This window comes from Myxococcus sp. AB025B (genome assembly GCF_006518215.1).
In the GTDB taxonomy this organism is placed as follows: domain Bacteria; phylum Myxococcota; class Myxococcia; order Myxococcales; family Myxococcaceae; genus Myxococcus; species Myxococcus fulvus.
Genome location: NZ_SRLW01000018.1, coordinates 1 through 55,865, shown reverse-complemented (window position 1 = coordinate 55,865; position 55,865 = coordinate 1). Strand labels below are relative to the sequence as shown.

51 protein-coding genes (1 of these 51 running past the window's edge) are annotated in these 55,865 nt (G+C 70.9%); 32 read left to right on the top strand and 19 right to left on the bottom strand.

The window, feature by feature from the left end:
- Positions 1–1,015: the 5' portion of an acyltransferase gene (locus FL311_RS05085; protein WP_368668542.1), read on the bottom strand. It extends 89 nt beyond the left edge of the window; 1,015 of the gene's 1,104 nt are visible here — the first part of the coding sequence; the start codon lies at positions 1,013–1,015; the stop codon falls past the left edge of the window.
- Between the two features lie 119 nt (positions 1,016–1,134).
- On the opposite strand from FL311_RS05085, the gene FL311_RS05080 reads away from it, so the two are divergent.
- From FL311_RS05080 to FL311_RS05025, 12 genes are all read left to right on the top strand, one after another.
- Positions 1,135–1,965, top strand: a complete 831-nt coding sequence (locus tag FL311_RS05080; RefSeq protein ID WP_228556676.1) for a YfiM family protein — start codon at positions 1,135–1,137, stop codon at positions 1,963–1,965.
- A gap of 225 nt (positions 1,966–2,190) precedes the next feature.
- Entirely contained in the window at positions 2,191–3,291 is a 1,101-nt protein-coding gene (locus FL311_RS05075; RefSeq protein WP_141323813.1) for a cytochrome-c peroxidase, read from the top strand.
- A 19-nt stretch (positions 3,292–3,310) separates the two neighbouring features.
- Positions 3,311–3,709: a hypothetical protein gene (locus tag FL311_RS05070; protein ID WP_046715465.1), complete on the top strand. Its 399-nt coding sequence runs from the start codon at positions 3,311–3,313 to the stop codon at positions 3,707–3,709.
- Between the two features lie 403 nt (positions 3,710–4,112).
- Positions 4,113–4,958 (top strand): cytochrome c, encoded by an 846-nt coding sequence (locus tag FL311_RS05065; RefSeq protein WP_141323812.1) that lies wholly within the window; start codon positions 4,113–4,115, stop codon positions 4,956–4,958.
- Complete coding sequence (locus tag FL311_RS05060; RefSeq protein WP_141323811.1) at positions 4,955–5,587, top strand: respiratory nitrate reductase subunit gamma; 633 nt, start codon at positions 4,955–4,957, stop codon at positions 5,585–5,587. The genes FL311_RS05065 and FL311_RS05060 overlap by 4 nt, the downstream gene beginning before the upstream one ends.
- Positions 5,584–6,207 carry a cytochrome c3 family protein gene (locus FL311_RS05055; RefSeq protein ID WP_141323810.1) on the top strand — a complete coding sequence of 208 codons (624 nt, stop codon included), beginning with the start codon at positions 5,584–5,586 and terminating at the stop codon, positions 6,205–6,207. The genes FL311_RS05060 and FL311_RS05055 overlap by 4 nt, the downstream gene beginning before the upstream one ends.
- A 13-nt stretch (positions 6,208–6,220) precedes the next feature.
- On the top strand, positions 6,221–9,205 hold the full coding sequence (locus FL311_RS05050; protein WP_141323809.1) for a TAT-variant-translocated molybdopterin oxidoreductase: 2,985 nt from the start codon (positions 6,221–6,223) through the stop codon (positions 9,203–9,205).
- Positions 9,202–10,686: an NrfD/PsrC family molybdoenzyme membrane anchor subunit gene (gene nrfD, locus FL311_RS05045; protein WP_141323808.1), complete on the top strand. Its 1,485-nt coding sequence runs from the start codon at positions 9,202–9,204 to the stop codon at positions 10,684–10,686. The genes FL311_RS05050 and nrfD overlap by 4 nt, the downstream gene beginning before the upstream one ends.
- Positions 10,683–11,204: a DUF3341 domain-containing protein gene (locus tag FL311_RS05040; protein WP_141323807.1), complete on the top strand. Its 522-nt coding sequence runs from the start codon at positions 10,683–10,685 to the stop codon at positions 11,202–11,204. The genes nrfD and FL311_RS05040 overlap by 4 nt, the downstream gene beginning before the upstream one ends.
- Positions 11,201–11,773: a cytochrome c gene (locus FL311_RS05035; protein ID WP_228556675.1), complete on the top strand. Its 573-nt coding sequence runs from the start codon at positions 11,201–11,203 to the stop codon at positions 11,771–11,773. The genes FL311_RS05040 and FL311_RS05035 overlap by 4 nt, the downstream gene beginning before the upstream one ends.
- Positions 11,770–12,966: a hypothetical protein gene (locus tag FL311_RS05030; protein ID WP_141323806.1), complete on the top strand. Its 1,197-nt coding sequence runs from the start codon at positions 11,770–11,772 to the stop codon at positions 12,964–12,966. Before FL311_RS05035 ends, FL311_RS05030 begins: the two co-directional genes overlap by 4 nt.
- A 186-nt stretch (positions 12,967–13,152) precedes the next feature.
- Complete coding sequence (locus FL311_RS05025) at positions 13,153–14,256, top strand: oxidoreductase (protein ID WP_141323805.1); 1,104 nt, start codon at positions 13,153–13,155, stop codon at positions 14,254–14,256.
- A 242-nt stretch (positions 14,257–14,498) separates the two neighbouring features.
- Here the strand turns inward: FL311_RS05025 and FL311_RS05020 are convergent, their stop codons facing one another.
- Positions 14,499–15,272, bottom strand: coding sequence for a hypothetical protein (locus FL311_RS05020; protein ID WP_141323804.1), 774 nt, complete (start codon positions 15,270–15,272; stop codon positions 14,499–14,501).
- Positions 15,273–15,445: 173 nt separating this feature from the next.
- On the opposite strand from FL311_RS05020, the gene FL311_RS05015 reads away from it, so the two are divergent.
- Positions 15,446–16,732 carry an SEC-C metal-binding domain-containing protein gene (locus FL311_RS05015; RefSeq protein ID WP_141323803.1) on the top strand — a complete coding sequence of 429 codons (1,287 nt, stop codon included), beginning with the start codon at positions 15,446–15,448 and terminating at the stop codon, positions 16,730–16,732.
- Positions 16,733–17,021: 289 nt separating this feature from the next.
- Here FL311_RS05015 and FL311_RS05010 read toward each other — a convergent pair whose 3' ends face one another.
- A complete protein-coding gene (locus tag FL311_RS05010) occupies positions 17,022–17,636 on the bottom strand; it encodes a TetR/AcrR family transcriptional regulator (RefSeq protein WP_141323802.1) in 615 nt (204 codons plus the stop codon).
- A 165-nt stretch (positions 17,637–17,801) separates the two neighbouring features.
- Here FL311_RS05010 and FL311_RS05005 point away from each other — a divergent pair, with 165 nt between their 5' ends.
- Complete coding sequence (locus FL311_RS05005) at positions 17,802–19,034, top strand: acetyl-CoA C-acyltransferase (protein WP_141323801.1); 1,233 nt, start codon at positions 17,802–17,804, stop codon at positions 19,032–19,034.
- Positions 19,035–19,120: 86 nt separating this feature from the next.
- Here the strand turns inward: FL311_RS05005 and FL311_RS05000 are convergent, their stop codons facing one another.
- The gene (locus FL311_RS05000) at positions 19,121–19,705 is read right to left on the bottom strand and encodes an SRPBCC family protein (protein ID WP_141323800.1); all 585 of its coding nucleotides are present in this window, start codon (positions 19,703–19,705) and stop codon (positions 19,121–19,123) included.
- A 329-nt stretch (positions 19,706–20,034) separates the two neighbouring features.
- Between FL311_RS05000 and FL311_RS04995 the strand changes: the two genes are divergently transcribed.
- The 3 genes from FL311_RS04995 (at position 20,035) to FL311_RS04985 (ending at position 22,675) form a co-directional block, all read left to right on the top strand.
- A complete protein-coding gene (locus FL311_RS04995; protein ID WP_194869058.1) occupies positions 20,035–20,391 on the top strand; it encodes a YciI family protein in 357 nt (118 codons plus the stop codon).
- 208 nt (positions 20,392–20,599) lie between these two features.
- Entirely contained in the window at positions 20,600–21,415 is an 816-nt protein-coding gene (locus FL311_RS04990; protein ID WP_141323798.1) for a hypothetical protein, read from the top strand.
- A 291-nt stretch (positions 21,416–21,706) separates the two neighbouring features.
- A complete protein-coding gene (locus FL311_RS04985; RefSeq protein WP_141323797.1) occupies positions 21,707–22,675 on the top strand; it encodes a hypothetical protein in 969 nt (322 codons plus the stop codon).
- A gap of 79 nt (positions 22,676–22,754) precedes the next feature.
- Here FL311_RS04985 and FL311_RS04980 read toward each other — a convergent pair whose 3' ends face one another.
- Both FL311_RS04980 and FL311_RS04975 read right to left on the bottom strand, forming a co-directional pair.
- The gene (locus FL311_RS04980; protein WP_141323796.1) at positions 22,755–24,518 is read right to left on the bottom strand and encodes a DUF885 domain-containing protein; all 1,764 of its coding nucleotides are present in this window, start codon (positions 24,516–24,518) and stop codon (positions 22,755–22,757) included.
- 74 nt (positions 24,519–24,592) lie between these two features.
- Positions 24,593–25,294 (bottom strand): sulfite exporter TauE/SafE family protein, encoded by a 702-nt coding sequence (locus tag FL311_RS04975; protein ID WP_141323795.1) that lies wholly within the window; start codon positions 25,292–25,294, stop codon positions 24,593–24,595.
- 48 nt (positions 25,295–25,342) lie between these two features.
- Here FL311_RS04975 and FL311_RS04970 point away from each other — a divergent pair, with 48 nt between their 5' ends.
- The 8 genes from FL311_RS04970 (at position 25,343) to FL311_RS04935 (ending at position 34,713) form a co-directional block, all read left to right on the top strand.
- Positions 25,343–27,850, top strand: a complete 2,508-nt coding sequence (locus FL311_RS04970) for a heavy metal translocating P-type ATPase metal-binding domain-containing protein (protein ID WP_141323794.1) — start codon at positions 25,343–25,345, stop codon at positions 27,848–27,850.
- Positions 27,847–28,041 carry a hypothetical protein gene (locus FL311_RS04965; protein WP_046715444.1) on the top strand — a complete coding sequence of 65 codons (195 nt, stop codon included), beginning with the start codon at positions 27,847–27,849 and terminating at the stop codon, positions 28,039–28,041. The genes FL311_RS04970 and FL311_RS04965 overlap by 4 nt, the downstream gene beginning before the upstream one ends.
- 4 nt (positions 28,042–28,045) lie before the next feature.
- Complete coding sequence (gene ccoN, locus FL311_RS04960) at positions 28,046–30,412, top strand: cytochrome-c oxidase, cbb3-type subunit I (protein ID WP_141323793.1); 2,367 nt, start codon at positions 28,046–28,048, stop codon at positions 30,410–30,412.
- A complete protein-coding gene (locus FL311_RS04955; RefSeq protein WP_074950417.1) occupies positions 30,412–30,591 on the top strand; it encodes a cbb3-type cytochrome c oxidase subunit 3 in 180 nt (59 codons plus the stop codon). The genes ccoN and FL311_RS04955 overlap by 1 nt, the downstream gene beginning before the upstream one ends.
- Complete coding sequence (locus FL311_RS04950; RefSeq protein ID WP_141323792.1) at positions 30,584–31,135, top strand: cbb3-type cytochrome c oxidase N-terminal domain-containing protein; 552 nt, start codon at positions 30,584–30,586, stop codon at positions 31,133–31,135. The genes FL311_RS04955 and FL311_RS04950 overlap by 8 nt, the downstream gene beginning before the upstream one ends.
- 28 nt (positions 31,136–31,163) lie before the next feature.
- On the top strand, positions 31,164–32,585 hold the full coding sequence (ccoG, locus tag FL311_RS04945) for a cytochrome c oxidase accessory protein CcoG (RefSeq protein WP_141323791.1): 1,422 nt from the start codon (positions 31,164–31,166) through the stop codon (positions 32,583–32,585).
- Between the two features lie 118 nt (positions 32,586–32,703).
- Positions 32,704–34,068: an oxygen-independent coproporphyrinogen III oxidase gene (gene hemN, locus FL311_RS04940; protein ID WP_228556674.1), complete on the top strand. Its 1,365-nt coding sequence runs from the start codon at positions 32,704–32,706 to the stop codon at positions 34,066–34,068.
- Between the two features lie 102 nt (positions 34,069–34,170).
- The gene (locus FL311_RS04935; RefSeq protein ID WP_141323789.1) at positions 34,171–34,713 is read left to right on the top strand and encodes a peroxiredoxin; all 543 of its coding nucleotides are present in this window, start codon (positions 34,171–34,173) and stop codon (positions 34,711–34,713) included.
- 63 nt (positions 34,714–34,776) lie between these two features.
- Here FL311_RS04935 and FL311_RS04930 read toward each other — a convergent pair whose 3' ends face one another.
- The 3 genes from FL311_RS04930 to FL311_RS04920 form a co-directional block, all read right to left on the bottom strand.
- Complete coding sequence (locus tag FL311_RS04930; RefSeq protein ID WP_141323788.1) at positions 34,777–35,460, bottom strand: DUF4476 domain-containing protein; 684 nt, start codon at positions 35,458–35,460, stop codon at positions 34,777–34,779.
- An 86-nt stretch (positions 35,461–35,546) separates the two neighbouring features.
- Positions 35,547–36,155 (bottom strand): 2,3-diphosphoglycerate-dependent phosphoglycerate mutase, encoded by a 609-nt coding sequence (locus tag FL311_RS04925; protein ID WP_141323787.1) that lies wholly within the window; start codon positions 36,153–36,155, stop codon positions 35,547–35,549.
- A 26-nt stretch (positions 36,156–36,181) separates the two neighbouring features.
- A complete protein-coding gene (locus FL311_RS04920; protein ID WP_228556673.1) occupies positions 36,182–36,955 on the bottom strand; it encodes a helix-turn-helix domain-containing protein in 774 nt (257 codons plus the stop codon).
- 134 nt (positions 36,956–37,089) lie between these two features.
- Between FL311_RS04920 and FL311_RS04915 the strand changes: the two genes are divergently transcribed.
- On the top strand, positions 37,090–37,947 hold the full coding sequence (locus tag FL311_RS04915; protein ID WP_141323786.1) for an MBL fold metallo-hydrolase: 858 nt from the start codon (positions 37,090–37,092) through the stop codon (positions 37,945–37,947).
- A gap of 10 nt (positions 37,948–37,957) precedes the next feature.
- Here the strand turns inward: FL311_RS04915 and FL311_RS04910 are convergent, their stop codons facing one another.
- From FL311_RS04910 to FL311_RS04900, 3 genes are read right to left on the bottom strand one after another with little or no spacing between them, the layout of a single operon-like run.
- Positions 37,958–38,668 carry an iron-containing redox enzyme family protein gene (locus FL311_RS04910; RefSeq protein ID WP_141323785.1) on the bottom strand — a complete coding sequence of 237 codons (711 nt, stop codon included), beginning with the start codon at positions 38,666–38,668 and terminating at the stop codon, positions 37,958–37,960.
- Entirely contained in the window at positions 38,638–39,558 is a 921-nt protein-coding gene (locus FL311_RS04905; protein ID WP_141323784.1) for a GNAT family N-acetyltransferase, read from the bottom strand. The genes FL311_RS04910 and FL311_RS04905 overlap by 31 nt, the downstream gene beginning before the upstream one ends.
- Positions 39,555–40,529: a DUF3419 family protein gene (locus FL311_RS04900; protein WP_141323783.1), complete on the bottom strand. Its 975-nt coding sequence runs from the start codon at positions 40,527–40,529 to the stop codon at positions 39,555–39,557. Before FL311_RS04900 ends, FL311_RS04905 begins: the two co-directional genes overlap by 4 nt.
- A 63-nt stretch (positions 40,530–40,592) precedes the next feature.
- Here FL311_RS04900 and FL311_RS04895 point away from each other — a divergent pair, with 63 nt between their 5' ends.
- The 3 genes from FL311_RS04895 to FL311_RS04885 all read left to right on the top strand — a co-directional run bounded on the left by FL311_RS04895 (position 40,593) and on the right by FL311_RS04885 (position 42,970).
- A complete protein-coding gene (locus FL311_RS04895) occupies positions 40,593–41,528 on the top strand; it encodes a fatty acid desaturase (protein WP_141323782.1) in 936 nt (311 codons plus the stop codon).
- Entirely contained in the window at positions 41,521–42,417 is an 897-nt protein-coding gene (locus FL311_RS04890; RefSeq protein ID WP_141323781.1) for a phosphatase PAP2 family protein, read from the top strand. The genes FL311_RS04895 and FL311_RS04890 overlap by 8 nt, the downstream gene beginning before the upstream one ends.
- Before the next feature lie 154 nt (positions 42,418–42,571).
- Positions 42,572–42,970 (top strand): hypothetical protein, encoded by a 399-nt coding sequence (locus FL311_RS04885; protein WP_223781881.1) that lies wholly within the window; start codon positions 42,572–42,574, stop codon positions 42,968–42,970.
- Between the two features lie 41 nt (positions 42,971–43,011).
- Here FL311_RS04885 and FL311_RS04880 read toward each other — a convergent pair whose 3' ends face one another.
- Positions 43,012–43,173, bottom strand: a complete 162-nt coding sequence (locus tag FL311_RS04880; RefSeq protein ID WP_153882666.1) for a hypothetical protein — start codon at positions 43,171–43,173, stop codon at positions 43,012–43,014.
- A 189-nt stretch (positions 43,174–43,362) separates the two neighbouring features.
- Here FL311_RS04880 and FL311_RS04875 point away from each other — a divergent pair, with 189 nt between their 5' ends.
- Positions 43,363–44,976, top strand: coding sequence for an FAD-dependent oxidoreductase (locus tag FL311_RS04875; RefSeq protein ID WP_194869057.1), 1,614 nt, complete (start codon positions 43,363–43,365; stop codon positions 44,974–44,976).
- A gap of 253 nt (positions 44,977–45,229) precedes the next feature.
- On the opposite strand, the gene FL311_RS04870 is transcribed toward FL311_RS04875, so the two are convergent.
- Positions 45,230–47,044 (bottom strand): Hint domain-containing protein, encoded by a 1,815-nt coding sequence (locus FL311_RS04870; protein ID WP_141323780.1) that lies wholly within the window; start codon positions 47,042–47,044, stop codon positions 45,230–45,232.
- Positions 47,045–47,341: 297 nt separating this feature from the next.
- Here FL311_RS04870 and FL311_RS04865 point away from each other — a divergent pair, with 297 nt between their 5' ends.
- Positions 47,342–48,259 carry an RluA family pseudouridine synthase gene (locus tag FL311_RS04865; protein WP_141323779.1) on the top strand — a complete coding sequence of 306 codons (918 nt, stop codon included), beginning with the start codon at positions 47,342–47,344 and terminating at the stop codon, positions 48,257–48,259.
- 48 nt (positions 48,260–48,307) lie between these two features.
- On the opposite strand, the gene FL311_RS04860 is transcribed toward FL311_RS04865, so the two are convergent.
- Positions 48,308–48,796 (bottom strand): hypothetical protein, encoded by a 489-nt coding sequence (locus FL311_RS04860; protein ID WP_141323778.1) that lies wholly within the window; start codon positions 48,794–48,796, stop codon positions 48,308–48,310.
- A gap of 230 nt (positions 48,797–49,026) precedes the next feature.
- Here FL311_RS04860 and FL311_RS04855 point away from each other — a divergent pair, with 230 nt between their 5' ends.
- On the top strand, positions 49,027–49,692 hold the full coding sequence (locus FL311_RS04855) for a cyclase family protein (protein WP_141323777.1): 666 nt from the start codon (positions 49,027–49,029) through the stop codon (positions 49,690–49,692).
- A 10-nt stretch (positions 49,693–49,702) separates the two neighbouring features.
- On the opposite strand, the gene FL311_RS04850 is transcribed toward FL311_RS04855, so the two are convergent.
- The 4 genes from FL311_RS04850 to FL311_RS04835 form a co-directional block, all read right to left on the bottom strand.
- A complete protein-coding gene (locus FL311_RS04850; RefSeq protein ID WP_141323776.1) occupies positions 49,703–51,757 on the bottom strand; it encodes a hypothetical protein in 2,055 nt (684 codons plus the stop codon).
- The gene (locus FL311_RS04845) at positions 51,744–52,865 is read right to left on the bottom strand and encodes a DUF3142 domain-containing protein (RefSeq protein WP_141323775.1); all 1,122 of its coding nucleotides are present in this window, start codon (positions 52,863–52,865) and stop codon (positions 51,744–51,746) included. Before FL311_RS04845 ends, FL311_RS04850 begins: the two co-directional genes overlap by 14 nt.
- A gap of 175 nt (positions 52,866–53,040) precedes the next feature.
- Entirely contained in the window at positions 53,041–53,676 is a 636-nt protein-coding gene (locus tag FL311_RS04840) for a hypothetical protein (protein WP_141323774.1), read from the bottom strand.
- Between the two features lie 63 nt (positions 53,677–53,739).
- Positions 53,740–55,755: a YgiQ family radical SAM protein gene (locus FL311_RS04835; protein ID WP_141323773.1), complete on the bottom strand. Its 2,016-nt coding sequence runs from the start codon at positions 55,753–55,755 to the stop codon at positions 53,740–53,742.
- Between the last annotated feature and the right edge of the window lie 110 nt (positions 55,756–55,865).

The following is a 55,865-nucleotide window of genomic DNA, read 5'->3' as shown; positions in this document are numbered from 1 at the left end:
AGCGGCCCAGCCACGCCACCACCGCGCACGTCACGAGCAGCGCCACGCCGATGCCCACCGCGGCGGGGACTCCGAGCCGGGGGCCGATGCGGCCCGCGAGGCCCGCGATGTCCGCCCAGCCGTACACCACCGGCAGGTGCAGCACGTAGATCCACAAGGACAGCCGCCCGAACGGCGCCAGCAGCTTGCTCAACCGGACGGGCGCGAGGTTGACGGCGCCCAGCACCAGGAGCCCCTGACCCACGCGGTACGCCACCAGCCACGCGCTCGCGGGCGTCCAGTCCGCGGTCGTCATCCGCGTCAGCCCGAGCATCCCCGCGCCGAGCGCCAGCAGCGCCAGGCCCTGCGGCCAGCCCGGACGCAGCAGGTGCAGCGCGTACGCCGCGAACGCACCCGCGAAGAAGTAGCCCGCCCACGGGAAGAAGGGGAAGCGGCTGCCCGCGGCGCTGCCCAGGAATTGCTGCACCGCGCCCGGCAGACCCACGCCCAGCTTCCACGTGGTGGCGCTCACCAGCGGGATGCCCACCGCGAGCACGAGCAGGACCAACGGCCGGCCGCCCTGCGCGGGCACGAGCGCGAGCAGCACCGAGCCCACCAGCAACGCGAAGCCGATGCACTGGAGCGCGTCGAAGGTGAGGACGTGCGACACCATCGCGTCCGTCCAGCCCAGGTCCCGCACGGCGTGCCACCCGGGCCAGTGCAGGAAGTACCCCAGGAACAGCAGCAACAGCGAGCGGCGCACCCGACGCCCGAGCGTGTCTCGCGCGGCGTTGGGCCGGGTGCCCAGCGCGGCCACCACCGCCCAGCCGCTCACCAGCAGGAACAGGGGCGCGGTGACGCCGCGGAAGGCCCAGTAGTGCTGCACCCACGGCAGCAGGCGCGCCTCGGCCGAGAGCAGCGCGTCCAGCGTGTGTCCCAGCACCATCGCGAGGACCGCCAGACCGCGCGCCCCGTCGAGCCCGGGGTGCCGGTTCGATTGCTGCTGGAAGGTGAACGAGGGGCCGAGTCGGTTCACGCGACCCGGAGCATAGGACGATGTGCTGGACTCGTCTCGAAAACGCACCACCGGCGAGGTCATCCCCACACCCAGGGACAGGCCACCTGGACGGTCCGTGGGGTGCTACATCCCTGCTCATGAAGCTTTCCAACCGGAGCGGGTTCGCCCCCTGTCTCGTCGCGCTGCTGGCAAGCCCCGTCGCGAGCGCCGCGTCGGGGGATGACTGGCTGGGCCCGGACAAGCCCAAGCACTTCGCGGCCTGCTTCGTCCTCGCGGGCGTGGGCTATGGCGCGGGCGCGCTGCTCCTCGAGCCGCCCGAGGCGCGGCTCTGGACGGGCGCGGGGCTCGCGATGGGCGTGGGCGTGGGCAAGGAGCTGTACGACCTGGGGCGGGGCACCACCTTCTCGTTCAAGGACCTGGCCTGGGACGCCGCGGGGACGGCGACGGGCCTGGGCGTGTCGTGGCTGGTGGACCGGCTCCTCTTCGGCCCCACGCCCAGCCCCCAGGCGCGGGGCTCGCTACGGGCCGCTCCGCCCGTCGTGCTCCTCCTCGGGACGCGACGGGGACAAGAGGTCCTGGTCGGGACGCGCGCGGGCCTCGACGAGGCGCAGGAGGGGCTCTCGCTCCAGCAGCGGCTCCACCGTCATCAAGGCGCTGCCCTGCTCGGCGTGGCCTCCCGTGATGAGCACGGTGACCTTGCCGCGAGGACACTGGCGCAGACAGCCGGTGGGCATGACGCGGACTTCATCGGCGAGCCCCCGGTCGGCGAGCGAGCGCTGGAGCCAGCGCGGCAGCTCGACGCCGCCCCCGCTGCGCGCGCCGCGCATCAGGCACTTGCGGCAGATGAGGACATCGACGTCCCGGTTCGCGTCTCCACCGTCTTCATCCCGCATCCATCCTCCGAGTCGTCGAGCCGGGGCGCTCCGGGCTTGCCGCACCCGGTGGACGCCCCGCTGCGTGGGCGCTGAAGCGAAAGCGGCCCGTCAAAGCTGTCGCTCCCGGGAGGTAGCGGCCAGGGCGCGGCCTCGCACCCAGGGGCTCCTCGTCCGAGGAGCAGGGGAGCGGCGGAGCGCAGGCGTCTGACGGGCTGATGGACGCGGGAAGCGCGGGCGGGGTGCGTCACAAAGACGCGGGCCCCGGCCGGAGGCGGGGCTGATAGCGTGCCGGGCCGTCCACACCCCCTGGAGTGCGTCATGTCCCGAACCCGCTTCGTCACCCTGCTCACGCTGACCTCCCTGGGCGCGTTGTCGGGCTGTGAGCGCAAGCAGGAGCCCGTCGCGTCGCCCACGACGGCGAGCGCGCCGAAGCCGCCGGGCCCCAAGCCGATGACGCCCGAGCAGCTCTCGCACTTCTTCCGCCCGACGCCGCCGGCCAGGGACGCGAAGCCCGTGCCCCAGGACACCGAGGCCCAGGTGGCGCTGGGCCGCATGCTCTTCTTCGAGCCCCGGCTGTCGAAGAACCACGACGTCTCCTGCAACACCTGCCACGGCCTGGACACCTACGGCGTGGACAACAAGGCGCTGTCGGATGGGCACCGCGGGCAGAAGGGCTCGCGCAACTCGCCCACCGTCTACAACGCGGCGGGCCACATCGCGCAGTTCTGGGACGGGCGCGCGGACACGCTGGAGGCGCAGGCGTCCGGCCCCATCCTGAACCCGGTGGAGATGGCCATGCCGGACGAGCGCCGCGTGGTGGCCACGCTCTCCTCCATGCCGGAGTACGTGACGCGCTTCCGTGACGCGTTCCCTGGCGACAAGAAGCCCGTGTCGCTGGCGAACGCGGCGCGCGCCATCGCGGCCTTCGAGCGGGGGTTGACCACGCCGTCGCGCTTCGACCAGTACCTCGCCGGCCAGCACTCGGCGCTGAGCGAGGCGGAGCAGCGCGGCCTGCACCTCTTCGTGGTGACGGGCTGCACCACGTGCCACAACGGCCCGGCGGTGGGCGGCACGTCGTTCCAGAAGCTGGGGCTCATCGAGGACTACCCGGGCCTGAAGGACGCGGGGCGCTTCGACGCGACGAAGAACGAGGACGACCGGGGCAAGTTCCGCGTGCCCACGCTGCGCAACGTGGAGCGCACCGGTCCGTACCTGCACGACGGCAGCGTGGAGGAGCTGCCGACGATGGTGCGGCTGATGGCGAAGCACCAGCTGGCGCGGACGCTGACGGACGCGGAGGTGGATGACCTGGTGGCCTTCCTCAAGAGCCTCACCGGGGAGCTGCCGCCGCGCGAGCACATCGCCGCGCCGCCCCTGCCGCCCAGCACGAAGAAGACTCCCGAGCCGGACCCTTCCTGAGCTAAACCCCGAGAGACCCATGGACCGAATGTTCTTCTATGCCCACTCCGGGCTCCGCTATCTGGTGTTGCTCGCGGGCGTGCTGGCCATCGCCTACTTCGCCTTCGGGCTCGCCACGAAGCGCCCGTTCGACAAGGGAGGCCGCATCCTCGGCTCCTCCTTCGCGGGCCTGCTGCACCTCCAGGTGCTGCTCGGCATCCTCGTGCTGGTGACGCGCTTCTACTACCCGGCGCTCATCGGCCACATCGTGATGATGGTGCTCGCGGCCGGCTCCGCGCAGGCGCTGCTCTCGGTGAATCGCCGGCGTCCCCAGCCGGGCTACGCGCTGCCGCTGGCGGGCGTGGGGCTCGCGGTGCTCTTCATCATCGGTGGCATCATGGCCATCGGCCGCGGCGTGTTCACCACCACCGCGATGTGATGGGTCGCTCCAGGCGGGTGGAGCCTCGTGCTCCCCGCGTGGGCCCGGGCCTCGAGGCGTGTCTCGCCTCGGGGCCTTCGTGTTTCAGCAGGGCGGGGGCATGGACTCCATCTCGCGAGTGTCTCGCGGGGAGCCGAGCGCAAGGTTCGCCGCCGTGAGGCCCTCTTCGTCATGACGTGCGCCGCGCGCGTGCTGGCGCGGGCACCGCGAGCCCGCCCGGGATGCCTGCTGGCAAACAGTGCGTCAGCGTGTGTCATCGCGCGCAAATGCTGCGCACCGCTCGCTTGATTTCCGGAGCTTCGCGCCGCCGTGGGGCGTGGATCATCCTGGCCTTCGCGTTGCACTGACGTCCCCGCGTGCCGGGCAATGAGCCCGGCCTCCCCGCGAGGAGGGGCACGCAGCAATGCGGACACGTGAGCTGGGAGGACGGCCGCGTCAGGAGCGAACGCTCGTCCCCATCATTCCGCTCCTGGCCCTGTTGGCGGCGCCGGCCGCGCTGGCGCAGGGCGCCGCGCGCCAGGGCGCTCAGCTCTTCACCCAGCGGTGCGCCACGTGCCACTCGATGGGCGAGGGCGACCGGATTGGCCCCGACCTCCACGGCGTGCTGGAGCGCCGCGACGAGGCCTGGGTGACGCGCTTCATCAAGAGCCCCGGCGCGCTCATCGACTCGGGCGACCCGGTGGCCACCGAGCTGCTCGCGAAGTTCAACGGCGTGCGCATGCCGGACCAGGCGCTCTCCGACGCGGAGCGCGACAGCCTCTACGCCTTCATCCGCGACTGCACGCAGAAGGGGAAGGGCGGCTGCAAGCCCTCGCCCGCGGAGAAGATGGGCACGGACGCCACGCCGGAGGAGATTGCCCGGGGCCGCCGGCTCTTCGAGGGCGCGGAGTCGCTGAAGAACGGCGGCGCGGCCTGCATCGGCTGCCACGACGTGCGCGGGCTGGGCGTGGCGGGCGGCGGCACGCTGGGCCCCAACCTCACCTTCGCCTTCGCGCGGATGGGCGAGAAGGGCATGCGCCCGGCGCTGGCGAAGCTGGAGGGGCCGATGATGGGGCCGCTCTACGCGAAGGCGCCGCTCGACGAGGAGGAGCAGTACGCCCTCAAGGCATACCTCGCGGACGTGTCCCGCGATGGCAGCCGTCCCCGGGGGGACCGTGACTTCTTCTACCTGGGGCTCGTCGGCATGGCCGCGGTCCTGGGCTTCATCGGAGTGATGTTCTCGGCTCCGTCCACGCGAGGTCAGTCGTGAGCGACGCGTTCCTCTTCAACGCCCTGCCGTACGCGGCGGCCGGCGTGGCCCTCGCGGGCACCATCTGGAGGGTCACCGCGCGCGAGCCCGCGCCGCCCACCACGCCCTGGACGGCCGCGGGGCGCGCGGTGCTGGCGGGGGTCGCCATCGTCGCGTTCTTCCATCTCTTGGGGCTGGCCGCGCCTCGCGCGATGCAGGCCTTCAACGCCTCTCCCGCGCGCCTGTTCACGCTGGAGTCGCTGCAGCTCATCGGCGCGATGCTGCTGGCCTGGGGGCTCGCGTCGCTGGGGCTTCGCAAGGCGAAGGCGGGGCAGTGGACGCCCGCGCTCACGCTAGGCCTGCTCTTCGCGCACGTGCTCACCGCCGTGTACATCGCGGTGGCGCTGCGCTGGGGCACGGCCTGGTACCTGCACATCGGTGTGCCGTACGTGCGCTCGCTGATGACGTTCCAGCCGGACGCGACGCGGATGCTCACGGCGCCGACCGTCTACCAGGTGCACGTGCTCCTGGGCTTCGTGCTGCTGGCGCTGGCGCCCTTCATCCGGATGAACCGCGCGACGGTGCCCCAGCGCGCGGAGGAGTCGGTGGAGCCGGGCCTGCTCGGCACGCCTCGGGAGGAGACGCCATGAGCCGCGCATCCATCCGCGGGCTCGGCCAGGCCGGCGCGCTCCTCGCGCTGGGACTGGGCGGGTGCAGCGGGCCGGTGAACAACCAGCAGGGCCACATGCCGGCGCAGCCGGTGGCCTTCTCGCACGCGGTCCACGCGGGCCAGTACGAGCTGGACTGTCAGTACTGCCACGTGGGCGCCGAGCAGAGCCGTCACGCGGGCGTGCCGTCCGCCAGCGTCTGCATGAACTGCCACACACAGGTGAAGAAGGACTCGCCCGAAATCCAGAAGGTGGCCGCCGCGGTGGCGGCCAACGCGCCCATCCAGTGGGTGCGCGTGCACCGGCTGCCGGACCACGCCTTCTTCAACCACGCCAGCCACGTCACCGCGGGCCTGAAGTGCCAGACCTGCCACGGCGCGGTGGAGCAGATGGTGCGCGTGGAGCAGGTGGAGCCCATGACGATGGGCTGGTGCCTGGACTGTCACCGCAAGACGGGCGCGGAAGGATTGACGGCGCCCATCGCTTCCGCGCCGCGCAAGGGGGAGCTGTTGGCCCTCATGTCCGGTGAGCCGCTTCCCGAGCCCTCGAAGACCCCTCGCACCCTCCAGCCGCCCTCGGACTGCTCGAGCTGCCACCGCTGAGGACCCCCGCGCCATGTCCGACAAACTTCCCCAGTACTGGCAGAGCCTGGCCGAGCGCGCGACGGATGCCTCGTGGCTCGACACGCAGCGCAACGAGTTCGCCGAGGAGCTTCCGGTGGGCGTCGCCGCCGCGCCTCCGGATGCGAGCAGCCGTCGTGACTTCTTCAAGATGATGGGCCTGAGCGCCGCGGCGGCCATGGTGGCCTGCCAGCGCGCGCCGGTGCAGAAGCTCATCCCCTACGTGTCGCGGCCGGACGAGGTGACGCCGGGCACGGCGCTCTGGTACGCGTCCACGTGCGACGCGTGCCCCGCGCGCTGCGGCCTGTTGCTCAAGACGCGCGACGGTCGCCCCATCAAGGTCGAGGGCAACGACGAGCACCCCGTGTCCCGCGGCGGCGTGTGCGCCGTGGGCCAGGCCTCCGTGCTCTCGCTCTACGACGCGAGCCGCGCCCGCTTCCCCTCGCGCGCCAGCAGCCGGGTGTCGTGGACGGACCTGGACGCCGAGGTGAAGAAGGGCCTCGCCAAGGCGACCGAGGACGGCAAGGCCATCCGGCTGGTGCTGCCGTGGGTGATGGGGCCCACGGCGGAGGCCGCGGTGGCGCGCTTCCTCGCCGCGCACCCGACGGCGCGCACGGTGCGCTACGAGCCCCTGGGCGAGCTGTCGTCGCTGGGGGATGCGTACCGCGTCACGCACGGCGCCCGCGTGGTGCCGGACTACCGCTTCGACAAGGCGGAGGTCATCGCCAGCTTCGGCGCGGACTTCCTGGGCACCTGGGTGTCTCCGGTGGCCTTCACGCGGCAGTACGCGCAGGCGCGTGACGCGGCCGCGCGCAAGGCGATGGCGCGCCACTTCCAGGTGGAGCCGGTGATGACGCTCACCGGCGCGGCGGCGGACCGTCGCTTCGTGGTGGCGCCGTCCGACGTGACGCTGGCCCTGGGTGACGTGGTGCGCAGGCTCGCGGTGAAGGCGGGCCGCGAGGTGCCGGGGCTGAAGTCGCTGCCTGCCTCCAGGCTGGAGCCTGCCTCGCTGGATGAGCTGGCCGAGGCGCTGTGGGCCCACCGCACCGAGTCGCTGGTGGTGTGTGGTGGCGACGAGGTGGCGGGCCAGGTGCTGGCCGCGACGGCGAACGTGCTGCTCGGCAACGAGGGCACCACGGTGCTCCCCCGGGACGGCGTGGCGCTGGACGAGAAGGCGCTGTCGTACGGCGAGCTGCTCGCGGAGCTGGAGGCCGGGAGCGTGGGCGCGGTGGTCTTCCTCGGCGTCAACCCGGCGCACACCGACGCGCGCGGTGACTCGCTGGGGGCCCTGTTGAAGAACGTGCCCCTCACGGTGGCGCTGAATGACCGGCTGGACGAGACGGCGGTGCTGGCTCGGCTGCACGCTCCGGCCTCCACGGCGCTGGAGGCGTGGGGCGACGCGGAGCCTCGCCGGGGCGTGGTGTCGCTGCGGCAGCCCGCGGTGTCGCCGCTTCACGACACGCGCGACGCGGTGGAGTCCCTGCTGACGTGGGCCGGCGCGGCCCAGGCCCACCACGACTTCCTGCGCGCGCGCTGGGAGGTGGAGGTCTTCCCGAGGGCCGGTGCGACGGGGACGGACTTCGCCCACTTCTGGGATGACTCGGTCCGTCGGGGTGTCGTGACGCTGTCGTCAGTGCCCGCGGCGCCGCTGACCTTCCGTGAGGAGGGCGTGGCGAAGGTGCTCGCCGGCGTGGCGCGACCCTCGGTGGAGTGGGAGCTGGTGCTATTCCCTTCGGTGGGCCTGCGCGACGGCGCCATGGCGAACAACGCGTGGCTCCACGAGGTGCCAGACCCCATCACCAAGGCGACCTGGGGCAACCCCGCGCTCATCTCACCGGCGCGCGCCAAGGAGCTGGGCCTGTCTGACGGCGACGTGGTGAAGGTGAGCGTGGGCGGCAGGTCGGTCTCGCTGCCCGTGCTGATTCAAGCCGGCACGCACCCCAGCGCGCTGGGGCTCGCGGTGGGGTACGGCCGCACGCGGGCCGGGCGCATCGGCGATGGAGTGGGGGAGCGTGTCTACCCGCTGGCCGCGGTGGTGGACGGGCGCGTGCGCCGCTCGGTGCCGGGGGCGACGGTGGCGGCCACGGGGGAGCGGCAGAAGCTGGCGCTCACCCAGACGCACTCGAGCCTGGAGGGGCGGCCTCACGTGCGCGAGGCGGAGCTGGCCGCGTTCCTGGCCAACCCTCGCGCGGGCAACGAGGGGCACGGCGGTCACGGCGGTGGCAACGGCGGACACTCGCTCTCGATGTGGTCCGGCCACGAGTACAAGGGCCACCGCTGGGCGCTGGCGGTGGACCTGAGCGCGTGCACGGGGTGCTCGGCGTGCGTGGTGTCCTGCCAGGCGGAGAACAACATCCCCAGCGTGGGGCGCGACGAGGTGCTACGCCAGCGCGAGATGCACTGGATGCGCATCGACCGGTACTACCAGGGCGACGCGGCGAATCCGCGGGTCGTGCACCAGCCGATGATGTGCCAGCACTGCGAGAACGCGCCGTGCGAGACGGTGTGCCCGGTGCTCGCGACGGTGCACTCGTCGGAGGGGCTCAACCAGCAGGTCTACAACCGCTGCGTCGGCACCCGCTACTGCGCCAACAACTGCCCCACCAAGGTGCGGCGCTTCAACTGGTTCGACTACCCGCACGACGAGCCCCTGGAGCGCATGGTGCTCAACCCGGACGTGGTGGTGCGCAGCCGCGGCGTCATGGAGAAGTGCTCCTTGTGCGTGCAGCGCATCCAGGAGGGCAAGGCGACGGCGAACCGCGAGGGCCGGCCACTCCGGGACGGCGACATCCAGACGGCGTGTCAGCAGAGCTGCCCGGCGAAGGCCATCCACTTCGGGGACCTGAATGACCCGGAGAGCCGGGTGGCGAAGCTGGCGAAGGACGGGCGGGCGTTCCGGTTGCTGGAGGAGCTGAACATCGGGCCGTCCATCACCTACCTCACGAAGATCCGGAACACCGGGTCGGGAAGCGGAACATGAGCAACCAGCATCTGTCCCCGCTGCGCGTGCCGCTGGTCAGCGAGCCGCGCACCCTGGGTCAGCTCACCGAGGAGATCTGCGCGCCCATGGAGCGCGCGCCCACGTGGAAGTGGTGGGCGGCGTTCGCCATCGCGGTGTCCGTCCTGGGGACCGGCGCGGGAATCGTGGCGTACCAGGTGGGCACGGGCATCGGCGTGTGGGGCTTGAACAAGACCATCGGCTGGGCGTTCGACATCACCAACTTCGTCTTCTGGGTGGGCATCGGCCACGCCGGCACGCTCATCTCCGCCATCCTCTTCCTCTTCCGGCAGAAGTGGCGCACCAGCATCAACCGCGCGGCGGAGGCGATGACGTTGTTCGCCGTCATGTGCGCGGCGCTCTTCCCCGTCATCCACATGGGCCGCCCGTGGCTGGCCTTCTGGGTGCTGCCGTACCCGAACACGCGCGGCAGCCTGTGGGTGAACTTCCGCTCGCCGCTGCTGTGGGACGTGTTCGCCATCTCCACGTACTTCACGGTGTCGGCGGTGTTCTGGTACGTGGGCCTGATTCCGGACCTGGCCACGGTGCGCGACAGGCTGAAGGCGAGCGTGAAGAAGGCCGTGTTCAAGGTGCTGTCGCTGGGGTGGACGGGCTCGCACCGCACGTGGAGCCGCTACGAGACGGTGTACCTGCTGCTCGCGGGCCTGGCGACGCCGCTGGTGCTCAGCGTGCACACCATCGTGTCGATGGACTTCGCCACGTCGGTGATTCCCGGCTGGCACACCACCATCTTCCCGCCGTACTTCGTGGCGGGCGCGGTGTTCAGCGGCTTCGCGATGGTGCTGACGCTGATGATCATCACCCGGGTGGTGCTGGGCTACGAGCACCTGATTACGATTCGCCACCTGGAGAACATGACCAAGGTCATCATCGTCACCGGTGGCCTCGTCTCGCTGGCGTACGCGACGGAGTTCTTCATCGCCTGGTACTCGGGCAACCCGTACGAGCGCTTCGCCTTCATGAACCGCGCGTTCGGTCCCTACGCCTGGGCCTACTGGATCATGGTGACGTGCAACGTGGTGTCGCCGCACCTGTTCTGGTTCAAGAAGATCCGCACCTCGCCCGCGGCCATCTTCGCGCTGTCCCTGGTCATCAACGTGGGCATGTGGTTCGAGCGCTTCGTCATCATCGTCACCAGCCTGCACCGCGACTTCCTGCCGAGCAGTTGGTCCATGTACACGCCGACGATGGTGGAGGTGGGGACCTTCATCGGGACCTTCGGCCTCTTCTTCACGCTGTTCCTGCTCTTCGTGCGCGTGCTGCCCATCATCTCGATTGGCGAGGTGAAGAGCGTGCTCGGCTTCGCCAGGGGCGAGCCCGGACACGGGGAGGCCCACCCTCCGTCGCGTCCCGCCGCCGCGCACGAGGCGCCGACGACAGACACCTCGGGCTGGCACACGCCGCCGCTCGCCATCGCCACCCGGAAGGATGTCCCCGTATGAGTGCCCCGGTTCTCATCGGCTACTTCGAGAAGGAGGAGCAGGTCCTGGAGGCCACCCGCGCGGTGCGCGAGGCGGGCCATGACCTGCGGGACGTGTACACGCCGTACGCGGTGCACGGCCTGGATGACGCGATGGGGCTCAAGCCCAGTCGGCTCACGTGGGTGTGCTTCGGCGCGGGGCTGACGGGCGCCACGCTGGCGATGTCGCTCCAGCTCTACACCAGCGTGGTGAGCTGGCCGCTGAACGTGGGCGGCAAGCCCTTCAACTCGTTCCCCGCGTTCATCCCGGTGACGTTCGAGCTCACGGTGCTGTTCGCCGCGCTGACCACGGTGGCGGCGTTCCTGGTCCGCACGAAGCTGTTTCCGGGGAACAAGCGGCCGACGTTGCCTCGGGTGACGGATGACCGGTTCGCCATCGTCGTGGCGCCGCGTCAGACGCCGGAGTCGCTGGAGGCGGCGGAGGACTTGATGCGCCGCCACGGCGCGGTGGCCACGGATGTGAGGGAGGTGCCGTCGTGAAGCGGACCTGGGTGGGAGCGGCGACGCTGGGGCTGTTGTCCCTGGCGGGGTGCGAGCAGGACGAGACGCGCCCCAATTACGAGTACGCGCCGGACATGGTGTCCTCGGTGCCGTACGACAGCTTCGCGAGCAACCCGAACACGGCGGACGGCAAGACGCTGCTGACGCCGGCGAAGGGCACGGTGCCTCGCGGGCATGTGCCGCTGAAGCTGACGGCCGGGACGGAGGCGGCGGAGAAGGCGGGCCGCGAGCTGCGCAATCCGTATCCGGCGTCGCCGGAGGTGCTGGCACGAGGGCAGACCGCGTTCCAGCGCTATTGCACGCCGTGCCACGGCTCGGGGGGATTGGGGGATGGGCCGGTGACGGCGCGCTTCCCGGTGCCGCCGTCGTTGCTGGCGGAGCACGCGATGGCGCTGCCGGACGGTCGCATCTTCCACATCATCACGCATGGGCAGGGCTTGATGCCGGCCCATGGTTCCCAGGTGGCGCCGGAGGACCGGTGGAAGCTGGTCCACTACCTCCGCTCGCTGCAGAACCCCGCGCGCACCGCGCGCAAGGAGACGCCATGAGCGCCCCTGTTCAGGCCCACGGCCCCGAGTCGCAGGGTGGCTTCGCCGTCTCGCCCGTCTTCCACCGCGCCGCGCAGGTGGCGGCGGGGGTGGGGTTGGGGGTGTTGGTGCTCGGCCTGGTGCAGGCCCGGGAGCGGGCGCTGACGAGCCTGCTGACCAATGGGTTCTACTTTCTGTGCCTGGGGTTGGGCGGCGCGGTGTTCCTGGCGCTGATGTATGTGGCGAACGCGGGGTGGTTCACCGTGTTCAAGCGCATCCCCGAGGCGTTCGCGTCGTACGTGCCCTGGGGCGCGGCGACGATGCTGGCGCTGTTGCCCTTCGCGACGACGCTGTACCCGTGGGCGAAGCCGGGGGTGATGGAGACGGACCACCTGCTGCATCAGAAGGAGGCGTTCCTCAACGTCCCGTTCTTCGCGATTCGCATGGCGGTGATGCTGGCCTTGTGGGTGGCCTTCACGTGGATGTTGCGGCGCAACTCGCTGCGGCAGGACGCGCAGCCGGGCGAGGCGCTCACGCGGCGCAACGTGACGGTGTCCGCGGTGTTCCTGGTGTTGTTCTCGCTGACCTTCTGCCTGGCGGCGTTCGACTGGTTGATGAGCCTGGAGCCGCACTGGTTCAGCACCATCTACGCGCTCTACAACGTGGCGGGGCTCTTGAGCTCCAGCGTTTGCGCCATCACGGTGGTGGCGGTGTTGTTGAACAGGGCGGGGGCGCTGCCGCAGCTCAACGCGAGTCACCTGCATGACCTGGGAAAGCTGATGTTCGGCTTCGCCACGCTGTGGGCGTACCTGTGGTTCTCGCAGTTCCTGCTCATCTGGTACGCGAACATCCCCGAGGAGACGGTGTACTTCATCGCGCGGATGCACGGTGGGTGGGAGGTGCCGTTCTACGCGAACGTGGTGTTGAACTGGGCACTGCCGTTCGTGTTGCTCCTGCCGCGTCCGGCGAAGATGAACCCGTCGCACCTGCTGCGTGTCGCCGGGGTGTTGTTGGTGGGACGGTGGTTGGATTTGTACCTGATGGTGGCGCCGGCGCATCAGCCTCACGGGCCCGTGCTGGGCCTGTATGAGCTGGCGGGGCTGGTGGGCGTGGCGGCGCTGTTCACGCTGGCCGTCACGCGCGCGGTGCGCACGTCGCCGATGTTGCCGGTGGGAGACCCGTACCTGGTGGAGAGCCTGCATCACCACACTTGAGGGGCTGAGTGAATCAAGCCCGCGAACACGGCTCCTGGGGACTGGCCCCGCTCCTTCCGGAACCTTGGGGCCCGTGTGACCGCGGCGGCGATGCCATCCGCTTCCTCCTCAGGCGGATGGCCTCGTTTTTTGTGGGTGACCTCTGCCCTGATGAGGGGCACATGATGTGCTTCAATCCCGGTCGCCATGAGTGAGCCCGCGCGTTCCCAGCCTCCGCTCCGCGTCGCCCTGTTGGGTTACGGCTTCGCGGGCAAGTCCTTCCATGCGCCGCTGCTTCGCACGGTGGAGGGGCTCTCGCTGCACGTCATCGCGTCCAGCCGGCCGGAGGCCGTCCATGCGGACCTTCCGGGCGTGACGGTGCTCCCCTCGGCCATCGAGGCGGCCACGCATCCGGACGTGGACCTGGTCGTGGTGGCCACGCCGAACGAGCAACACGTCCCGCTCGCCCAGGCAGCCCTGCGCGCGGGCAAGCACGTGGTCGTCGACAAGCCGATGGCGGTGACACTGGAGGACACCCGCTCGCTCGCGGCGCTGGCGCATTCACGGGGGCGCCTGTTGTCCGCGTTCCACAACCGACGCTGGGACAGCGACTTCCTCGAACTGAGAGCGCTGCTCGCCGAAGGCACGCTGGGCCGGGTGACGCATGTCGAGTCCCGGTTCGATCGCTTCCGGCCCGAGGTGCGCCAGCGCTGGCGCGAGCAGCCCGTCCCCGGCGCGGGCATCTGGTTCGACCTGGGCCCGCACCTGGTGGACCAGGCGCTGCAACTGTTCGGACTGCCGGACACCGTGCACGCCCTGCTGGCCATCCACCGTGACGGCGCCACCGTGGATGACTGGTGTCAGGTGACGCTCCAGTACCCCCAGCGCCACGTCGTGCTCCAGGCGTCGATGCTCATCGCGGGCGGAATGCCTCGCTTCGCGGTGCACGGGACGAAGGGCTCCTGGCTCAAGCACGGCATGGACACCCAGGCCGACCGGCTCATCGCTGGCGAACTGCCGGGCGCGAAGGACTGGGGCGAGGATGTCTGGCCCGGGCGTCTCATCCTGGGGCCCACGGGCGCGTCACGAGGAACGACGGCTCCTCGGGGTGACTATCGCCAGTTCTACGCGGGCATTCGGGACGCCGTGCGTGGCACGGGCCTCAATCCGGTGACGCCCGCGCAGGTGGTGGCCGTGGCGGCCGTACTGGAGGCGGGCGTCCTCTCCGCGCGGGACGGATGCGGGCAACGACTGTCTCTAACCGAGGCCGAGCGCTCCAACTTCAAGGCTGACCGCCCGGTGGGGTTCTGACTGCGGACGTCTATCCGTACTCGCTCGAAGGTAGGGGCGGTCCTCCCGGCCGACGGCGGGGCTCCGCGGGGTGCGCTCTCAGGACGAGCGCGCAGCGCTGCTGCCTGCACTCACTGGCACGGGGTTCCGTTGCACGTCACTCCGAGCCCGACCCCACCAACATCATGGGGTCGGTTGATGCCTGGACTCACGGCAAGGTTCACCAGCCTCGACTGAGCTGTGGATGTCGTCCCCGCGTGAGTTCATCGCCGCATATCACTCGGCGCAGATCGCTCCTTCACGGAGGCGCGCAGGTCCGCGATGAGGGCAGGGGCCTCCACGCGCCGCGCCGGAGCGAGCGTGCCGGAGGGCGCGTCTTGCTGACCCGGGAGTGAGCGGGGCGCGCCCCAGGTCCTGCCTCCGTCGCGCGTGGCATAGCTGAACCACAGCGTGCGTGGCGGCTCCTCCTGTCGCTCCAGCAACGCCGTGCCGATGAGCACGCCCCGTCCGCGCGAGTCGAGGTCCAGGTCATGCGGCGAGAGGTACTCGCCGTTCCAGGTGGGCTGGTTCAGCTCGCGCGGAAAGGGGAGGGTGGCGCACGTCGAGGTGGCGAAGTCATTGCTCGTCACCACCACGGTGAACGACTGCCCTGGGTCTCCTATCTGCCGCTGGGTGACGACGACGAGCTTGCGGCCCTGGGCTGCGAGATAGAGCCCGACCTCGTTCTCCTCGTGTTGAGGCAGGACCGCGCGCCAGCCCTTCGGACCCTTGAGGAAGAGGACGGTTCCGCTCGCGGCCTCGGCGGCTTCGCGCGGCTCCCGCAGGTATCTCAACGTTCCGATGAGGAGGTCGTCCCGCGACTCGACGCCCTGGAGACCTGACTCGGCCGCGTCCTCGACGAGCTTCGCGGTGAGGGGGACCGTCTTCGCGCAGCCAGGCCCTGCCTTTGGCGTGGACCCGGGTTCCCGCGCCTGGCCCGAGGCCGCGAGGAGGACGACCGTCGATGCCACCGCGATGAACAGCCCCTGCTTCCCCATGTGTGTCACCTCACCGAGCATCAGAGAGGACCCGGCCCGGTGTTGTCGAGACGTCCAAGGTCCTGGCTCGGTTCCCGACAGGGCGTCGCCAGCAGGCTGCCCGGGGCGGGGGCCTCCTGCTACGGTGCGCGCGGATTCCACCGCTCGCCCCCGCGAGCCGAGAGGCGCAGCCCTTGAGTCAGAAGAAGCCCGGCCGAAACGACCCGTGTCCTTGTGGCAGTGGCAAGAAGTACAAGGTCTGCCACGCCAGTGAGGACCGCGCCCGCGCCGCGCCGCCTGTTGCCCCCACCTCGGGGCAGACCGCTGTCCGGAAGGAACTCGAAAACCCGGACGTGAGCTACCTGGCCGTCGCGCTGGACCGGTTCGGGAAGCTGCTCGCGGAGTGGGGGCCCGGGCCCGGGCTGCGCTTCGACGCGGAGGCGTTCGACAAGCACGTGGGCCAGGAGCTCGCGCGCATCTCCGAGGTGGAGACGCTGGACGCCAACCAGGCCCACCGGGAGCTGCTCGTGGGCACCGTGAAGGCCCTGGCGACGAAGTCGTTCCTGGACCGGCTCGCGGCCGTGCTGCGTGCGCGCAGCGAGGAGCCCGGACTCCCGGCCGAGGACCAGCGCGCGCTGCGCGCCTGCGCCGTCATCGCGGGCGCCTCGAAGGCGTCCAGCCGCCTGCGCCCCGAGAACAACCCCATCCTCGACGTGGTCTTCGACGTGCAGTTCCGCGAGTGGAGCACGCGCCACAAGGAGTGGCTGGCCAAGTACGAGCTGCTCGCGAGCGGGATGTCGGAGGGCTCGCTGTCGGAGGAGGCGCGCAAGGCGCTCCAGCAGGCCCGCGACGGCGACGTGGACGCGCTGGTGGACTACGTGAAGGAGGACCCCGGGCTCGCCGAGCGCATCGCCCGCGAGGCCAAGGAGCGCGCGGCGCGCGTGGAGGCGAAGCTGCGTGAGCCCTCGACTCCGCCCGTGTTCGCGCCCGAGGAGGAGCTCTGGCTCACCTGTGTCCTCTGGGAGCCGATGCAGGCCCTGAAGGGACTGCCCCAGGGCGCGGAGCCGGCGCAGCGCCGCGAGGCCGTGACAGCGCTGCTGCGCGGCGTGAAGGACGCGCTGGACGAGGTCTTCCTCGCGGGGATGCTGAACCGCATGCGCCAGAAGTCCCAGGACGCCACGGTCGACGAGGCCCTGCGTGCCTGGTACGCGGACGCCGCCATCGCCTTCGAGGCCGAGCCCGCGCGCATGTCGCTGGCCGCGCTCCTCACCGCGAGGCAGGAGGCTCAAGGGCGCTCGGCGGAGGAGATGGTGGCGCTCGCGGACCTCAAGGCGCTCACCACCTGGACGCCCGAGAGCTTCGAGCCCTACCGGCAGCTGCTCCTCCAGATGAACCTGCCCGCGTCGGCCGAGCGCATCCAGCGCTGCCAGGAATGGCTGAAGACACACCCGGTGGCGCTGCGTGCCGCCACCCCGGAGTGACGCGCGGCTCCACCCCGTGATGCCTCGAGCGTCGCGACCTTGAGTCAGGGTCGCGACAAGCGCTGAAGCGGCTTGGCGCCAGGGTGACCCCCGACGACGCAGCCGGTCGTCTCCCCGCGTTCGCGGAAGATACCGTCGCGTGCTCTCTTCCGCGGGCGTCAACTGCCCGGTCACAACGCCCCCGCTTCGTGAGGACGTTCTTCTCCAGGGCCTGCGAGTCCTTGGCGGACACGCGCTGTTCGTCCGGGAGAAGTGCCCGCGGTTCGTCAGCCTCCAGAGCCCGCGGCTCCTACTTCTTCGGGTCGCTCTTCTCCGCGGCCCGCGAGTCCTCCGCCGACAGCATCGCCACGCGGCGGGCCGCCTTGAGCACCTCATCCGAGATGGGGCTGCCCGCCGTCGCCTTCGCCAGGGTCAACGCGCCCACGCACAGCGCATACGTCGCCAGGGCCCGCTCCCGCGCGGTGGCGCGCTCGTCCGTGGACAGGTGCGGTGTGAAGCTCTCCACCGTCAGGTTCAGCTCCTCCGCCAGCGCCTGCTTCACCTCCGCCTCGCCGCGCACCACGTCCGACAGCACGGCGGGCAGGGCACACGGCGGCACCGGCGCGTCCCGGTGGGCCCGCGAGAGGTAGCGGCGCACCAGGTGGTTGAGCCACTCGGCGCCCTTCAAGTCCTCCAGTCCCTGCGGCCAGTCCACCCGCTGGCGACTCATGATGCGCTGGAGCGACTCGATGAGCAGCGCCTGCTTCGAGCCGAAGTGCGCATAGAACCCGCCCACCGTCAGCCCGGCCGCGCGCATCACGGTGTCCACGCTCGTCGTCAAAAAGCCCTTCTGGCGGAACAGCCCGCCTGCGGCCTCCAGGATTCGCTCATGCGTGGACTGCTTCTGCTCCGGGGGATGCGGCATCCGACTCTCACCTCGCTGTACACCATTATACACGTCATGGGGTGCGCTCCGCCTCCCATCCAGCTCCGTCCGCTTCCTCGTCACCTCCGGGTTGCGACCATATTATGCCCATAATATTGTTGAGACAGGGCGGCGCGACGTCGCCCGTGAATGGAGGGCTGGTCGATGGATGCCTACATCTTGGATGCGGTCCGGACTCCGCGTGCCCGGGCGAGGCCCGGGAAGGGAGCGCTCAGCGGGCTGCACCCGCAGGAGCTGTTGGCCCAGACGCTGAAGCAGTTGCCGCTGCGCACGGGCGTGGACGTCTCGGACGTGGACGACGTGGTGGTGGGGGCGGTGTCGCAAATCGAGGCGCAGGGCGCGAACATCGCGCGCAACGCGGTGCTCGCCGCCGGCTGGCCCCTCTCCATTCCGGGCTTCAGCCTCAACCGCTTCTGTGGCTCCGGCCTCCAGTCGATGTCGGTGGCGGCCATGGGCGTGGCCTCCGGGGCCCAGCGTTTGGTGGTGGCGGGCGGCGTCGAGCAGATGAGCCGCTACGGCCTCAACGCGGACGGTGGTGGCACGGACGGCGGCAACGTCGACCTGCGTCGGCGCTTCTTCCAGGTGCCCCAGGGCATCTCCGCGGACCTCATCGCCACGCTGGAGGGCTTCACGCGCGAGGAGCTGGATGCCTTCGGCCTGCGCTCGCAGCAGCTCGCGGCGCGCGCCCAGGCGGAGGGCCGCTTCCTGCGGAGCCTGTTCCCGGTGAAGGACCCGCACACGGGCGAGGTGCTGCTCACGGCGGATGACCATCCGCGGCCGGACACGACGGCCCAGAAGCTGGCCGCGCTCGCGCCCGCCTTCACGCAGCTCGGCGCGCGCGTCGAGGGCCCGAACGGTGAGACGCTCGACGAGCTGGCGCTCCAGGCCTACCCGCGCGCGGGCGCCGTGCGGCACCTGCACACGGCGGGCACCGCGAGCGGAATCGCGGACGGCGCGGGCGCCATCCTGGTGGCGTCGAAGGACTACGTGCGCGCGCACGGCCTGAAGCCGAGGGCGCGAATCCGCTCGGTGTCCGCCGTGGGGAGCGACCCGGTGCTGATGCTGACCGGGCCGGCGCTGGCGTCTCGCAAGGCGCTGGACGCCGCGGGGCTGAAGGCGCGGGACATCGACCTCTGGGAGGTCAACGAGGCCTTCGCCGCGGTGGTGCTACAGACGGCGCGGGCGCTGGAGATTGATATCGACCGCGTCAACGTCAACGGCGGCGCCATCGCCCTGGGCCATCCGCTGGGCGCGACGGGGAGCATCCTGGTCGGCACCGCCCTGGACGAGCTGGAGCGCACGGGGAAGTCGCTCGCGCTGGTGACGTTGTGCACCAGTGGCGGGCAGGCGGTGGCGGCGGTGCTGGAGCGCGGCTGAGCCGAGCTGTCCCAACAGCATCATCAGCATCATCGAGGTGTCCTCCCCAGGGGACGGCCCTGGGGACGCGTGGGGAAGGAGAGGCTTTAGTGGGAGAGCGCGGGCGAGGCCTCGCTGCGCGCGGACTGGGTGGACTTGCGCGCCAGCTCCTTCGCCGCCGTCTCCAGGTCCGCCAGGCCCTTCTCCTGCTGTCCGCCGACGAAGGACTCCATGAAGCCGAAGGCCGTCATCGCCTTGCCCATGAAGGTGTTGGGGCCGGACATGCTCCACGTGACGAGCGTGCCCTTCTCCCCGGGGCGCAGCGTGAAGTCCGCGCGGTTGACGGCGGCGAAGGGCTCGATGAACTCCAGGCGGATGGCGACGAGCTCGCCGGGCTTGCTCTCCAGGATCGTCATCTTGCCCGAGCCGATGTTGCGGTTGCCCTGGTAGGCATAGGTGGCGCCCACGCCCTCCGCGGGGCCCTCGTAGCTGCGCGTCATGTTGGGGTCGACGTTCTCGTAGGGCGACCACTGCCGCCACTCGGAGAAGTTGTTGATGAGCGCGTGGATGGCCTCCGGCGGCGCCTGGATCTCTCGGCTGCGCGCGATGAGGAACGAGTCCGGACGGGTGGCGATGAAGGCAACCAGCCCGACGATGAGCATGACGATAGCGATGCCAATGACCTTGGCCATGTGAGTTCTCCCTGGGGGGTGGGTTGGAATCCCGGCTTCAAAAGGGCGACGAACGGCCTTTCGGGGGATCGACACGACCCCCGTTTTTCCCGCGCCGGACGGCGCAACCTCCTGGCATTGCTGGGGAATCCCGGCGTGCGAAAATGCCCGGATAATTCACGCGGCGCCCACGCCCTCCGCGCGCTCACCGGGTGGCATACCTGGGGCGTGGGTGGGCAACACGGATGTGTCGATCTCGACATGTCTCATTCGTCGCGCAGATGGAGCCACGGCTCGACACCCGCGAGAGCGGGCGAGGAGGCGTGGCGTGTGCACCGCAGAAAGGCGCGATGATGCGATTCATCCTGTTGTTGAAGGCCCGCCTGGAGACGGAGTCGGGAGGCCCGGCGAGTCGAGCGCTCATCACCGCAATGGACCGCTACAACGATGAGCTGGTGCGGGCGGGGGTGTTGCTCGACGCGGCGGGACTTCATCCCTCGTCACGCGGCGCGCTTATCGACTTCTCACAAGGCAAGCGGACGGTGACGACCGGGCCCTTCGCCTCGTCCGACGCGCTGATTGCCGGGTTCTGGATGATTCAGGTGAAGACGCGCGAGGAGGCGCTGGAGTGGGCGCGCCGGTGTCCCCTCCTGCCCGGAAGCGACGATGCGCAGATCGAGCTGCGGCAGGTGCTTGAGCCCACCTAGCTGGCGGAGCTGGCGCGCGAGCCGGTGGCGCAGGACGCATGGCCCCGCGCGGCGGGCTCACGCTCCTGAGTCGAGCGGCTCTCAGGGGGGCGAGGTGGCCGGAAGTACGCTCCGGCAGCGGGGGCATCACGGTGGGGTGGAGGTGGGCGCGCCCCTCATGCCCTTCGCGGCGAAACGTGCTCCACTGCCGTCAGAGCGAGGTGGGCACATGAAGGTGGTGGCACTCGTGGCGGCCGCGCCGGACATGCAGTCTGCGGCCAAGGCGCTGGCGGCGGTGACGGGCATGGCGCTGGCGGAGGCGCGGATGCGGTTGGCGCCGGAAGCGCCGGCGTTGCTGGCGCGGCTCGCGCCCGAGGCGGCGGAGACGCTCGTGGAGGCGCTTCGGAGCGAGGGGCTCGCGGTGCTCGCGGTGGACGAGCAGGGATTGGGGCGTGAGTGGCTCTCGGCGCGGCGGGTGACGTTCGGCGAGGACGCGGTGACGTTCAGCGCGCGCTCCGGTGAAGCGCAGTCCTGGAGCTGGCGTGACGTGGCGGTGGTGCTGCGAGGCGCGAGTTCCGTGCGCACGCGCAGCGAGCACAAGGAGCAGCCCAGCAAGATGGAGGTGGCCAAGGCCTACGGGCTGGCCATCGCCTCACATGGGCTGATGTTGCCGCGCACGGGGGCGAAGACAGTGCGGCAGGAGTCGGAGGAGACGACGCAGGTCATCTACGTCTTCTCTCGCGGCGGCCAGGGAGCGCTGCTGAGCGAGCACGGCATGGAGTTCTCCTGCCTGGGCCCGGCGATGCAGCCCTCGCGCATCGCGAACATGACGGTGCTGGTGCGGAGGTTGTGCGAGCGGGCACCGGAGGCCTTCCACGACGAGCGGCTCCTGCGGCTGGGACGACGTCCGCTTCCCGTCGTGGTGGGCGATTCGACGCAGACGTCGACGAACAATGTGTCGGTGCGGACGGTGAGCTCGCTGCCCGGCATGGACGTGCTCGCCGAGGTGCTGCGTCAGGCCGTGGCCCTGCGCCTGCTGGAGTGACGACCTCCTGTTGGAGACCTTCGGCGCCGGCCCTGGGAGTCCCGATGAGAGACCCGGGCCGCGACAGGTGCTCGAGCCCACCGAGGTGTCGCTCGCGGGGACCCGGGGATTCTCCGCGTCGGCGGGTGGGCTCGTCCGTGTGTTCCTTGTTCACTGCTCGTGGTAGATTCGTGGGCTTGAATGAGCCGGCCCTTGGGGGGCTGGAGAAGCGAGGGGGAGATGAGTGATTGGCGCGTGAAGTTGTCACCACAGGCACGGGTGTACGTCCCGCCGCGGGAGGCCCGAGCTCAGGTGTCGTCCGAGGTCCCGGTGAAGACGGGCGGTGTGCGAGGGCCCGTGGATGAATTCGTGGGCACTCCGGGCGCGAGGGGAAGGAGCAGGGCCCATCTGCTGGACGGTGGGACCTCCAGCGTCGCGATGACGCAGCTGCTCCAGGCGCAGACGCCCACGCCCGAGCCGACGCGTCCGACCTGGGACCCCGAGGCAGGGCAAGCCTTCCTGAATGACGGAGAGACGTGGAGCCCGGTCGACGTGCCGTATGAGCGATACGCGTGGCTGGGGGAGGTGCGGCGCCAGGACGACTCCGTCTACCTCATCGAGCCGGACGCGCAGGCGGTGCGCGAGGATGACAACGCCAACTGGTGCGCGACGCTGGCGTGGGACTTCCTGGGGGCCGCCGTGCCGGGGTGGTCCTCGCAGGCGACACGGGACGGCGCGGCGGCGGACTACGAGAAGACCTCTTCCGAGGCCGTCTGGGCGCAAGTCGTGGGGCAGCAGGTTCCCGAGGCAGGCCTCGCGGTGAGCCTGCCGGTATCCTCCACCGGTGAGTCGCTGGACTTCCAGGCGGTGGAGACCTTCACCTCCGAGACGGATACCTCGATGGACTCCCCGCCGACGCTGACCTCGTTGGCGGACATTCCCGTGGGGGAGTCCCGCGCCATCGTCATGCGCCCGTTGAACGGCGACGGGACGTCGAACGGCGACGCGACGGGGCACTGGGTCATCGTGGAGCGCGTCTCCGAGGACGAGTACCGCATCCACCAGTCCGCGCCCGGCAACTGGGTCATGGCGGGCATGTCGGCGCCGCAGGGAGGCACCTTCACCCAGACCTTCACCGGCCCGGATGCCGCCCAGCAGGTGAGCGACTGCGTGCAGCGACAGAGCAAATTCGCCTCGGAGAACCAGGGTTCGAGTCGCTACGGGCTTGTCGTCCTGGAGCCCACGCCGCCCCCGGAGCGTCGCAGCGAGTCGGTGGCGTGAAGCGTGGGGGCTGGGACCTCCCAGCCCCGTCACGTGTCACCTGAGGCAGCGCCTCGAGTGCCGCTGGCCCTCGAGGGCGTTACTCCTCGCCGAGCAGCAGCTGGCGGACGATGGGCACGGGCGGGTAGCCGTAGGACACCACCTCGTCGTGGAAGCGCAGGAGCGAGAAGTCCTTGCCCCACTTCACGCGCGCCTCCTCGCGCAGGTCCATCAGCATCTTCTTGCCCAGCGCATAGACCAGGTACGTGGGGTCGGAGGTGCCGCGGCGCGCCTCGCGCTCCGCGTTCGTCCTGGTCATGAACGCCTCCTCCTCGAACAGGCGCACCGCCTGCTCGTACGTCATGCCGCGCGTGTGCAGGGACAGGCCCGCCACGTAGCGCGCGAGCCGCTGGAGGTAGAGCGCCAGCTGGTTCAGCCGCAGCTTGTCCGCGCCCGGCCCCGAGCGTCCGCCGTAGCCCTCGTCGAGCATCATCTGCTCGGTGTACAGGCCCCAGCCCTCGGAGAAGGACGCGGAGCCGAGCAGCCGCCGCACCTTGGACTCCACCCGGTTGGTCCACAGGAACTGCACGTAGTGTCCGGGATAGGCCTCGTGGATGGACACGAGCGGCAGCGCGTGGTGGTTGTAGAAGCTCATGTGCTGCTCGGTCTGCTCGGCGCTCCACGTCGGGTCCGGCGGCGTGACGTAGTAGTACGCCTCCGTCGCGCGCTGCTCGAACGGGCCGGGCGTGCTCATGCTCGCGAAGGACAGCGAGCGGTTGAAGGACGGCGTCTCCGCCACCTGCGCGCGGACCTCGCTGGGCACGGTGATGATGCGCTCACGGATGAGGAACGCGCGGATGTCCTCCAGCGTCGCGGTGGTGGTGGGCACCAGCTCCGCGGGCGTGGGGTGCTCCTTGCTCAGCTCCCGGTACACGTCCATGGGCGCCTTGCCCGGCCCGAGCCGGCCCGCGACCTCGCGGAACCGGGCCTGGGTGCGCTGCATCTCCGCGTGCCCCCACGCGAGCAGGGAGTCGATGCTCTCCGTCACGCCCTCCTCGTAGAGGAGCTTCTGGCGGTAGGTGTCCTCGCCAATCGCGAAGTCGCCCTTCGAGCGCGGCAGCAGGTCCTCGCGCAGGAAGCGGATGTACGCGTCGATGGCCGCGAGACACCGCGCCTGTTCCCGCTGGAAGGCCTGGTTGAGCGCGGCGTCCTTCACGGGCGCGAAGGCCTGGGGCAGCGTCTGCGCGTAGAGCGCGCGAGTGCCCTGGGCCTGCTGGAGGGCGATGTCGGTCCAGATTCGCGGCGGGTTGTTCAGCGCGGCCTGGGCGGCCGAGAACAGCTCCGGCACCTTCGTCATGCGGCCCACCGCCGAGCGCATCCGCTCCTCCAGCGGCGCGAAGTCGCGGTTGATGAGCTGGAACACCGCGTTGGACGCCTGGCCCAGCGCCGCGTTGGGGTTGCGCTCCCACGAGCGCACCACCTCGTAGTCGAGGATGCGCGCGCGGAAGTGGTTCTCCAGGATGTCGTAGTCGGCGCGGTCCTGCGCGGGCAGCGCGCGGCGGTCCACGGTCTTCGGCAGCGCCGCGAGCCGGTCCTTCAGATAGGCCAGGTGCGACGCGCGCTCCTCGGCGGTGAAGCCCCGCAGCTCGCCGTCATACGTGTGCACGCCGGCCGAGGTCGCGGACAGGGGGAAGCGGCGGAACTGCTCGTCGAAGTGCGCGTCGACGAAGCTCCGCAGTGCCACCTGCGCGGGCGCGAGCGTGGGCGCGGCCTGTGTCGACGGCGCCTCCGCGGTGGCGGTGCGCGACGTGGTGCAGCCCGTGGACAACAGCAGCAACGCGGCGAGGAGGCGTGGCGCGGTCATGTCAGCTCGGCGGAAGAGAGGGGAGGTGAGCCTCGCCGAGCCAGGGGCCCACGACAAGCGCGGGACGGCGACCCTCAGTGGCAGTGCGGCGACGTGTCCACCGCGCGCATGACGAGCACCGCCGCCGCGATGAGCGGCATTGCCCGACGAAGCAGGAAATCCGAGAGCCGCGGCCGACGACTCCACAGGCTCGACTGGAGCTGCGCGCCGAGCAGCGCGGGAAGCCCGCCCAGCGCGAAGGCGCCCATCACCAGCGCGCCACCGCTGAACGAGCCGCTCGCGAGCGCCACCGCGAACACGCCGTAGAGCAGGCCGCAGGGGAGCAACGGTGTCACCGCACCCATTGCGCCCGCTCGCGCCGTCGACGAAAACTTTGCGCTCCATCGCGCGATGGTGCCCGTGAGCCGCGCGAGCCCAGGCAGGGGAGGCAGGCGCTTTCCCACCTCCAGCGCGGAGGCCACCAGCGCGGCGGCCATCAGCCAGGGGAGATACGGGCGGGTGGACACGGCGAGCACGCTCGTGACGCCGCCGCCCAGCGCGCCCAGCAGGCCTCCCACGAGCGCATACGCGGCCAGGCGCGCGCCCTGGTAGGCGAGCAGGGCTCGACGTCGCTCAGGGCCTTGGAGGGCGGGCAGGCCCGCGCACGCCAGCGGTCCACACATGAGGAAGCAGTGCACGCTTCCCGTCAGGCCTACCGTGAGTGCTCCCAGCGCACCCGCCACCAGCGTGGGAGTGGGAGTCAGCGCCGTCAGCAGCAGCGAGGTGTCGAGAGCCATGCACGACTCCTTCGCAACAGGCATGCCGTTCGCAAGGTGACAGCCTGCATGGCTGATCCCGCGCAAACCCGGCCCGACGAGGCCCTCTGCCTCCACTGTGGCAGCCGCGTGCCGGAGGGCGCCAGCGCGCGCGAGTTCTGCTGCGCGGGCTGTGAGGCGGTCCACGGCCTGTTGGTGTCGCAGGGGCTGACCCGCTACTACCAGCTCACGGGTGGCAAGACGTCGCCGGCGGCGGAGCCCGCGCGGGGACGGGGGCTTGCGTGGCTGGAGCCGCTGGCGACGAAGGCGGAGGCGGCGCCGGGCGCGCTGTGCTCGCTCGAGCTGGACGTGCAGGGCATCCACTGCGCGGCCTGTGTGTGGTTGATGAACGAGCTGTTCCGTCGGCAGCCCGGAGGCGCGGGCTTCACGGTGGACCCGGCGCTGGGCAAGGCGCGGATGCAGTGGCGGCGCGGTGCTTTCGACGTGGCGGGCTTCCTGCGCGCGGTGGAGGGCTTCGGCTACCTCTTCGGGCCCAGTCGCAAGCGGCCCGCGCCGGCGAGCCTGGATTTGCCCATCCGACTGGGCATCTGCGTGGCGCTCACGATGAACGTGATGCTGTTCTCGGTGAGCTTCTACGTGGGGCTCGCGCCCGAGGACGGCGAGCTCTTCGGGCTCTTCACGCGGCTGAGCCTGTGGCTGTCCACGGTGGTGGTGCTGGTGGGCGGCTGGCCGTTCTTCCGCTCGGCATGGCAGGGGCTGCGTCGGGGCGTGCCGCACCTGGACCTGCCGATTGCGTTGGGCATCCTGCTGGTGTTCGGCACATCGCTGGTGCAGGCGCGCGGCGGGCGGGGAGACCTGGCGTACTTCGACACGCTCAACACCTTCGTGACGCTGATGCTGGTGGGGCGCTGGCTCCAGCAGCGCGTGTTGGAGCGCAACCGCCGCTTCCTGCTCGAGGACGATGGGGCCGAGGGGCTCTTCGTCCGTCGACAGGAAGCGGACCAGCTCGTCACCGTGCGGGTGTCGCAGGTGGAGGAGCGGGATCTGCTCGTCATCGCGCCGGGCGACCTGGTGCCGGTGGACGCGGAGCTGCTCGATGCCCGCGCGCGGGTCTCCACGGATTGGATGACGGGAGAGCCCGACGAGCGCGAGGTGCTCGCGGGGCAGCCGCTGCCGGCGGGCGCGTTCAACGCGGGGCGCGAGGCGGTGCGGGCGCTGGCGACGCAGTCGTTCCAGGACTCGCCGCTGGTGGCGCTGTTGCGGCGTCCTCCGGAGGGCTCGGGGCGGAGCGCGGGGCACACGCGCTTCTGGGAGTCGGTGTCGCGGCGCTGGGTGGTGACGGTGCTGGCCGTGTCGGCGCTGGGGCTCGCGCTGTGGTGGCCGTCGGGGCCGGACAAGGCGCTCGAGGTGGCGGTGGCACTGCTGGTGGTGACGTGCCCTTGCGCCATCGGTATCGCCACACCGCTGGCGTACGAGCTGGTGCAGGCGCGGCTGCGTCGAGAGGGCTTCTTCATCCGCGCCACGGACCTGTTGGACCGCCTGCCGCGTGTGCGTCAGGTGCTGTTCGACAAGACGGGGACGCTGACGCTCGGTCGGATGGAGCTGGCGGACCGGAGCGTGGTGGAGTCGCTCGACGACGAGGCGCGGGATGTGGCCTTCAACCTGGCCTCGCGCAGCAACCACCCGGTGAGCCGGTGTCTGGCGGAGGCGCTGTCGCGCACGGGCGCCCGCTTCGTGCCGGAGGCCCGTGTCATCGAGCACCCGGGACAGGGGCTCGAGTGGATGCGAGACGGCGTGTCGTGGCGGCTGGGGCGCGCGGACTGGCGCGCCGCGCGTGGCGGAGAGGTTTCGGAAGTGGCTGGCCTCGCGCCGCTGACCACGCAGTCGGTCAGTGTTGCTGCCGGGACCACTCCGGCGCCGGCCTCGGTGGGTGGTGCACGTGGCACGGTGCTCTTTCGCGACAACACGCGCGTCGCCGCCTTCCCCTTGCGCGAAGCGCTGCGCCCCGACGCCCGCCGCGAGGTCTCCGCGCTCCAGGCCGAGGGCCACGCGGTGTGGCTCATCTCCGGCGACGCTCCCGCGCGGGTGCGCGAGCTGGCGGGCTCGCTCGGTGTGCCCGAAGCGCGGGCGCTCGGCGGACTGCGTCCGGAGGACAAGGCCTGCACGGTGTCGCGGCTGGGCTCGACGGACTCGCTGTACCTGGGCGATGGCGTCAACGACAGCCTCGCCTTCGAGCGGGCCCTGTGCGCGGGCACGCCCGCCATCGACCGCCCGGTGATGCCGGGCAAGAGCGACTTCTTCCTGGTGGGAGAGGGCCTCGCGTCCCTGCGTGAGGCGCTGCGCCTGTCGCGCGAGCTGCACCAGGTGGTGCGCCGGCTGCTCACGCTGGCCATCGGCTACAACGTGGTGGCCGTCGCCGTGTGCCTGGTGGGCTGGATGACGCCCCTGCGCGCCGCGGTGGCGATGCCCGCCACCAGCCTGGCCACCGTCCTGTTCACCGTGTGGAGCCTGTCCGCGCCCCGTGCTCCCCGGCGCGACGCGGCGGGCCTCCCTCGCCCCACGGAGGTGCCCGCATGAACGTGCTCGTGCTCCAGGTCTTCGTGAGCCTGATGCTCGTGGCCAGCTCGGTGCTGCTGTTCGTCTACAGCATGCGCCACCGCGACCACGAGCAGGCGGACCGGCTCGCGCTCTTCCCGCTCGAGGAGGACAGCGCCCGCCCCGCGCGGCCGTCCGACGAGCGGACCTCGCCTTCGGCTTCCCAGGAGTGAATCCGTGCAACAACAGCGAATCGTCTATGACGACACCACGGTCCGCCGCTTCATCATCGCGGCGGTCATCTTCGGCATCGTGGGCATGGCGGTGGGAGCGCTGGTGGCCAGCCAGCTCGCGTGGTGGCAGGCCAACCTGGGCATCCCCTACCTGACGTACTCCCGCCTGCGCCCCCTGCACACCAACGCGGTCATCTTCGCGTTCGTGGGCAACATGATGTTCGCCGGCGTCTACTACTCCACGCAGCGCCTCTTGAAGGCGCGCATGGCGTCGGACCTGCTCTCCAACATCCACTTCTGGGGCTGGCAGCTCATCATCGTCGCCGCGGCGATAACCCTTCCCCTGGGCATCAGCACCTCCAAGGAGTACGCGGAGCTGGAGTGGCCCATCGACCTCGGCATCACCCTCATCTGGGTGGTGTTCGCCATCAACTTCTTCTGGACGCTGGCGAAGCGAAACGAGAAGAACCTCTACGTCGCCATCTGGTTCTACATCGCCACCATCATCACCGTGGCGGTGCTGCACATCGTCAACAGCCTGGCGCTGCCCCTGGATGGCCTCAAGAGCTACTCGGTCTTCTCCGGCGTGCAGGACGCGCTGGTGCAGTGGTGGTACGGCCACAACGCCGTCGCCTTCTTCCTGACCACGCCCATCCTGGGCATCATGTATTACTTCCTGCCCAAGGCGGCGGAGCGGCCGGTGTACTCGTACCGGCTGTCCATCATCCACTTCTGGGCCCTGGTCTTCATCTACATCTGGGCCGGCCCGCACCACCTGCTCTACACCGCGCTGCCGGACTGGGCGCAGTCCTTGGGCATGGTCTTCAGCGTGATGCTCTGGGCGCCGTCGTGGGGCGGCATGCTCAACGGCCTGCTGACGCTCAAGGGCGCCTGGTACAAGCTGCGCGATGACCCCGTCCTGAAGTTCCTCATCGCGGCCGTGACGTTCTACGGCATGGCGACGTTCGAGGGGCCGCTGCTCTCCATCAAGTCGGTGAGCGCGCTGGGCCACTACACGGACTGGATTGTCGGCCACGTGCACGGCGGCGCGCTCGGGTGGAACGGCTTCATGGCGGCCGGCATGTTCTACTGGCTGGTGCCCCGGCTGTACGGCACGAAGCTGCACTCGACGCGCTCGGCGGACGCGCACTTCTGGCTCGCGACGGTGGGCATCCTCCTCTACATCGTGTCGATGTGGGTCAGCGGCATCAGCCAGGGCCTCATGTGGCGCGCCACCAATCCGGACGGCACGCTGATGTACCCGAACTTCGTGGAGACGCTGCTGGCCATCCGGCCCATGTACATCGTCCGCTTCGTCGGCGGCTCCATGTACCTGGTGGGCTTCTGCATGATGGCGTGGAACCTCTGGAAGACGGCCCGCTCGGGCAAGGCCGTCGACGGCGAGACCACGGTGGTGGTGGGCGAGGAGCCGCACCACGCGGGAGCCCCCGTGCCCGTCCCGACGGCGCCGGCCTGGGTGCAGGTCATCACCGGTCGTCCGCTCATCTTCGCCATCGCCATCCTCACGGTGACGATGTTCCTGGGCTGGGCGAAGCCGGTGCGCGCGCTGGTGTTGATGGGCGGCATCATCGTGCTGGGTGAGCTGGCCTGGATCGTCACCCGCAGGGACCGCGAGGCGGGCCGTCCGTCCTGGTTCGCGCTCATCGAGGGGCGCCCGCTGGCCTTCACCGTGCTCACGCTCATCGCCATCCTCATCGGCGGCGTGGCGGAGCTGCTCCCCACCATCCTCATCCAGCAGGCGGTGCCCGCGCACGGCGAGGCGCAGAAGCCGTACTCGCCGCTGGAGCTCCAGGGCCGCGACCTCTACGTCCGCGAGGGTTGCTACACGTGCCACTCGCAGATGATTCGCCCCTTCGTGGCGGAGACGCAGCGCTACGGCGACGTGTCGCGCGCGGAGGAGTTCATCTACGACCACCCGTTCCAGTGGGGCAGCAAGCGCACGGGGCCTGATTTGCACCGCGTGGGCGGGCGCTACCCGAACCTCTGGCACTACACGCACCTGATGGACCCGCGCGCGACCAGCCCCGGCTCGAACATGCCGGCGTACCCGTGGCTCGCGGAGAACACCATCAAGGTGAAGGACGCGCCCAGGAAGCTGACACTGATGCAGAAGCTGGGCGTGCCGTACACGAACGCGGAGGTGGACGCGGCCGAGTCGCGGCAGAAGGCGCAGGGTGAGGCCATCGCCGCGGACCTGGCCACGCAGGGGGTCCAGGTGGCGTGGGACTCGGAGATGGTGGCCCTGGTGGCCTACCTCCAGCGCCTGGGCCGTGGACCGCAGGACGTGCCCGCGCCGTCGGATGTCGCGCCCACCGCGTCGGCGGCGGGCGTTCAGGGAGGGAGCCGCTGATGTACAAGCAATTCTACCAGGGGATGACGCTGGAAGAGCTGCCGCTCTTCGCGCTCGTCCTGTTCATCGCCGTCTTCCTGGGCGTGTGCGCCTGGGTCTTCGGGGCGCGCCGCAGCCAGGACTTCGACGCGCTGTCGCAGCTGCCGTTGTCGGAGCGCGGGGAGGGCGGCCATGAGTGACGAGAAGTCGCCGGTGCTCCATGTCTATGACGGCATCGAGGAGCACGACAACCAGCTGCCCAACTGGTGGCTGGCCATCCTGTGGACCACGCTCGTCTTCGGCGCGGGGTACTGGTTCTGGTACCACGTCGCCGAGGTGAGCCCCGGCCAGCTGGGCGAGTACGCCGCCGAGTCCGCCGAGCATGCCCAGCGCATGGCGAGCAACACGCCCGCCTCCGATGAGCTGCTGCTGGCGCTGGTGAAGGACCCGACGTCGCTGGAGAACGGCAAGGGCGTGTTCCAGGCCAACTGCGCCGCGTGCCACGGCGCGCAGGGGCAGGGGCTCATCGGCCCCAACCTGACGGACGGCTTCTGGCTGCACGGCGGCTCGCCCATGGCCATCCACAAGGTGGTGGCCGACGGCGCCGTGGCCAAGGGCATGCCCGCGTGGGAGCGCACGCTGGGGGCCGAGCGCGTCAAGGCCGTCACCGCGTACCTGCTGACGCTCAAGGGCACGAACGCACCGGGGGGGAAGGCCCCTCAGGGCGAGCCAGAGACGCCGTAGTCCTCGCGCTCCACCAGGAACCCACGTCATGGCGACAGCACCTCAACGAGACGGCCCTCCGCGCATCGACCAGTTGTCGTCCATCCACGCGGATGGCTCGCGCAAGGCCATCCATCCCTCGGACGTGAGCGGGCGCTTCATCACGCGCAGGCGGGTGATGTTCGCGGTGCTGCTCGGCATCTACGTGGCGCTCCCCCTGGTGGACGTGGGGGGCCATCCCGCCGTCCACCTGGATGTGGCGGCGCGGCGCTTCTACCTGTTCGGCGCCACGTACAACGCGCAGGACTTCTGGCGCGTGCTCTTCCTGGGCACGACGCTGGGGTTCGGCCTGCTGTTCGTCACCGCGTGGCTGGGCCGCGCGTGGTGCGGCTGGGCGTGTCCGCAGACGGTGTTCCTGGAGGGCCTCTATCGTCCCATCGAGCGGCTCTTCGACGGGCCCCGCGAGCGACGGCTCAAGCAGGAGACCTCACCGTGGACGCCTCTGCGCGTGGCGCGCGCGACGGCGAAGCACGGGGCCTACGTGGGCGTGTCGCTCCTCGTCGCGCACGCGGCGCTCAGCCTCTTCGTGTCCGCGGGCGGGCTGGTGTCGATGGTGTCCAGCGGCCCGGCCACGTCCCCGGTGGCCTTCACCTGGGCCATGGCCGTCACCGGCGCGCTGTACTTCAACTTCGCGTGGTTCCGCGAGCAGCTCTGCGTCGTGGTGTGCCCCTACGGCCGGCTCCAGTCGGCGATGCAGGACCGGGACTCGCTCATCGTCGGCTATGACACGCGGCGGGGCGAGCCCCGGGGGCGGAGGGTGAAGGTGCTCCCCGCGCACGCCGCGCCCCCCCGGGGCGACTGCGTGGACTGCCGCAAGTGTGTCACCGCGTGCCCCACGGGCATCGACATCCGCCACGGCCTGCAGATGGAGTGTCTGGCGTGCGCGCAGTGCATCGACGCGTGCGACGAGGTGATGGACCGGATTGGCCGGCCGCGCGGGCTCATCCGCTACGACTCGCTCAAGGGCCTGGCGGGCGAGCCCCGCCGCATCCTGCGCCCCCGGCTCGCGCTGTACGGCCTCTTGTTCGTCGCCTCCGTGGTGGGCCTGGTGTGGACGCTCGCCCGCCGTGTGCCGTTCGAGGCGAACCTGCTGCGCTTCCAGGGCATGCCCTACCTCGTCGAGGAGGGTCAGGTTCGCAACCAGTTCGAGCTGCACCTGGTGAACAAGAACCCGGAGCCCACCACCTTCACGCTGTCCATCCAGGCGCCGCCGTCCGCGCGAGGCGTGATTCCGCAGTCCCAGGTGAAGCTCGGCTCGCTGGAGAGCTTCCGGGTGCCGCTGTTCATCCTGGCGCCCCAGGGCAGCACCGAGGTGCCGTTCGACTTCATCGTCGAGGTGGCCGACTCCGCGTCGGGCGAGGTGAAGCGGATGGAGGCGCGCTTCCTGGGACCGCCGTCCAAGGCCCACTGAGGCGGCGGACGAAAATCGTGCGCGTCACCCGGGGGCCTCCGCGGATTGTGCGCGGGGCCCGCCGTTCTCCGGGCGCATGAGGTGGCACGCGCCTTGGATTGGGACGAGGGGCATGGACATGCTTCCAGGAGTCCCCCGTCCGTCGCCGGAGCTGCTGGGCCGGTACAACGTCTCCGGGCCGCGCTACACCAGCTACCCCACCGCGCCGGAGTGGCGGCCGGACTTCGGACCGGAGGCGCTGGAGGCCCGCCTGCGGGTCGCCGGAGCGCAGGACGAAGCCTCGCCCCTGTCGCTGTATGTCCACCTGCCGTTCTGCCACAGCCTGTGCTGGTACTGCGGCTGCAACGTGGTCATCAGCAAGGACTCGAGCGCGGCGGACCGGTACCTGGACCACCTGGTGATGGAGCTGTACCTGGTGGCGGAGCAGCTGGGCCCCCGTCGCGCGCTGTCGCAAATCCACTGGGGCGGCGGCACGCCCACGTTCCTCACCGAGAAGCAGCTGGAGCGGCTGTGGACGGAGCTGATGCGCCGCTTCACGCTCCTGCCGGACGCGGAGGTCGCCATCGAGGTGCACCCGTCCGTGACGACGTCGGGACAGGTGTCGCTGCTCCGGCAGCTCGGCTTCAACCGGCTGTCCATGGGGCTGCAGGACTTCGACCCCCGCGTGCAGGAGGTGACGAACCGGCTGCAGACCCCCGAGCGTACGCGGGCGCTGCTGGACCACGCGCGGGAGCTGGGCTTCACCGGCGTGAACTTCGACCTCATCTACGGCCTGCCGTACCAGGAGCCGGAGGGCTGGGCGCGCACGCTGGAGACAGTGCTGGCGATGCGTCCGGACCGGCTGGCCGTCTACTCCTTCGCCTTCATGCCGGACGTGCTCAAGCACCAGAAGCGGATGCCCGCCGACGCGCTCCCCAGCGCGGAGGTGAAGATGGAGCTGTTCCGCGCGGCCTACGCGGGCCTCGTGGGCGCGGGCTACCAGGCCATCGGCATGGACCACTTCGCGGTGCCCGAGGACGAGCTGGCGCGCGCCCTCTCCGAGCGCCGGCTGGGGCGCAACTTCCAGGGCTACACGGTGAAGGCCGCCTCGGACGTGGTGGCGCTGGGCAGCACGGGCATCAGCGACGTGGCGGGCGCGTATGCGCAGAACGTCCGTCCGCTGCCCGCCTACTACGAGCGCATCTCCCGTGGCCGACTGGCCACGGAGCGTGGGCTCTTGTTGACGGAGGACGACCGCAAGCGCCGCGCCGTCATCACCCAGCTGATGTGCAACGCCTGGGTGGACCTGGGCGAAGAGGGTGTGCGCGACTTCGCGCTGGAGCTGGAGCGCCTCCGGACGTTCGAGGAGGACGGGCTGCTGGTGCGCTCGGGCTCGCAGCTGGAGCTGACCGCGCTGGGGCGGCTGTTCGTGCGCAACGTGGCCATGGTGTTCGATGCCCGGCTCTCCCGGGCCGAGCGACCGCGCTTCTCCCGGACGGTGTAGGAGGGCGGGCAGGCGGGCCTCGCGGGCGTCCGCTCCCCTGGCGTGCTCGCCGGGCAATGACCACCTCTTCCTGGCGCCCTCGCGCGCGATGGGGAGGTGGGCATGGCGGGCCTGGAGCGAAGGACGGTTCGACGGGGCCTGAAGGGCGCGTGCCTCGTGGGCGCGCTCCTGGCCGCGACGCTGGCGGGCGCCGCGCTGAAGAAGGGCGAGGTGGTGCCGGCGTTCTCCGCCGAGGACCTGCGGGGTGAGAGGCACAGCAGTCAGGAGTGGCGCGGCCGGCGCACGCTGCTGGTGGTCCTCACCGACAAGGACGGCGGCGAGGCGATGCGGCGCTGGTTCGACGAAGCCGCCGCGCTTGGCGTCCCCGACTCGGTCCACCGCGCCTCGCTGCTCTCCTTCAAGCTGCCCTTCTTCGTGGGCCTGGGGACGGTGCGCGAGAAGGCCCGGAAGAAGGTCCCCGAGGCGGCCTGGTCCGACACCTGGCTCGACAAGAATGGAGACATGGGCAAGCGGCTGTCGCTGCCGTCCAGTCGCATGCCCCATGCCTTCGCGCTGGACGAGCAGGGGCGGGTGCTCGCCGCCGTGCACGGCGAGGTGGGCTCCCCGGAGGCGAAGGCGCTGCTGGAGCTGCTCACGCGGCCCTAGAAAGACGAGGGGCGCCGCGGTGGGATTCCCCGCGACGCCCCGGTGCCTCTTGGATGCTTCGGCTCAGCGCGCGGACAGGATGTCCTGGGCGCGCTTCTTCTCGGTGGAGAACGTGAAGGCGTTGAAGAGCAGGTAGTTGTTCTCCGTGTCGAGGATGCGCGGCTTCACGATGCGCAGGACGTTGAGCTTGTCGTCGCTGAACTGCATGCGCTCCATCAGCCGCAGCACCTGGGAGACCAGCAGGTAGTTGTCCTGGAGGCCCATGGAGAGCACGCGCAGCTTGTCGTCGGTGAAGGTCTCCCGCGAGATGGCGTCGTACCAGCGCTGGAAGGCGCTGTCGCTCATCGGCCGGACCATCGGCTCCGGCGGCGGGGGCGGCGGGCGCGGCATCACGGTGGCGAGCAGCGGGGCCTCCTCGACATGGCGGGCCACGCCGTCGAGCACGTCCTGCGCCTTGCGCACCTTGGCGCGGGTGTCACGGTCGGCCCGGTCCTCGATGTCCTCGAGCAGCTTCTCCAGGCGCGCCAGCCGCTGCGCCAGCTCCTCGCGGCCCACCACCACCAGCGTGCCCGTGGGGTTCTGCGGCGGGTAGTGCTGCCCCGGGTTGTGGCGCGGCGGGTTGTTCGGCGGCTGCGGCTGCGGCATCGGCCGGCCCGGCGGGGGCGGACGGAACTTCTCGGCGGCCGCGTCTTGCGCGAAGGAGGTGGAGGCGGACAGCAGGGCGACTGCGAGCGCGAGGGCCTTCATCGGGGCTTCCTTGTTCGTGTACTCAACATCTCGGACGAGCCGTCCCTCTTCGCATTCATTCCGCCCTGTCGACAAGGCCCCCACCCTCAGGGAGAGGGGGTTCGTTTGGACAGCACCGTCCCCTCGGGGGACAGCTCGTAGAGGAGGGGGACGCCGGTCGCCAGCTCCAGCCCCACCACCTGCTCGCCGGTGAGCTGGTCCAGCTTCATGACCAGGGAGCGGTTGGAGTTGCCGTGCGCGACGACGAGGACGTTCTTGCCCAGGCGCAGGTCGCCGCCGATGGCGCGCTCGTAGAAGGGCAGCACCCGGCGGGCGGTCATCTCCAGGGACTCGCCGTTGGGGGGTGGCACGTCGAAGGAGCGCCGCCAGAGCTTCACCTGGGCCTCGCCGAAGCGCTGGGCCGCGTCCGCCTTGTTGAGGCCCTGCAGGTCGCCGTAGTGGCGTTCGTTGAGGGCCGCGTCGCGGATGATGGGCGGGCGCTGGCCCAGGGCCTCCAGGATGAGCGCCAGCGTCTCCTGGGCGCGGGTGAGCACGGACGTGTAGGCGACATCGAAGGTGAGCCCCTGGAGCGAGCGCGCGGCGGAGCGCGCCTCCTCGCGGCCCTTCTCGGTGAGGGGCACGTCCACGAAGCCCGTGAAGCGGTTCTCGTGGTTCCACAGGGACTGGCCATGACGGACGAGAGCGAGGAGGGGCATGGCCTCCTGCTAGCCCAACCCGGGCGTCACGGCCAGGGGGGCGAGCGTCGCAGCAGGGCCTTGGGGGTGTGTCCTGTCAGGCCGCGGAAGTCGGAGATGAGGTGGGCCTGGTCGTAGTAGCCCGTCGCCGCGGCGATGGCGCCCCAGTCCGGCGCCGTCATCCGCCGCGAGGCCCGGAGGGCGCGCTGCAGGCGCACCACGCGCGCGTAGGCCTTGGGGCCCAGGCCCACCACGTCCTCGAAGGCCCGGCGGAGCTGTCGCTCGCTGACGCCCAGGGCTTTCGCCAGGGCGTCCACGCGGGGCAGCTCGCGCGCCTGGGAGAGGACGCGCACGGCGCGGCGCACGACGTGGGCGGAGGGCGGCTCGAACACGTCACCTCCGCGCAGGCGCGCCTCGAGCGTCTCCTGGAGCACGCCGAGCTTCGCCTCCAGACCCGGGCGCTCGTGCAGCCGTTCGCGAAGCCATCCCCCCGCCGCGCCCCACAGCGTGTCGAGGGGGATGACGCGGTTGGTGAGCTCCCCCATGGGGACACCGAAGAACGGATAGGCCCCCGCGACCTTGAAGCGCACGGCGATGGCCAGGGGTGGCACCTCCGCGCCACCCTTCTGCAGGGGCTTCAGCCGGGTGCCGATGACGTACGCGTCGCCGCGGGTGTCGCCAAGCCGGATGATGAGCTCGGACTCTCCATCGGGGAGGCGGACATAGCCCGGCGCCTGCTCGCCACGGGGGACGGCGCGGAGGCCGCGCACGAAGCTCGCGAGCAGCCCTCGGGGCGCGACCTGGATCGACGGGGAAGCCACCCGGAGAGCATGCGGCACGGTGCTCGGGGATTCAATCCACGGGGGCGCGGATGGCCGATTTCTCCAATCGCCCTCCACGTGCCCTCCCTACCTTGGGAGCACCTCTCGCCGTTCCATTCGAGGAGTGTGTCCCGATGCGAGTCCATCACCTCAACTGCGGCACCCTGTGCCCCGCCAGCGCGCGCTTCGTGCTGGGCGAGGGCGGCCTGTTCACGCGCGCGCGCCTGGTCTGCCATTGCCTGCTCATCGAATCGAACGACGGCCTGGTGCTGGTCGACACGGGCCTGGGGCTCGCGGACATCCAGGACCCGCGCCGGCTGGGCCAGCGCTTCATCCGCCGCAACGCACCCCGGCTGTCGCGGGACGAGACGGCGGTGGCGCAGGTGGAGCGGCTGGGGTTCCGGCGCGAGGACGTGCGGCACATCATCCCCACGCATCTGGACCCGGACCACATCGGTGGGCTCGCGGACTTCCCGCTCGCGAAGGTGCACGTCTTCCGGGACGAGCACGCCGCGGCCATGGCTCCGGTGGGGCGCAGCGCGAAGTTCGGCTACCGCGCCGCGCAGTGGGCCCACCAGCCGCTGTGGAGGCCGTATGACGTCGAGGGCGAGCGCTGGTTCGGCTTCGCCTCGGTGCGCGTGATTCCGGAGCTGGACACGGAGCTGCTGCTGGTGCCGCTGCTGGGGCACTCGGAGGGACACTGCGGTGTCGCCGTGAAGACGGAGGGACGGTGGCTGCTCCACGCGGGGGATGCGTACTTCAGCCACAAGGAGATGCACCCCGTGTCGCCGCGCAGCCCGTGGGGGCTGTCGCTCTTCCAGCGCCTGCGCTCCACGGACAACGCCGCGCGCCTCGAGAACCAGGCGCGCCTGCGGGCCCTGGTGAGGGCGCATCCGGAGGAGGTGAGCGTGTTCTCCGCGCACTGCGCGGTGGAAATGGAGCGTCACGCCCGTGCGCCGGTGTCCTTCGAGGTTCGTGACTCCGCGGCCTGAAGGGGCGGGCTCACGCCCGACGGCGGCGGGCGCGGTGGAGGTCGTCGTAGAGGCCGAGGAAGAGGTGTCCGCCGAGCAGGAGCCCCTGCTGGATGTCCCGCCGGGCCGAGGCGTCGCTCGCGAAGGGCGCGTCGAGCTGGCGGTAGAACCCGTCCGCGTGCTCCTCGTCGAGCGTCGCGTGCGTGGGGTAGTGCACCACCTGGTCCGCCGCGAGCCACCCGCGCGCCACGATGCCCTGTCCCAGCTCCAGGGAGATGCCGCTGAACAGGTCCTCGATGATGCCGAACACGGCGAGCCCGGTGTGCGTGGACTCGAAGGCGGCGATGCCCGTCAGCGCGACGTTGAACTTGCGCACCTCCGGCCAGGACGTGTCGTCGTGGAGCCCGTCGAGCGAGGCCCCGAGCCGCTCCAGCAGCACGAGGAACGTGTGCTCGTGGCCGTGGGAGAGCGTGCCCCGGCCGTGCTCGTCGAAGACGTTCTCCACCAGCGGCAGGCGCAGCTCGGGACGGGGGAGCCGGCTGGCGAGCACGGCCATGGGCCGCGTGAAGTGCGCCACCGCGGCGAAGAACTGACGCTGCGTCTCGACGAAGTCCCCCCGCTCGAAGGTGCCGTCCCGCAGCGCGCGCAGGTACGCGGAAGACTCCCGCGCGTTCCACTCGGCCTTCAGCGCGCCGATGTGGTGGCGCAGGTTCAGATTTCGGAGGAGGGAAGGTGCACCCATGCCGGGGACCCTTTAAGTCGGGTGAGGTCGAGAGAGTAGACGGTGCACGCCGCGTCGGGGGAGACCCCTTGTCCTCGCAGCCAGCGGACGTGGTCCTCCAGGCGCTCGTCGATGACGAAGCAGGCGAGCGACTGGGGGCTGCGCGCGGTGAGCTCCTCGCCGCAGGTCTTGAGGTAGGGCCCCCATCCCCGGGTCCACGCCGAGGGCGGCGCGGCCAGGTGCACGAGCGGCCAGGGGGCTTGCGTCGACATCAACTGGAGGTCCTTGCTCCCGGAGGTGGTGCACCACCCCGCGCCCTCGAGCCGGCGGGTTGGCGCGGGGCCGAGCACCAGCCCCTCACCCCGTGGACACCCGGGCGCGTCCGCCAGTTCCAACGTGGCCAGGCGCGCGGGCGGCGTGAAGTAGAGCGCGAGCCGGCTCTGGGGGCGTCCCAGCCGCAGCGGGTTCCAGCCGCGCGCGGTGCGCATGACGTCGCCCCGCGCGCCCCGCATGGCGGCGCCGTAGAGGAACCGGATGCCGCGCAGGGCGGGGATGCGGAACAGGTGGGTGAGCCCCCGGAGGATGAGTCCTCGGGCCAGCCCCGAGCCTCGCGCGTGGGGCGCCACCTTGAGGTCGCAGATGTAGAACCCGGGCAGGGCGCGGGGGCCCCGGTGGACCTGCCGCAGGATTCCCGTCACCGAGCCGAGCAGCTCCTTGCCGCGCAGGGCCAGCAGGAAGTACGCCTCCCCCATGGACGAGAAGAAGGGGTGGTACTCGGGGCCATGGTCGATGAAGAAGTGGTCGGCGCCGTCGGCGATGGGGTACTCGATTCCGCGCTCCAGCCTTCGCAGCCGCTCGACATAGGGGCCGAGCGTGTCGGGCCGGAGCACCACGTAGCGGATGCCGCTCATGTGCCCGACGTCCGTCGGAACCCGACCTCGACGCGCTCGTAGAACAGGCTGCGGTCCTGGGCCTGGAGCCGCGCGCCGAGCGCGTCGTCGAACTCGAAGGCGGGGGTGAAGAAGCGCCTCAGGTCGCGTTGGTTGTTGAGCTGGCGCAGCAGCACGGCGCAGCCGGGGCGGGCCTTCCGCGACAGCAGCGTGGCCCACGCTTCGACGAGCGTGTCATCGGACCAGTCGAAGATGTTGGACAGGGAGATGACGTCGAAGCGGCCCAGGTCGGGCACGTCCGGCAGCGAGCCTTGCACCAGGCAGACCTGGAGCGGCGCGGTGGCGCGCAGGTAGCCGGGCGCGTCGCCGGGACGGTAGGCGCCGAGCAGCACGTGCTGCAGATACGGATTGCGGCAGGCGTCCTCGCGTCGCAGTCCCCGCTCGAACAGCGCCTGGAAGTAGCCGGGGTAGGAGCCGGGGCGGGCGTGCTGGGTGGCCGCGGGGCCGAACATGGCGTGCAGGAGCGGGTCCGCGAACGCGAGCTGGAAGGCCACGGGCCAGTAGTGGGACGCGAACCAGCCGACGCGCAAGGCTTCGCGCTCCGACTCGGGGACGCCGGGGTCGAAGAACGTGTTGAGCTCGCGCCGGGGCGCGACGAACTCCTCCACGAAGAGGCGCAGCGTGCGGAACAGCCCCTCGAACTCGCCGCGCTGATTCAGCCCCGCGGCGTCGTTGGAGAGCACGTTGAAGTGCTGGGGCGCGGCGGTGCCCAGGCAGCGCGCCTTCTCCTTCACGTGCTCCAGCTGCCTCGGGTTGAAGTCGAAGCCCACCAGCTCGAGCGTGGGGTTGTCCTTCGCCAGCGTCAGCAGGGTGCAGCCGCCGGAGGCGACGGTGAGGAGCGCGCGGGCCCGGGTGTGCTCGATGAGCGCCTGCTCCAGCGCCGGGTCTTCGCGGACGACGGCGAACTTCAGACGGGGGAGAGGTGCGCTCAAGGCCGGGTGGGGGGCGAGGGTTGCTTCGACTCGGAGCGGGATTGTAAGTCATCAGGACGCGCCATGCCCACGCCCTCCGCAGCCCTGTCTCCCCAGTCCCTGCGCGAGCTGGAGCGGGTCGACGCCCGTCATCTGCCCCGGCTCGTCCTGTTCCTCCTGCTCCAGGGTGTGTCTGCGTGGCTCGTCGTCCTGCTGGCGAGGGACGGCGACCCGGTGGCGAGCTGGCTCGTCCGGCTGCCGCTCTACCTGGTCTGTGCCGCCGCGCTGCACGGCATCAGCCTGTTCACCCACGAGGCGGTGCATGGTGGGTTGTCCTCGCGGCCCTGGCTGAATCGACTGGGCGGGATGCTGTGTGCCTGGCCCGTGCTCCAGAACTTCGCGGCCTACAAGGTGTTGCACCTGCGGCACCACCGCGATTTGGGTGGTGGCCTGGACCCCGACCACTACGCGAACTACACGGGGCGGCGCTGGCTGGAGCTGGCGATGCACCTGGGCCGGCTGCTGCTCGGCTATCCCGCGTACATCACGATGATTCCCATCCTGGGCTTCAAGCACGGCACGCCGTCCGAGCGGCGATGGATTGCGTTCGAGGTCGCCATGGTGCTCGTGGCGGGTGTGCTCGCGGCGCGCTTCGTGCCGTGGCAGGTGTTGCTGCATGCGTGGGTGCTGCCCATGGTCATCATCAACACGCTGGTCAACATCCGGGGCATGAGCCAGCACACCTTCCTGACGGAGAATACGCATCCGGTCCGGGGCTCGCGGACCATCCTCTCCAATCCGGTGACGCGCTTCTTCATGTGCAACGAGAACTACCACCTGGAGCACCACCTGTATCCGCGGGTGCCCTGGTACAACCTGCCCGCGCTGCACCAGTCCCTGCGGGCCGAGCTCGTCGCGCAGGGCGCGCCCTTCATCCCGTCGTACTTCTCGTTCGTCCGGGGCGTGCTGAGTGGCTCGCTGATGCGCGAGGCCCGGCGCGCCGCGTCCCCGGATGTCTGAGCGTCCCTTCCTGCACGAGGGGTTGCTCGCGGGCTTCGGGGTCGTGCTGTCGTGTGGGCTCCTCGTCGTCGCGGGAGCGGGCTCGGCGGTCTTCCTCCAGGTGCTCGGCGCGACGCTCCTGTTCATCCTCGCGGTGGTGGGGCTCGCGCGTCTGGAGCGCTGGGGACACGCCTTCCGCGTCCGATTGCTGTGCGCCTATGTGGCGACGTTCTTCTTCTATGCGTCGGTGAAGGACACCCTCCCGGCGCTCGGGCTTCCGACGCGGGATGCCGTGTTGTTCGGCCTGGACGCGTGGGTGTTCGGTGGGAGCACGCCGTCGGTGTGGCTGCAGCGCTGGAGCTCGCCGGCCGTGAACGACGTGTTCAGCGCGAGCTACCTGTCGTTCCACGTCTACCTGCACCTGGCCATGGCGTGGGCGGTGGTGGGCTCGCGGGAGCGCGCGGAGGCGTTCTTCGGTCAGGTCTTCTCCGCCTACGTGCCGGGGCTCGTGGGCTACTACCTGGTGCCCGCGGTGGGGCCCGTGGCGGCGTATCCCGAGCTGTTCACCGTGCCCGTGGAGGGAGGGTGGGCGACGTGGCTGAACGCGGCCGTCGTGGCCCATGGCTCGTCGACCTTCGACCTGTTCCCGAGCCTGCACGTGTACATCACGCTGGTGTTGCTCGCGCACGACAGGCTTGTGCATCCGTGGCGCTTCCGGGGGATGTTGCCGGTGGCGGTGTTGCTCGTCGTCTCCACGCTGGTGCTGCGCTACCACTACGCGGTCGACCTGCTCGCGGGCGTCGTGTGGTTCGTCGCCTTCCGCGCGCTGTATCCGCGACTGCTTCGTGGGTGGGAGTCCTGGCGGGGCGGGAGCACAGTGGAGCCTGCGGTGCTGATTCCGCCGGAGTGACGGAGGCGCGTGCGTCGCGCTGTCACGCGGGTGGCGGAACATTGACGAAATGTCTCGCGCGGCCCGGGCGTTGAGCCCGCAACCCCCTGGAATCTCGCAGGGGGTGGCTTGGAACGGCATGTGAAGAGGAGGGGAGGCAACAGGAGGAAGCCCCATGGCCCGGTGTCGCCCGTCCAGTTCCCGCCCGACTCTCCCCACCTTCACGTTCCTGGAGCACAGCGCGCGCGGGATGCTGCGTCAGGAGGTCCTGGACTTCATCCTCGACTACGGCCTGCGGGTCCGCGCGGCGGGAGCGACGCACGTCACGGTGCTGGAGCGAGACCTCTCGCGGGCCCTGCGCGACTCGTCCCTCGCGCGGCAGGCGCGTGGCTGGATTGTGTTGGTGAGTGACGACGAGCGCCTCCTCACCTGTTACCGCCGCGCGGATGCGAGCAGCTTCCTGCGGCGCAAGTCGAAGCACCGGCTCAACGGTGGGCGGCCTCACCGCGACACGGGCTGGCGCAACGCGGAAGGCCGACGCGGGGTGGGGCGCGCGAGCCACGCCGGGTCATGAGGACGTGGCTGTCGCGCGGGGGATGGCGATGGCCTGGCCACTCAGGGTGATGAGGAGGACGCCAGGCTCGCGACGAAGGTCTCCGCATCCACGGAGATTTCATCAGCGACGACAGGCAACGTCGGATGCCCGCGCCCGTAGTCGAATTCGTGGAAGTACAGCCACGAACAAGGCACCTGGCGGTCGGCGATTCTGCAAAGCATGGGTCCTGCTCCCCTGGGCATGAGGCTGTCTGCGTGCGGGCGGCTTTAGCGGGGTTGGGCGCGTCGGAAAAGGGCGCGCTGCTTCACATTCGGGGTGTCCGGTGAAGGGCACGCCGGAGGTCGGCGCTGCGCCAGAAGGCGGGCTCCGGAAGGAGAGGGCGGTCGTCCTCGCACCTCCTGGAGCCCCGCATGCCCCGCACCGCGCTCTTCGATTCATTCCGCCAGACCACCCGGAAGGCGCTCGCCGCTTCCACCTCGCGACGCGAGGTCACCCTGCCGTCCGAGGCCCGGCGCGGCGTGGACCGTCGCTCCGTGTTGAAGGGGCTGACGGCCCTGGGACTGGGGCTCGCCGTCGGGAGCGCGCGGGCGCAGGAGGCGCATGCGCTCCCGACGCCGCGGGTGGGAATCATCGGCGCGGGGCTCGCCGGGCTCGCGTGTGCCTACGAGCTGCGGCGCGCGGGCGTCATCGCCACGGTGCACGAGGCGAGTGAGCGCACCGGCGGCCGGGTGTACTCGATGGGCGGCGCGTTCGGCGGACCCATCACGTTCCCGGGACAGGTCGTGGAGCGGGGTGGGGAGTTCATCGACTCCGGACACACGACGATGCTGGGCTACGCGCGCCAGTTCCATCTGGAGCGAGAGGACCTCGCGCGGTTCCACGGCGAGGTGACGTACTTCTTCGGAGGCCAGCGGTACGCGGAGTCCGCCATCCTGGCGGAGTACTGCCCGCTCATCGCCGCCATCCGCCAGGACCTGTCACGGCTCTCCGACGCGCCCACGGCCGCGCGACATACGCCCGTGGACCGCGCCTTCGACGTGATGGACCTGATGACCTATCTGGAGTCCCGCGACGCGGGGGCCCTGATATCGGCCGCCATCATCGCCGCGTACGAAGCGGAGTATGGACGGACGGCGGACACGCTGAGCTGCCTCAACCTGCTGTTCCTGATTGGGACGGAGCAGTGTCGCCGCTTCGAGCCCTATGGCGAGAGCGACGAGCGCTACCGGCTGCTCGGCGGCAATCAGCAGATTCCTCGCGAGCTGGCCGCGCGCCTGCCCGGTCAGGTCCGCTGGGGCGAGCGACTGGAGGCCGTACGCAGGACGCCCGCGGGAGCGCTGGCCCTGTCGCTGCGGCGGGACTCCTGGAGCTTCACCGCGACCTATGACGTCGTGGTGCTCGCCGTGCCCTTCACCACCCTGCGGCGCGTGGCGCTGGATGGCTCGCTGGGGCTGCCGCCCTGGAAGACGAAGGTCATCCAGGAGCTGGGCTACGGTACCAATGCGAAGATGATGGTGGGCTACCAGGGGCCGGTGTGGCGCGCGGGCGGGGGCAGCGGCGCGACGTACTCGGACCTGATGCACCACCAGGCGACGTGGGAGACGAACCCGAGCCGGGCCACGGTCAGGGACGCGGTGCTGACGGACTACGCGAGCGGAGAGCGCGGCGCGGCGATGGACCCGGGCAACGTGGCGCTGGAGGCCGAGCGCTTCGTGGCGGCGATGAACCGGGTGGTGCCGGGCACCGCCGGCGCGGTGAAGCGCGGCGTGGACGGGCGCATCCTCGCGCACCTGGAGCACTGGCCGAGCTCCCCTTTCACATTGGGCAGCTACACGGCCTACGGCCCGGGACAGTTCACGAGCCTCGCGGGCTACGAGGCGCCTCCCGTGGGCAACCTGTTCTTCGCGGGCGAGCACACCAGCTCGTTCTACGAAGCCCAGGGCTACATGGAGGGCGCGGCGGCTTCGGGAAGGAGCACCGCGGCGGCCATCCTGGCGGCGGCGCGAATCGCGGCCCTCGGCTGACGCGCACTGGCGAAGGTGGAGCACCGCTGCCTCCGCTTCGCGCGCCCTGGGCCTCCGGCGACACGCTTGAACGAAGGCGCGCTCCCAGCGCGTTTACGGGCTCAGCGAGGACTCACGCCGAGGGCGAAACGCTTGAGCGAAGGCGCGCTCCCAGCGCGTTTACGGGCTCGGCGAGGACTCGCGCCGAGGGCGACAACCCGGCCGTCATGGCCGAAGAGGCGCCCCCAGCGCGGCACAGCACGTCGGGGGTGGACTACGGCGTGGCCGACGCGCGGCGCGGCGAGGTCAGCTCGCGCTGCATGGTGTCGTCGCCCACGAGCACGCCATCGGCGAACAGGGTCCGCTCGTTGGGGCCGAGCGACTCGAGCTCCTCGGCCGTGCCCAGCTTGAGGTTGTAGACCTTGCCGTCGTACGGCACGCGCTCGGTGGCGGTGATGAAGGCCGTGCCGGACTCGGTGCGCACCTGGTCCTTCACCTGGACCTTGTCCGCGGGCACCACGAGCCCCGAGGTGAGCAGCACCGGGTGCTTCTCGGTCAGCCGCACGTCGTGGCCCTGGTCATCGCGCAGCCGCACCAGCGGCTTGGGCTCCCGCCCGAAGATGAAGTCCTGCACCGTCAGCACCCGGCCGCTCGCGTTGGCGCGGACCTTGTCGCCCACCTTCAGCGTCTCGATGGGGGCCCGCGTCCCGTCCGCGAGCGTCACCTTCGTGCCCTCCGCCATGCAGCTGTTGAGCACGTTGAGGTTGAAGGGGTTGGTGGGCAGCGCCGTGCTCGTGAAGGTCGTCAGGCGCGGCACCGCGGCGGCGCCGCCACACGTCGCCATCGAGTAGAGGGTCATCGACATCACCACGGGCTCGTTGACGATCTTCTCCATCGTGCAGCCCGTGCCACCGTTGGCCGTGGTGTTCTGCGAGAGGTTGACCAGCCGCTGGATGCTCGCCGTCTTCCCATTGATGGTGAACAGGTCCGACAGGTCCGCGAGCGTCGTGCAGGTGCCGCCCGAGTCCGTCTTGATGAGGCGCATCCGCGTCGTCGTCGGGCCGTTCTTCATCGCCTGGATGGTGCACGGCTGCGACATCGCGCCCGCGTCGAACGTGAGCTGCGTGGGGACGTAGATGTTGGTGATGTCGAAGGTCTGCCCCGTCTGGAACGGGAAGTAGGCCGCGGGGTCTCCCGTCCAGGGGTTGCCCGTCTTGCGCAGCGCCAGCCCCACCGGGGTCTGGGGGTATGGCGCCAGCGTGCCCTGGGCGTTGGTCACCATGGCGTAGTCACAGTCCGCTCCGCCGCGCAGCTGGCACGTGGTGAGGTTGATGTTCGAGCGGGGCTCGTTGCTCGCGAAGCGCGGGTGGTCCATCGTGAAGCTCACCGGCTCGGGCGTCAGCGTCGTGTCCAGGCTCGCGAACGAGACGTGCTCCTCGCCCGTCTGGTCGTTGTGCGCGACCATCAGCGACTCCACGACGACCTTGCTCTCCGGCGCCATCGACGGGCGCACCGACACCGCCGTGTCGTCGAACGTCTTGCCGTCGTTGTGCTCCTCGTTGGCGCTCTTGGCCAGCACCGTCAGCTTCTTGCCGGACAAGTCACTGTCGTACGCCGTCACGTCCGTGAAGACGTGCGTCGCGCCACCCGCGCACGTGGCGTAGGGGTTGAGGATCAACGAGGGCCGGTTGTCCTGCGCCTTGTCCGCCTGCTGCACCTTGCCACCGCCCAACGTGCGCGAGTCGTTCACGTGGATGAAGTGGTCGCAGTCCCAGTCGGTGGGCTTGGGGCGTGGGCCTCCCCGCACCGCCTTGGCCCGGGCGATCTCCAGTGTCTTCAGCGCGCGCGCGAAGTCGCGGGCCACCGTCGGCCCCGGCGTGTCCTGACCGCCCTGGGTGGCCTGCGCGGCGGCGGCCTCCTGGAGCCGGTGGCGCGCGTACTCGTACTGGTCGTCATCGGCCAGGTCCAGCATCACGAAGTCCTCGTGAGGCGGACGCTTCTGGAAGGCCGCCATCACGACCTCGCGCTGCTCCTCGATGCTCCTGGGCTTGGGCGTGGGCTTGATGACCCACGGGCACCCGGGCAGCAAAGACAGGCAACCTGCGAGAACGGCGAGACGTGTCGCGATGCGACTGTGCGTCAAATCCATGAGCTCCCCCTCAGAGCGGGCCTGGTTCGAGCCCGGACAAACACTGTCATACGCTCCGTGTCTGAAAGTCAACGAATGACAAGTCATCGGCCTCGCTGGTCAGCCGCGACCCGGCCTGTCACATCGCGAGCTTTTCCGGGTGTGACACGCGCGGCGGGCGGAGCGCCGGGGGACTCCAGGGGTAGGTGGCGCCACGTGGGCGTTGACTCCCCGCGGCGCATGAGGGACGGGGTGGACATGGCGCAGCAGAAACTCCTCGTCCCGCATGAGGTCGCGGGAGAGCGGCTGGACCGTTTCGTCTCCAAGCACGTGCCCGGCTTCTCGCTGGAGCGCGCCCGCGCCCTCATCGCGTCGGGCGGGGTGCGCATCCGCGGCAAGAAGTGTCAGCCCACGCGCAAGCTGTGGGGCGGCGAGGAGCTGGAGCTGGAGCGTCCCGAGCCCAAGGCCCCCACGCGGCCGCCCGTCGAGGGGCCCGCGCTGACGGTGCTCCACGACGACGCGGCCCTGGTCATCATCGACAAGCCGCCCGGCCTCGTGGTGGAGCCCGAGGGGCGCGCGGCCTCCGTGGTGGACCTGCTCGCGAGCCAGCGCCCACCCTTCGACGTGGAGGGACAGGCGCTGCCCGGCGTGGTGCACCGGTTGGACCGGGAGACCAGCGGGTGTCTGGCCTTCGCGCGCACGGACACCGCGGCGGCGGCGCTCCTGCGCGCCTTCCAGCAGAAGCAGGTGGACAAGCGCTACCGGACGCTCGTCCTGGGCCACCCGCCGGAGCAGGGGCGCCTGGAGGGGCCCTACACGAGAGACCCGAAGGACCCGCGCCGCTTCACCACCCGGGTGCACTCCGCGCGCAGGGCGGCGCTCTCCTTCGAGGTGCGCGAGCGCTTCGCGGGGGCCGCGCTCCTGGAGGTGGACCTGGACACGGGGCGCACGCACCAGATTCGCGTGCAGCTCTCCGAGGCGGGCTTCCCGGTGTTGGGGGACTCGCTCTACGGCACCGAGGCCGCCCGTGAGCACCCCGCGGCGAAGGCCCTGGGCCGACAGGCGCTCCATGCATTCCAACTGGAGCTGCCGGGCCCGTTGAACGGGGAGCTGGTGCGAGTCCAGGCCGCGCTTCCGGAGGACTTCCAGCGCGCCCTGGCGCTCCTGCGTCGCTGACGCGCCGGGCCCCCACGTTCTCGACGGGGAGCCCGGGACGTCGGGGGACTACTTCGCGTCCACCACGAGGACCATCCAGCGGTCCGTGGAGTGGTCGATGCGGACGTTGGCGGCGCCCGCCTCCTGGAGCTGCTGCACGATGCCTTCCAGGAAGGTCAGGTGCTCCTTGGGCGCGTCCACGAAGACGTTCTTCGGGCCGTTGCCCTTGGCCTTCGGCTTCTTGGCCGGGGCGGCGGCGCCGTTGAGGGCCTCCGGGTTGGCGGCGGCCTTGAGCTGCAGGGCGGCGTCATCGACGGTGGGCTCGGGCGCGCTGTCCACCTCGGCCTCGGGCTCCTCGGCCACCACCGGGGCGGCGGCGGCCACCTCCTCCTCGGCCTCCGCGCGAAGCTGGTTGAAGGTCTTCAGGTTGATGGTCGCCCCGAACTTCGTCTTGAAGGACTCCAGCGCGTCCTTGCTGCTGATGTCCGGCTGCTGGCGGAAGAGGGTGAGCAGGAACGCGTGTCGCTCCTGGGTCTGCTCCTGGGACGTCCTCGGCATCTTCTGTGCTCCTGTGAACCGTGAAGGGCGGCGCACCCTAGCCGACCCCTCCCGAGGAGAAAAGGTGGTCGGATGTCCCTGCGTGGACGCTCGACGCGGACCTTCGCGCCTTCGGCTGTCTCGTTATTCGCGAGGTGCGGGTGGCGGCTCGTCCGGCCTCGGGGCGAGCAGGGGACCAGGGCCCCGTGGCCGTCGGCGCGGCGCGCGGGGGATGGCCAGGATTCAGAGTCATGGAGACCGCTGCCGAGACGAGCCGCTCCGCCCCCGCGTCGCCGTGGGTGGACATCTCCGTGCCGCTGCGCGACGGCATGGTGCACTGGCCGGACAACCCCGAGGTGCGCATCACCCGCTCGCAGGACTTGGACAAGGGGGACGACGCCAACGTGTCGGACCTGTCCTTCGGCGCGCACTCGGGCACCCACGTCGACGCACCCGTGCACTTCGTCAAGGGCGCCGAGGGCGTGGACGCGCTGTCCTTCGACCGGCTGATGGGCGTGGCCCGCGTGCTGGAGATTCGCGACGCGCGCGCCATCCAGGTGGAGGAGCTGAAGGCGCACGCAGTCCAGCCGGGGGAGCGGCTGCTCTTCAAGACGGCGAACTCCTCGCGGCGGTGGCCCTCCCAGCCCTTCCAGCCGGACTTCGTGTACCTGTCGCTCGAGGGCGCGCGCTACCTGGCGGAGCTGGGGGTGCGCACGGTGGGCATCGACTACCTGTCCATCGGCAGTCCAGACGAGGGCGTACCCACGCACCGCGCCCTGCTGGACGCGGGCATCTGCATCATCGAGGGGCTCGACTTGTCCCAGGTGCGCGAAGGGACGTACGAGCTGGTGTGTCTGCCGCTGCGAATCGCGGGGGGCGACGGGGCTCCGGCGCGCGCCATCCTCCGCGCGCGCTGAAGTGCCGGGTTCAGGCGGAGGGGGCGCGGCGCCTGCGGCGCAGGAAGAAGGCGAAGCCCATCACCGTCGGCAGCAGCAGGCCCCCGCCGACCATCAGCTTGACCCGGTGCCGCTGGGGCAGGGCCCGGGCGTAGAAGGGGCGCTCGGCGCGGACCTTCGCGAAGTTCGGCTCCAGGCACGACGCCCCGAAGGACCACTGCACGTCGTCGATGCGCGCGCCGTTGCGGATGTACGTCAGGTACAGGCGCTCGAACATCGCCGGGTCCCGGTTGGCGACGTGGAGCGCGGCGTGGCACAGCATCATCGCGTAGGCCTGACTGCGCGGCGGCAGCAGCTCCGCGCCGCGCTGGGCCAGCCGCGCCGCCACGTGCCGGTAGTGGAAGCGCTCGGTGAGGGGCGGGCCGTGGAGGGCCGAGAGCCGCTGCTCCTCCGCGCCCATGAGCGACGCGCGGGGGAACATCGCCTGGGCCCGCTGCTCGTCCTCGGTGGCGTCCCCTTCCTCGTCATCCCGGTCATAGCGGGAGACGTCGTAGTTGCCGTCGACCCAGCCCCAGTCCGGCGCGGCCTCGGTCCCCAGCAGGCGCATGCCCTCGGAGCGCGCGAGCCTGGCCGCCGCGAAGAGCGCCTCGGCCCGGTCCAGGTCGTCCCACGCGCTGTCGGCGCGCCGCAGGGCCTCCACGTACTGGCGCGAGGCGTCCTCCATCGCCGTGCCGCGGAAGGCCGCCAGGGCCTCGTCGTGCCGGCCCTCTCGCAGGAGTCGCCGCGCGAGCAGCAGGTGCAGCCGCTCGGGCATCCCGAGCGACGTGTTGCCGTCCCCGACGCTGTCGGGTGACTCCGGCTCCGACTCTGGCACCAGGTCGCAGTGGGACTTCTCCGTGCGCGGGTGGGCGGCCGCGAAGCGCTGGAGCTCCTCCAGGCTCAACGTCCGCTCCGCGACGTAGGCGACGTCCGGCCAGGAGCAGCCCGCCCACAGTCGCTCGGCGGCGCGGGTGAACTGGCCCTGTGTCAGCGCGAGCACGCCGCGCTCTCCCTCCGCGCGGCACAGGGGGCGGTTGGTGTCGTCCAGGTACCAGTCATGCCACCACTCGCGCTCGGGAAGCCCGCGCACGGCCTCGGCCAGGTACGTCTCCGCGGAGGACGCGTCGCCCCGGCGCAGCGCGAGCTTGGCCTTCACCCAGGAGGCCAGCGGGGTCTGCTCGGAGGCGACGAAGCGCTCGGCCAGGTCGAAGCGGCCCGCGCGCCAGGCGCCCGCGGCCAACCGGTCCGCGCCCGCGAGGTCCGGCACCGCGGCCAGCGCGTCCAGCACCGCGCCGAGCCCTCCGGCCGAGGGCTCCTCGGACCAGGCGGACTCGCGGCCGCGCGTCCACACGAAGGTGGTCATGAGCCGCTGCGCCAGCGGGTCCTTCAGCGCGACCTGGAGGCGCTCGGGGTTGCGCGCGAGGGCTCGCGCGACGAAGAGCAGCGACACCTCCGCGCTCCCGCTGCCGTGCGAGGCCTGCTCCGCGTACAGGTGGATGGCGCCCACGTCGTCGCCGCGCTGGAGCAGCACGCGCGCCTGCATGCCCAGGCTGGAGACCGCGAGACCCAGCGGGTCGTCGAAGCCCTCGCGGACCAGCCGGCGGGTGAGCTCGAAGCCGTGCTTCGCGTCGTCCTCGAAGCCGGCGCCCGCGTTGCGGCCCAGCATGTACGCGGCGAAGGTGGAGAAGCGGCGTCGCTCCGCGGCGGGCAGCGCGAGCACCTCGAGGAAGCGCGCCCGCGCCGTCACGGCGTCTCCGGCGGTGAAGGCCTTGGCGCCGGCCTCGTACAGCGCGGTCTCCCGGGCCCCGCCGCCCTGACGCGCGTCGGGGGGCTCGTCGGGGAACTCGTTCACCGCGAACACGTCCGAGGGCTTCGGCAGGAGCCGGTGGGCCTCCAGCGCGAAGAGCCCACCGGGAAGCTCGCCGAGCGTGAGCGCGCGGTCGGCGAGGAGGCGCTCCTGGAAGCCGGGGCCACAGGCCTTCGCGGAGCGGACGGGCGTCAGGCAGACCAGGATGACCACGGCGGACAGCAGGCTACGGAGCCACAAGGGACACCTCGCTCCCCCGCACGAAGCCGACGACGCGTCGCTCGCCGGCGCGCAGGCGGGGAGGCTTGCGCGCCACGAGTGAGCTCCCCCGCGGGGCATAGCCGCCCACGCCGTCGAGGACCTCCAGGTTTCCAGAAAGGGTGAGCCGGGCCGGGGCCTCGCCGTCCACGCGGCCGGTGTTCTCGAGGACGATGTCGAGCGTGCCTCCGCCCGCGTCCACCAGCCGGGGCTCCACCTGGAGCGTCAGCGGCTCCTGTCGGAGGACGGCGGTCAGCGTGGACGGGCTCCAGGCCTCCGTGTCCCCCGAGTGGCCCCAGCGGAACCACACGAGCCCCTTCACGCCCTGCACCGGTCGCGCGCGCAGCTGCGCGAGGAAGCGCGAGACCTCACGAGGCTCGGAGACCAGGGGCGTGCCGTCGCGCAGACGCACGCGGTAGGTGGGCAGCGCGACGTGGAAGGGTTTGCGCGTGGCCTGGGACCAGCGCTCGATGAAGCCGCGCGCCTCCTCGGGGGTGAAGAGGGTGGGGGCGCGGATGGCGTGCACCTGGACGACGACGTCGTCGGGGATGGCCGTCAGGCGCTCCAGCTCGGGCGAGCCGGCCCAGGTGGGCAGGGCGGTGATGGACAGGGACAGCTCGCCGAGCAGTCGCCGCTCACGCGCGAGCCAGTCCGTGTACGCGGGCAGGGCGGTGGTGGCGCAGTCATGGTCCAGCTCCACGCCTCGTACGCGCACGCCGCGAGCCTTCCAGTCCCGGGCGATGGCGGCGACCTCCTCCAGGGAGATGCCGTCGAGGGGCGCGGTGCCATCCACGCGCATCACCGCCACGACGTCGCGCCCCGTCCTCGCGAGGGCCGCGACATCCACCGCGATGGAGACGGGGGCGCGCGTGTCGCCGGAGCGCTCCCTGGCGAGCACGCGCAGCGCGCCCAGCTCCGGGGGCATCCGCGTGAGGGACTCGACGAGCGACGGGCTCCAGTCCCGCTGCCACACGTAGGCCGCGTGCCCGAGCGGCGGCGGGGGCGCGCGGGTGCAGCCGAGCACGAGGCACAGCCCCATGAACGCGAAGCTCGCGAGTCGGCGCGACGAAGACAGAAACGGGGTGCGCATGGTGAGACGACACGCATCGCGGGAGTGGATGCGACGTCAATGGTGCCACAACCGGGGCGTGCAAGCTCTGCGCGCGTGCGCACCGGTTTTGTCTCGCGTCGTGAGACTGCGTGGAGCCCCAGGGATTCGTAGCCACGCGAGCGAGGAGGCGAGCACTCCGCTTGGGACGGGGCCGTCAGTGGGGCGGCGGCGGCGGGTTGCTGTGGTCGCAGTGCAGGAGGGAGGGCGGGTCGAAGCAGGTGAGTCGCTGGTCGTTCAGCGTGCAGACGCCGCGGGGCGTGTTGGTGCAGCGCACCTCCGTGCGGCTGGCCTTGCAGTCGAAGCCGCACGCAATCGCCTCGGAGGCGTTGAGGCAGCGGGCCGCGGGCATGGCCTGCGCGTACTCATGGATGACGCTGTCGGGCGGGTCCCAGCAGACCAGCCTGCCGAAGTGCGTATCGCAGAGCCCGTAGGGCGTGGAGTTGCACGCCACCTCGCCATTGAAGATGCGGCAGTTGAATCCGCAGTCGACCTTGCCGCGCACCGCCTTGCACTCGGGGCGCACCGGCGTGCGGGGCGGATGCTGGATGGCCACCCGTGGCGGGTCCCAGCAGTGGACCTCGTCGCGGAGGACCTGACACGTCCCATAGGGCGTCTGGGCACAGCCCGCCTTCGAGCCGCTGGTCCTGCACTGGAAGCCGCACAGCTCGCGCCCCTGGGCGGTGATGCACTGGGGTCTGGGCTGTTCCGGGGGCGGCTTGGGCTCGGGCGTGACCTGGGGCGGCGTCGGCGGCGCCGCGGTCAACAGCAACAGGGCAATCAAGGGGAGCATGTGGCCCCCCGACGAACGTCACCGCCGTTTATTCAAACGGTCGGCTGTACGGCCGCTTTTCGCTCAGCGGGCCCTGGAGCCGTGGGGGCGTGGGCCACCGGGACGGCGCGGACCTCGGGGCGCGGGGGCCTGGGACTCACGCGGCGCGTCGTCCAGCTCGCGCCCATCCCGCTCCTCGGTGCGCTGACGTCGGGCGGCCTCGGCGGGTGTCTCCGGCGGGACGAGCGCGTGCGGGCCACGGCCGATGAGGTCCGCGCGGCCCGCCTGCTTCAGGGCCTCGCGGGCCAGGGGCCAGTGCTCGGGGTTCCAGTAGAGCAGCAGCGCCTTCTGGAGGCGCTTCTCGCGCAGACCCTGGGCCGTGTAGACGGGCTCCATCTTCAGCGGGTCGATGCCGGTGAAGTACATGGCCGTCGCCATGGCCATGGGGGTGGGGATGAAGTCCTGCACCTGACGGGGGCGCTTGCCGTTCTTCTTCAGCCACAAGGCCAGGTCCACCATGTCCTCCAGGGTGGAGCCCGGGTGCCCGCTGATGAAGTAGGGGATGTCGTACTGCTCCTTGCCGGCCTCCTCGCTGGCGCAGGCGAACATCTGCTGGAAGCGCTCGAAGCTCTCGATGCCGGGCTTCTTCATCTTCTCCAGCACGCGCGGCGAGACGTGCTCGGGCGCCACGGAGAGCTGGCCGCCCACGTGGTGCGCGGCGAGCTCCTTGACGTACTCGGGGGAGCGCTCGGCCAGGTCGTACCGGACGCCGCTGGCGATGAAGACGTGCTTGACGCCGTCCTCCTCGCGCACGTCCTTCATCAGGCTGATGAGCGGGCCGTGGTCCGTCTGGAGGTTCTCGCACACGCCCGGGTGCACGCAGGACAGCTTGCGGCAGCGCTTCTCGATGTCCTCGCTCTTGCACTTGAGCTTGTACATGTTGGCGGTGGGGCCGCCGAGGTCCGTAATCGTCCCGCGGAAGTCACCCATGCGGCGCAGGGCGCGCACCTCGCGCAGGACGCTCTCCGCGGAGCGGCTCTGGATGACGCGGCCCTCGTGCTCGGTGATGGAGCAGAAGGTGCAGCCGCCGAAGCAGCCGCGCATGAGGACGATGGAGTGTTTCACCGTCTCATACGCGGGGATGCCCTCGCTCTTGTAGATGGGGTGGGGGACGCGGTTGAAGGGCAGGTCGTACAGCTCGTCCATGGCCACCGTGGCCTTGCCGGCGGTGGTGTCACCCACGCCGTCCTCGAGCGGGAGGGCGGGGGCGTTCATGAAGATGGCGCGGTTGCCGTGGCGCTGCGCGAGGGGGCGCGCGTTGCCGGGGTTGGTCTCCATCTGGAAGTCGCGGCTCATGACCGCGAAGGCCTGCTTGTCGGAGACGACGGCCTCGTAGGGTGGGAGGACGACGGTCTTGCGGTCGGCGGCGCGGCGGGCGGGGTCCGCCTCGTGGACGCGCATCTCCTCGTCGTTGATGAGGTAGGCGGTGCCGCGCACGTCGCGGATGTCCTGGATGCGCTCGCCGTTTCGCATCCGGTCGGCGACCTCCATGATGGGGCGCTCGCCCATGCCGAAGACGAGCAGGTCGGCCTTGGCGTCGAAGAGGATGGAGCGGCGGACCTTCTCGCTCCAGTAGTCGAAGTGGGCGATGCGGCGGAGGCTGGCCTCGATGCCGCCGAGGACGATGGGGACGTCGGGGTAGGCCTCGCGGCAGCGCTGGGCGTAGACGATGGTGGCGCGGTCGGGCCGGCAGTTGGTGCGGCCGCCGGGGCTGTACTGGTCGGCGGAGCGGTTCTTCTTCTGCGCGGTGAGCCGGTTGAGCATGGAGTCGAGGTTGCCGGCGGCGACCCCGAAGAACATGCGCGGTGGGCCCAGGGCCTTGAAGGGCTCGGCCGAGTGCCAGTCGGGCTGGGGGATGAGGCCTACCTTGAAGCCCCGGCCCTCCAGGAAGCGGGCGATGAGGACCGGGCCGAAGGCCGGGTGGTCCACGTACGCGTCTCCCGTCACGATGATGATGTCGCACTGTTCCCAGCCGCGCGCCTGCATGTCGGCGCGGGTGATGGGCAGGAAGGGATGGGCGTAACGCGTCGTCTGGGCCATGGCGGTGGGGCGGCGTCGGCGGGGGGCTTCTCTCCTAAACACCCCCGGGCGCCCGAAGCAAACAGGGCGGGGCGCGGGTGTACACCCAAGAGGGGTGGAGGGCCTACACC

Excerpts from the sequence above, each read along its gene's own strand:
- FL311_RS04955 (WP_074950417.1), top strand. The coding sequence starts at position 30,412 with ATGTACAAGCAATTCTACCAGGGGATGACGCTGGAAGAGCTGCCGCTC.
- FL311_RS05030 (WP_141323806.1), top strand. The coding sequence starts at position 11,770 with ATGAGCGCCCCTGTTCAGGCCCACGGCCCCGAGTCGCAGGGTGGCTTC.
- FL311_RS04910 (WP_141323785.1), bottom strand. The coding sequence starts at position 38,668 with ATGGGTGCACCTTCCCTCCTCCGAAATCTGAACCTGCGCCACCACATC.
- FL311_RS05010 (WP_141323802.1), bottom strand. The coding sequence starts at position 17,636 with ATGCCGCATCCCCCGGAGCAGAAGCAGTCCACGCATGAGCGAATCCTG.
- FL311_RS04840 (WP_141323774.1), bottom strand. The coding sequence starts at position 53,676 with ATGCTCCCCTTGATTGCCCTGTTGCTGTTGACCGCGGCGCCGCCGACG.
- FL311_RS05040 (WP_141323807.1), top strand. The coding sequence starts at position 10,683 with ATGAGTGCCCCGGTTCTCATCGGCTACTTCGAGAAGGAGGAGCAGGTC.
- FL311_RS05020 (WP_141323804.1), bottom strand. The coding sequence starts at position 15,272 with ATGGGGAAGCAGGGGCTGTTCATCGCGGTGGCATCGACGGTCGTCCTC.
- FL311_RS04895 (WP_141323782.1), top strand. The coding sequence starts at position 40,593 with ATGCCCACGCCCTCCGCAGCCCTGTCTCCCCAGTCCCTGCGCGAGCTG.
- FL311_RS05050 (WP_141323809.1), top strand. The coding sequence starts at position 6,221 with ATGTCCGACAAACTTCCCCAGTACTGGCAGAGCCTGGCCGAGCGCGCG.
- FL311_RS04880 (WP_153882666.1), bottom strand. The coding sequence starts at position 43,173 with ATGCTTTGCAGAATCGCCGACCGCCAGGTGCCTTGTTCGTGGCTGTAC.
- FL311_RS05075 (WP_141323813.1), top strand. The coding sequence starts at position 2,191 with ATGTCCCGAACCCGCTTCGTCACCCTGCTCACGCTGACCTCCCTGGGC.
- FL311_RS04930 (WP_141323788.1), bottom strand. The coding sequence starts at position 35,460 with ATGAAGGCCCTCGCGCTCGCAGTCGCCCTGCTGTCCGCCTCCACCTCC.
- FL311_RS04835 (WP_141323773.1), bottom strand. The coding sequence starts at position 55,755 with ATGGCCCAGACGACGCGTTACGCCCATCCCTTCCTGCCCATCACCCGC.
- FL311_RS04990 (WP_141323798.1), top strand. The coding sequence starts at position 20,600 with ATGAAGGTGGTGGCACTCGTGGCGGCCGCGCCGGACATGCAGTCTGCG.
- nrfD (WP_141323808.1), top strand. The coding sequence starts at position 9,202 with ATGAGCAACCAGCATCTGTCCCCGCTGCGCGTGCCGCTGGTCAGCGAG.
- FL311_RS05000 (WP_141323800.1), bottom strand. The coding sequence starts at position 19,705 with ATGGCCAAGGTCATTGGCATCGCTATCGTCATGCTCATCGTCGGGCTG.
- FL311_RS04925 (WP_141323787.1), bottom strand. The coding sequence starts at position 36,155 with ATGCCCCTCCTCGCTCTCGTCCGTCATGGCCAGTCCCTGTGGAACCAC.
- FL311_RS04980 (WP_141323796.1), bottom strand. The coding sequence starts at position 24,518 with ATGACCGCGCCACGCCTCCTCGCCGCGTTGCTGCTGTTGTCCACGGGC.
- FL311_RS04890 (WP_141323781.1), top strand. The coding sequence starts at position 41,521 with ATGTCTGAGCGTCCCTTCCTGCACGAGGGGTTGCTCGCGGGCTTCGGG.
- FL311_RS04885 (WP_223781881.1), top strand. The coding sequence starts at position 42,572 with ATGGCCCGGTGTCGCCCGTCCAGTTCCCGCCCGACTCTCCCCACCTTC.
- FL311_RS04865 (WP_141323779.1), top strand. The coding sequence starts at position 47,342 with ATGGCGCAGCAGAAACTCCTCGTCCCGCATGAGGTCGCGGGAGAGCGG.
- FL311_RS04950 (WP_141323792.1), top strand. The coding sequence starts at position 30,584 with ATGAGTGACGAGAAGTCGCCGGTGCTCCATGTCTATGACGGCATCGAG.
- FL311_RS04935 (WP_141323789.1), top strand. The coding sequence starts at position 34,171 with ATGGCGGGCCTGGAGCGAAGGACGGTTCGACGGGGCCTGAAGGGCGCG.
- FL311_RS05025 (WP_141323805.1), top strand. The coding sequence starts at position 13,153 with ATGAGTGAGCCCGCGCGTTCCCAGCCTCCGCTCCGCGTCGCCCTGTTG.
- FL311_RS05055 (WP_141323810.1), top strand. The coding sequence starts at position 5,584 with ATGAGCCGCGCATCCATCCGCGGGCTCGGCCAGGCCGGCGCGCTCCTC.
- FL311_RS05080 (WP_228556676.1), top strand. The coding sequence starts at position 1,135 with ATGAAGCTTTCCAACCGGAGCGGGTTCGCCCCCTGTCTCGTCGCGCTG.
- FL311_RS04995 (WP_194869058.1), top strand. The coding sequence starts at position 20,035 with ATGATGCGATTCATCCTGTTGTTGAAGGCCCGCCTGGAGACGGAGTCG.
- FL311_RS04875 (WP_194869057.1), top strand. The coding sequence starts at position 43,363 with ATGCCCCGCACCGCGCTCTTCGATTCATTCCGCCAGACCACCCGGAAG.
- FL311_RS05005 (WP_141323801.1), top strand. The coding sequence starts at position 17,802 with ATGGATGCCTACATCTTGGATGCGGTCCGGACTCCGCGTGCCCGGGCG.
- hemN (WP_228556674.1), top strand. The coding sequence starts at position 32,704 with ATGCTTCCAGGAGTCCCCCGTCCGTCGCCGGAGCTGCTGGGCCGGTAC.
- FL311_RS04855 (WP_141323777.1), top strand. The coding sequence starts at position 49,027 with ATGGAGACCGCTGCCGAGACGAGCCGCTCCGCCCCCGCGTCGCCGTGG.
- FL311_RS04860 (WP_141323778.1), bottom strand. The coding sequence starts at position 48,796 with ATGCCGAGGACGTCCCAGGAGCAGACCCAGGAGCGACACGCGTTCCTG.
- FL311_RS04970 (WP_141323794.1), top strand. The coding sequence starts at position 25,343 with ATGGCTGATCCCGCGCAAACCCGGCCCGACGAGGCCCTCTGCCTCCAC.
- FL311_RS04915 (WP_141323786.1), top strand. The coding sequence starts at position 37,090 with ATGCGAGTCCATCACCTCAACTGCGGCACCCTGTGCCCCGCCAGCGCG.
- FL311_RS05065 (WP_141323812.1), top strand. The coding sequence starts at position 4,113 with ATGCGGACACGTGAGCTGGGAGGACGGCCGCGTCAGGAGCGAACGCTC.
- FL311_RS04845 (WP_141323775.1), bottom strand. The coding sequence starts at position 52,865 with ATGCGCACCCCGTTTCTGTCTTCGTCGCGCCGACTCGCGAGCTTCGCG.
- ccoG (WP_141323791.1), top strand. The coding sequence starts at position 31,164 with ATGGCGACAGCACCTCAACGAGACGGCCCTCCGCGCATCGACCAGTTG.
- FL311_RS04905 (WP_141323784.1), bottom strand. The coding sequence starts at position 39,558 with ATGAGCGGCATCCGCTACGTGGTGCTCCGGCCCGACACGCTCGGCCCC.
- FL311_RS04975 (WP_141323795.1), bottom strand. The coding sequence starts at position 25,294 with ATGGCTCTCGACACCTCGCTGCTGCTGACGGCGCTGACTCCCACTCCC.
- FL311_RS05070 (WP_046715465.1), top strand. The coding sequence starts at position 3,311 with ATGGACCGAATGTTCTTCTATGCCCACTCCGGGCTCCGCTATCTGGTG.
- FL311_RS04965 (WP_046715444.1), top strand. The coding sequence starts at position 27,847 with ATGAACGTGCTCGTGCTCCAGGTCTTCGTGAGCCTGATGCTCGTGGCC.